The organism is Collinsella sp. AF37-9 (assembly GCF_003475115.1).
Taxonomy (GTDB): Bacteria; Actinomycetota; Coriobacteriia; order Coriobacteriales; family Coriobacteriaceae; genus Collinsella.
Genome location: NZ_QROQ01000008.1, coordinates 1 through 57,671, shown reverse-complemented (window position 1 = coordinate 57,671; position 57,671 = coordinate 1). Strand labels below are relative to the sequence as shown.

The 57,671-nt window shown below is 58.1% G+C and carries 46 protein-coding genes and 7 tRNA genes (1 of these 53 running past the window's edge); 28 read left to right on the top strand and 25 right to left on the bottom strand.

What is annotated here, in order from left to right:
• The 5 genes from dnaB to rpsF form a co-directional block, all read right to left on the bottom strand.
• A protein-coding gene (dnaB, locus tag DW024_RS04135; RefSeq protein WP_006235827.1) for a replicative DNA helicase crosses the window boundary here: on the bottom strand, window positions 1–1,107 show its 5' portion. It extends 291 nt beyond the left edge of the window; the window shows 1,107 of its 1,398 coding nt (coding positions 1–1,107); the start codon lies at window positions 1,105–1,107; the stop codon falls past the left edge of the window.
• A 218-nt stretch (window positions 1,108–1,325) separates the two neighbouring features.
• Complete coding sequence (gene rplI / locus DW024_RS04130; RefSeq protein WP_022094073.1) at window positions 1,326–1,865, bottom strand: 50S ribosomal protein L9; 540 nt, start codon at window positions 1,863–1,865, stop codon at window positions 1,326–1,328.
• 15 nt (window positions 1,866–1,880) lie between these two features.
• Entirely contained in the window at window positions 1,881–2,147 is a 267-nt protein-coding gene (gene rpsR, locus DW024_RS04125) for a 30S ribosomal protein S18 (protein ID WP_006235829.1), read from the bottom strand.
• 72 nt (window positions 2,148–2,219) lie between these two features.
• Complete coding sequence (locus DW024_RS04120; RefSeq protein ID WP_006235830.1) at window positions 2,220–2,672, bottom strand: single-stranded DNA-binding protein; 453 nt, start codon at window positions 2,670–2,672, stop codon at window positions 2,220–2,222.
• A 48-nt stretch (window positions 2,673–2,720) separates the two neighbouring features.
• Window positions 2,721–3,014, bottom strand: coding sequence for a 30S ribosomal protein S6 (gene rpsF / locus DW024_RS04115; protein ID WP_006235831.1), 294 nt, complete (start codon window positions 3,012–3,014; stop codon window positions 2,721–2,723).
• A gap of 505 nt (window positions 3,015–3,519) precedes the next feature.
• On the opposite strand from rpsF, the gene DW024_RS04110 reads away from it, so the two are divergent.
• The 4 genes from DW024_RS04110 to DW024_RS04095 all read left to right on the top strand — a co-directional run bounded on the left by DW024_RS04110 (window position 3,520) and on the right by DW024_RS04095 (window position 6,118).
• A tRNA-Ser gene (locus tag DW024_RS04110) sits at window positions 3,520–3,610 on the top strand.
• Between the two features lie 48 nt (window positions 3,611–3,658).
• Window positions 3,659–3,749 (top strand) — tRNA-Ser (locus tag DW024_RS04105).
• Between the two features lie 427 nt (window positions 3,750–4,176).
• Window positions 4,177–4,866, top strand: coding sequence for a trimeric intracellular cation channel family protein (locus DW024_RS04100; protein WP_233504599.1), 690 nt, complete (start codon window positions 4,177–4,179; stop codon window positions 4,864–4,866).
• Between the two features lie 106 nt (window positions 4,867–4,972).
• Entirely contained in the window at window positions 4,973–6,118 is a 1,146-nt protein-coding gene (locus DW024_RS04095; protein WP_118377040.1) for a polymer-forming cytoskeletal protein, read from the top strand.
• 221 nt (window positions 6,119–6,339) lie between these two features.
• Here DW024_RS04095 and DW024_RS04090 read toward each other — a convergent pair whose 3' ends face one another.
• The 16 genes from DW024_RS04090 to DW024_RS04015 form a co-directional block, all read right to left on the bottom strand.
• Complete coding sequence (locus tag DW024_RS04090) at window positions 6,340–7,983, bottom strand: SpaA isopeptide-forming pilin-related protein (protein WP_158572160.1); 1,644 nt, start codon at window positions 7,981–7,983, stop codon at window positions 6,340–6,342.
• A complete protein-coding gene (locus tag DW024_RS04085; RefSeq protein ID WP_118377038.1) occupies window positions 7,976–11,716 on the bottom strand; it encodes a Spy0128 family protein in 3,741 nt (1,246 codons plus the stop codon). Before DW024_RS04085 ends, DW024_RS04090 begins: the two co-directional genes overlap by 8 nt.
• A gap of 426 nt (window positions 11,717–12,142) precedes the next feature.
• Window positions 12,143–13,981, bottom strand: a complete 1,839-nt coding sequence (gene typA, locus DW024_RS04080) for a translational GTPase TypA (RefSeq protein ID WP_117584035.1) — start codon at window positions 13,979–13,981, stop codon at window positions 12,143–12,145.
• Between the two features lie 117 nt (window positions 13,982–14,098).
• The gene (locus DW024_RS04075; RefSeq protein WP_089572580.1) at window positions 14,099–14,548 is read right to left on the bottom strand and encodes a hypothetical protein; all 450 of its coding nucleotides are present in this window, start codon (window positions 14,546–14,548) and stop codon (window positions 14,099–14,101) included.
• Window positions 14,549–14,578: 30 nt separating this feature from the next.
• Window positions 14,579–14,935 (bottom strand): hypothetical protein, encoded by a 357-nt coding sequence (locus DW024_RS04070; protein WP_147327465.1) that lies wholly within the window; start codon window positions 14,933–14,935, stop codon window positions 14,579–14,581.
• Between the two features lie 33 nt (window positions 14,936–14,968).
• Entirely contained in the window at window positions 14,969–15,469 is a 501-nt protein-coding gene (locus DW024_RS04065; protein ID WP_117564020.1) for a bifunctional nuclease family protein, read from the bottom strand.
• A 185-nt stretch (window positions 15,470–15,654) separates the two neighbouring features.
• Window positions 15,655–15,731 (bottom strand) — tRNA-Ile (locus tag DW024_RS04060).
• Between the two features lie 4 nt (window positions 15,732–15,735).
• Window positions 15,736–15,811: transfer RNA gene (locus DW024_RS04055), tRNA-Ala, on the bottom strand.
• A gap of 67 nt (window positions 15,812–15,878) precedes the next feature.
• Window positions 15,879–15,955, bottom strand: a tRNA-Ile gene (locus tag DW024_RS04050).
• A 298-nt stretch (window positions 15,956–16,253) separates the two neighbouring features.
• Window positions 16,254–18,962: a DNA gyrase subunit A gene (gyrA, locus tag DW024_RS04045; RefSeq protein ID WP_199576925.1), complete on the bottom strand. Its 2,709-nt coding sequence runs from the start codon at window positions 18,960–18,962 to the stop codon at window positions 16,254–16,256.
• A 208-nt stretch (window positions 18,963–19,170) separates the two neighbouring features.
• Window positions 19,171–21,201, bottom strand: coding sequence for a DNA topoisomerase (ATP-hydrolyzing) subunit B (gyrB, locus tag DW024_RS04040; RefSeq protein WP_089572577.1), 2,031 nt, complete (start codon window positions 21,199–21,201; stop codon window positions 19,171–19,173).
• A gap of 105 nt (window positions 21,202–21,306) precedes the next feature.
• Entirely contained in the window at window positions 21,307–21,870 is a 564-nt protein-coding gene (locus tag DW024_RS04035) for a DciA family protein (protein ID WP_089572576.1), read from the bottom strand.
• Window positions 21,857–22,963, bottom strand: coding sequence for a DNA replication/repair protein RecF (locus DW024_RS04030; protein ID WP_118377036.1), 1,107 nt, complete (start codon window positions 22,961–22,963; stop codon window positions 21,857–21,859). The genes DW024_RS04035 and DW024_RS04030 overlap by 14 nt, the downstream gene beginning before the upstream one ends.
• A gap of 9 nt (window positions 22,964–22,972) precedes the next feature.
• Entirely contained in the window at window positions 22,973–24,076 is a 1,104-nt protein-coding gene (gene dnaN / locus DW024_RS04025) for a DNA polymerase III subunit beta (protein WP_099432409.1), read from the bottom strand.
• 238 nt (window positions 24,077–24,314) lie between these two features.
• Window positions 24,315–26,036: a DnaA ATPase domain-containing protein gene (locus tag DW024_RS04020; RefSeq protein ID WP_118377035.1), complete on the bottom strand. Its 1,722-nt coding sequence runs from the start codon at window positions 26,034–26,036 to the stop codon at window positions 24,315–24,317.
• Between the two features lie 15 nt (window positions 26,037–26,051).
• Complete coding sequence (locus DW024_RS04015) at window positions 26,052–27,404, bottom strand: ATP-binding protein (protein WP_118377034.1); 1,353 nt, start codon at window positions 27,402–27,404, stop codon at window positions 26,052–26,054.
• Window positions 27,405–27,749: 345 nt separating this feature from the next.
• On the opposite strand from DW024_RS04015, the gene rpmH reads away from it, so the two are divergent.
• The 9 genes from rpmH (at window position 27,750) to DW024_RS03970 (ending at window position 32,789) form a co-directional block, all read left to right on the top strand.
• Window positions 27,750–27,884 carry a 50S ribosomal protein L34 gene (gene rpmH, locus DW024_RS04010; RefSeq protein ID WP_019127408.1) on the top strand — a complete coding sequence of 45 codons (135 nt, stop codon included), beginning with the start codon at window positions 27,750–27,752 and terminating at the stop codon, window positions 27,882–27,884.
• A gap of 20 nt (window positions 27,885–27,904) precedes the next feature.
• Window positions 27,905–28,243: a ribonuclease P protein component gene (gene rnpA / locus DW024_RS04005; protein WP_118377033.1), complete on the top strand. Its 339-nt coding sequence runs from the start codon at window positions 27,905–27,907 to the stop codon at window positions 28,241–28,243.
• Window positions 28,240–28,464, top strand: coding sequence for a membrane protein insertion efficiency factor YidD (yidD, locus tag DW024_RS04000; protein ID WP_022093804.1), 225 nt, complete (start codon window positions 28,240–28,242; stop codon window positions 28,462–28,464). Before rnpA ends, yidD begins: the two co-directional genes overlap by 4 nt.
• Before the next feature lie 29 nt (window positions 28,465–28,493).
• Window positions 28,494–29,264: a YidC/Oxa1 family membrane protein insertase gene (locus tag DW024_RS03995; RefSeq protein WP_055251326.1), complete on the top strand. Its 771-nt coding sequence runs from the start codon at window positions 28,494–28,496 to the stop codon at window positions 29,262–29,264.
• A 44-nt stretch (window positions 29,265–29,308) separates the two neighbouring features.
• Window positions 29,309–29,878 carry a R3H domain-containing nucleic acid-binding protein gene (locus DW024_RS03990; protein WP_022093802.1) on the top strand — a complete coding sequence of 190 codons (570 nt, stop codon included), beginning with the start codon at window positions 29,309–29,311 and terminating at the stop codon, window positions 29,876–29,878.
• Window positions 29,879–29,974: 96 nt separating this feature from the next.
• On the top strand, window positions 29,975–30,742 hold the full coding sequence (gene rsmG, locus DW024_RS03985) for a 16S rRNA (guanine(527)-N(7))-methyltransferase RsmG (protein WP_233541329.1): 768 nt from the start codon (window positions 29,975–29,977) through the stop codon (window positions 30,740–30,742).
• A gap of 104 nt (window positions 30,743–30,846) precedes the next feature.
• A complete protein-coding gene (locus DW024_RS03980; protein ID WP_117584022.1) occupies window positions 30,847–31,647 on the top strand; it encodes a ParA family protein in 801 nt (266 codons plus the stop codon).
• Window positions 31,640–32,545, top strand: a complete 906-nt coding sequence (locus DW024_RS03975; protein ID WP_199408909.1) for a ParB/RepB/Spo0J family partition protein — start codon at window positions 31,640–31,642, stop codon at window positions 32,543–32,545. The genes DW024_RS03980 and DW024_RS03975 overlap by 8 nt, the downstream gene beginning before the upstream one ends.
• Complete coding sequence (locus DW024_RS03970) at window positions 32,535–32,789, top strand: hypothetical protein (protein ID WP_099432405.1); 255 nt, start codon at window positions 32,535–32,537, stop codon at window positions 32,787–32,789. Before DW024_RS03975 ends, DW024_RS03970 begins: the two co-directional genes overlap by 11 nt.
• 198 nt (window positions 32,790–32,987) lie before the next feature.
• Here DW024_RS03970 and rlmN read toward each other — a convergent pair whose 3' ends face one another.
• Window positions 32,988–34,040, bottom strand: a complete 1,053-nt coding sequence (rlmN, locus tag DW024_RS03965; RefSeq protein WP_117634727.1) for a 23S rRNA (adenine(2503)-C(2))-methyltransferase RlmN — start codon at window positions 34,038–34,040, stop codon at window positions 32,988–32,990.
• An 85-nt stretch (window positions 34,041–34,125) separates the two neighbouring features.
• Here rlmN and DW024_RS03960 point away from each other — a divergent pair, with 85 nt between their 5' ends.
• Both DW024_RS03960 and DW024_RS03955 read left to right on the top strand, forming a co-directional pair.
• A complete protein-coding gene (locus DW024_RS03960) occupies window positions 34,126–35,091 on the top strand; it encodes a D-alanine--D-alanine ligase (protein ID WP_117637917.1) in 966 nt (321 codons plus the stop codon).
• A complete protein-coding gene (locus DW024_RS03955; protein WP_118377031.1) occupies window positions 35,085–37,979 on the top strand; it encodes a helicase C-terminal domain-containing protein in 2,895 nt (964 codons plus the stop codon). The genes DW024_RS03960 and DW024_RS03955 overlap by 7 nt, the downstream gene beginning before the upstream one ends.
• On the opposite strand, the gene DW024_RS03950 is transcribed toward DW024_RS03955, so the two are convergent.
• Window positions 37,976–38,893 carry a YafY family protein gene (locus tag DW024_RS03950; protein WP_117716220.1) on the bottom strand — a complete coding sequence of 306 codons (918 nt, stop codon included), beginning with the start codon at window positions 38,891–38,893 and terminating at the stop codon, window positions 37,976–37,978. The genes DW024_RS03955 and DW024_RS03950 overlap by 4 nt on opposite strands.
• A complete protein-coding gene (locus DW024_RS03945; RefSeq protein WP_118377030.1) occupies window positions 38,880–39,902 on the bottom strand; it encodes a YafY family protein in 1,023 nt (340 codons plus the stop codon). The genes DW024_RS03950 and DW024_RS03945 overlap by 14 nt, the downstream gene beginning before the upstream one ends.
• 198 nt (window positions 39,903–40,100) lie before the next feature.
• Here DW024_RS03945 and DW024_RS03940 point away from each other — a divergent pair, with 198 nt between their 5' ends.
• Together DW024_RS03940 and DW024_RS03935 are read left to right on the top strand one after the other, a co-directional pair.
• Window positions 40,101–43,247 (top strand): hypothetical protein, encoded by a 3,147-nt coding sequence (locus tag DW024_RS03940; RefSeq protein WP_117862713.1) that lies wholly within the window; start codon window positions 40,101–40,103, stop codon window positions 43,245–43,247.
• Window positions 43,248–43,268: 21 nt separating this feature from the next.
• Entirely contained in the window at window positions 43,269–43,487 is a 219-nt protein-coding gene (locus DW024_RS03935; protein WP_022094153.1) for a hypothetical protein, read from the top strand.
• 66 nt (window positions 43,488–43,553) lie between these two features.
• Here the strand turns inward: DW024_RS03935 and DW024_RS03930 are convergent, their stop codons facing one another.
• Window positions 43,554–46,985 carry a SpaA isopeptide-forming pilin-related protein gene (locus DW024_RS03930; RefSeq protein ID WP_117655800.1) on the bottom strand — a complete coding sequence of 1,144 codons (3,432 nt, stop codon included), beginning with the start codon at window positions 46,983–46,985 and terminating at the stop codon, window positions 43,554–43,556.
• A 297-nt stretch (window positions 46,986–47,282) separates the two neighbouring features.
• On the opposite strand from DW024_RS03930, the gene DW024_RS03925 reads away from it, so the two are divergent.
• The 11 genes from DW024_RS03925 (at window position 47,283) to DW024_RS03875 (ending at window position 57,042) form a co-directional block, all read left to right on the top strand.
• Window positions 47,283–47,357, top strand: a tRNA-Gly gene (locus DW024_RS03925).
• A 293-nt stretch (window positions 47,358–47,650) separates the two neighbouring features.
• Window positions 47,651–48,997 carry an adenylosuccinate lyase gene (gene purB / locus DW024_RS03920; RefSeq protein WP_118377029.1) on the top strand — a complete coding sequence of 449 codons (1,347 nt, stop codon included), beginning with the start codon at window positions 47,651–47,653 and terminating at the stop codon, window positions 48,995–48,997.
• 128 nt (window positions 48,998–49,125) lie between these two features.
• Window positions 49,126–49,389: a TIGR03905 family TSCPD domain-containing protein gene (locus DW024_RS03915; protein WP_089572560.1), complete on the top strand. Its 264-nt coding sequence runs from the start codon at window positions 49,126–49,128 to the stop codon at window positions 49,387–49,389.
• On the top strand, window positions 49,389–50,600 hold the full coding sequence (locus tag DW024_RS03910) for a twin-arginine translocation signal domain-containing protein (RefSeq protein WP_118377028.1): 1,212 nt from the start codon (window positions 49,389–49,391) through the stop codon (window positions 50,598–50,600). Before DW024_RS03915 ends, DW024_RS03910 begins: the two co-directional genes overlap by 1 nt.
• A gap of 153 nt (window positions 50,601–50,753) precedes the next feature.
• Complete coding sequence (locus DW024_RS03905; protein ID WP_006236208.1) at window positions 50,754–51,476, top strand: response regulator transcription factor; 723 nt, start codon at window positions 50,754–50,756, stop codon at window positions 51,474–51,476.
• 11 nt (window positions 51,477–51,487) lie between these two features.
• Window positions 51,488–53,053, top strand: a complete 1,566-nt coding sequence (locus DW024_RS03900) for a cell wall metabolism sensor histidine kinase WalK (protein ID WP_118377027.1) — start codon at window positions 51,488–51,490, stop codon at window positions 53,051–53,053.
• Window positions 53,054–53,171: 118 nt separating this feature from the next.
• Entirely contained in the window at window positions 53,172–54,050 is an 879-nt protein-coding gene (locus DW024_RS03895) for a phosphoribosylaminoimidazolesuccinocarboxamide synthase (RefSeq protein WP_035136481.1), read from the top strand.
• A complete protein-coding gene (locus DW024_RS03890) occupies window positions 54,051–54,626 on the top strand; it encodes a hypothetical protein (RefSeq protein WP_118377026.1) in 576 nt (191 codons plus the stop codon). It begins immediately after the preceding gene.
• A gap of 88 nt (window positions 54,627–54,714) precedes the next feature.
• Complete coding sequence (locus DW024_RS03885) at window positions 54,715–55,995, top strand: aminopeptidase (protein WP_118377025.1); 1,281 nt, start codon at window positions 54,715–54,717, stop codon at window positions 55,993–55,995.
• Window positions 55,996–56,023: 28 nt separating this feature from the next.
• A tRNA-Lys gene (locus DW024_RS03880) sits at window positions 56,024–56,099 on the top strand.
• Window positions 56,100–56,244: 145 nt separating this feature from the next.
• Complete coding sequence (locus DW024_RS03875; RefSeq protein ID WP_118377024.1) at window positions 56,245–57,042, top strand: TraX family protein; 798 nt, start codon at window positions 56,245–56,247, stop codon at window positions 57,040–57,042.
• Window positions 57,043–57,671: the final 629 nt, after the last annotated feature.

Genomic DNA, 57,671 nt, shown 5'->3' with positions numbered 1-57,671 from the left:
CGGGATCTTGAGCTCCTTGGCCATGATCTTCAGACCACGCGACATCTCGGAGACCTCGACGGTACGGCTCTCGGAGCGGCGTCCCGGCGGAGGACTCACCAGCTGCAGGTAGTCCAGGATGATGATAGCTTTCTCCTTGTTGTGGAGCATGCGGCGGCTCTTGGCGCGAATCTCGGTCACTGTGGTGCCGGGCGTATCGTCAATCAGAATATCGAGCTTGGACAAGGTCTGCGTGGCCTCGTTGATATTTGCCCACTGCTCGGGGCTAATGCGGCCCATGCGGAAGTCACTGATCGAGATCATGGCGTAGGCGCAAATCAGACGCTGGGCAATTTCCTTGCCCGACATCTCCAGCGAGAAGAAGCCGACGGTATAACCGGCAGCGGCAGCGTTGAGCGCCAGATTCAGGGCGAACGACGTCTTACCCACAGCAGGGCGGGCGCCGATGATGATGAGCTGGCCCTCGCGAAAACCCATGAGCATGCGGTCGAGCGACGGGAAGCCCGTGGGCACGCCCGCAGCCTGGCCGCCTGCCTGGCACACTTCCTCGGCCTCGTTATAGGCCTCGACCATAAACTCGGTCAGCGTCTTGTAGCTCGACTTGACCTCGCGCGCCGTGACCTTGAGCAACTTGCTCTCGGCCAGCTCCACGACCTCTTTGGTATCGGTGGGAGCGTTATAGGCCAGCGCGTTGATCTCGTTGGTGGCGCCGATCAGCTCACGCAGCATCGAATCGCGGCGAACGATAGCGGCATGGTGCTGCCAGTTGACGAGCGACAGGGTCTGACCCATCAACTCCAAAATGTAGGCCTCGCCGCCCACGGCATCAAGCTTGTTGATGCTTCGCAGGTAATCGATCAGCGAGATGGAGTCGATGGGAATGCGGCTGTTGTACATATCGACCATCGCGGTATAGATGGTCTTATGAATGGGCCGGTAGAAGTCATCGGGCTGCAGCTCGACCTGGGCCTCTTCGACCACCTCGGGCGATAGCAGCATAGCGGCCAGTACATTGGCCTCTGCATCTTGGTTTTGGGGAAGACCCAACTTGGAGCCGCGGTCCTCAACCGTCAGCCCGGTCTCCCTATCGTCATATGCCATGAGCATCCTCATTCATATCGCTTGCGAGCATCCATAGTATCAGCCACGGTCCCAAAACGCGCCGCGCGCCGCCAATCATCACCGAACCAAACGGATGAACGGTCCTGTATATAGGACTTCGACGCAACGTTCACCATGAAACTCACTCAGCGCAAAAAACAAAAGGGCGCCCTGGTTTCCCAGAGCGCCCTTCTTAGAACAAGATTGTTGCGTTGCAGCAAATGCTACTCGGCAGCAGCCTCAGTCTCGACCTCGGCGGTCTCGGCCTCGGCGACCTCAGCGGCCTCCTCGACCTCAGCCTCGGCAGCGAGCTCCTCGGCGGTAACGCCGACGAGAACGACAACCTCGGCCTTGATCTCGCGGTACAGCGAGATGGCAACGGTGTGGGCACCGGCAACCTTGATGGGCTTACCGAGCTCGACGCGCTTGCGGTCGATGTCCATACCGAGCTGAGCCTTGATGGCGTCAGCGATCATAGCGGCGGTAACGGAGCCAAAGAGGATGCCCTCGTCGCCGACCTTGACGTCAACGGTGACCGTCTTGCCCTCGAAGGCAGCCTTGGTCTCGTTGGCGGTAGCCAGACGGACGGCCTCGCGCTTGGCGATGTTGTTGCGACGCTCGTCAAGCTGCTTGAGGTTGCCCTTGGTGGCGGCAACAGCGAGCTTCTTGGGGAACAGGAAGTTCTCAGCGTAACCCTGAGCGACCTCTACGACGTCACCCTCGCCGCCCTTGCCCTTGATCTCATCGAGAAGAATAACCTTCATGATGCGTCTCCCTTCTTAGCCGCGGTCGCGGTTGCCACGAGAGGAAACCACGGGGACGGTGTACGGCAGGAGAGCCATCTCGCGGGCGCGCTTGATGGCGTTGGCGATGTCATGCTGATGCTGCGTGCAAGCGCCAGTGACGCGACGGGGCTTGATCTTGCCACGATCGGTCATGTACTTACGGAGAAGCTGAGTGTCCTTATAGTCGATGAACTCAGTGTTCTCCTTGCAGAACTGGCAGTACTTACGACGCGGCTGACGTGCAGAAAAATCATTAGCCATGTCAAAATACCTTTCATTTGGCAACTTCGGCGAACCGAAGCAGCCTCTCACTCAAAAATAGGTGAACAACCCTTAGAACGGGATGTCCTCATCGTAGACGTCGACCGCGGGCGGCGTAGCCACCGGTGCGGCAGGACGTGCTGCGGGCGCGGGAGCTGCGGGGGCGTAACCACCCTGATCGTAGCCACCCTGGCCACCACGGGAGCTCATAAACTCGATCTCATCGACGATGACCTCAAGCTTGCTCCGGCGCTGGCCGTCGCGCTCCCAAGAGCTGTAGCGCAGCTTGCCCTCGATCGCGACCTTGTTTCCCTTTGCCAGGAAACGGCTCACGGCCTCGGCGCGGGTACCGAACATGGTGCAGTCGACAAAGTTGGGATAGTCCTCCCACTCGCCAGTCTGCGCGTTGCGGCGACGATCGTTCACGGCGACGCCAAAGGACAGAACCTGGGTTCCGCCGGCGGTGGCGCGCAGCTCGGGATCGCGGGTGAGGTTACCGGTGATGTTCACTCGATTGATGCTCATAACTCACTACTTCCTCTTGGGGCACAAGCCCAGTCCAAAACGACAGTCTTACTCCTGGTCGTCGCGACGGACGATCATGTGGCGGACCACAGCGTCGGTGATGCGCAGGACGCGATCAAGCTCGGCGATCTGGGTAGGATCTGCGTGGAAGTTGATGAGGGTGTAGTCACCATCGGTGAGGTCGTTGATCTCGTAGGCGAGCTTGCGCTTGCCCCACTCGTCAACGGAGTCGACCTTGCCAGCGCCCTCAGCGATCGTGGTATCGATACGCTTCATAACAGCGAGACGAGTCTCGGGGTCGAGCGACGGGTCAACAAAGAACAGCAGTTCATAAGCCTTCATATTGTCACCTCCTCTGGGCAAATGTGGCTTCAGGTCGTGAAGGTGCGCCTGAAGCAGGAAAAGACTTGGTAATAATATCTTTCAACCTCCTAGGCTGCAAGAATATGCAGCTACAACCTCATGACCTCCACATATGCCCATACTCACACGACGTTTCATGCGCATTCCAACCAAATGCTGACCAAAAGCTTGACGGATCTGTTGACAAGATACGGTGCCGTGGGGACAAGCAGAGCCAAGCCGCAGGTCAACGGGCACAAGGCTGTGGTCGCAAAATGCATACCAGTGGCCCACAGCACCACCCAAAGATTTTTAAATTCATTGCCGAGTCGCTTATGAATACCCTTTTTTGAACAATTGAGTTGATCAACCACGCTGGTCGGAAGCCGTTTTTTGGCACCTCAAGCCCCACCGCAGCGCCAAGCACGGCCAAGCGTTTTAAAAAATGCCAACTTTTCTGTTTGCACTTTGCGATTCCTCGTGTATACTGACTTTCGCATTTAACGGAGAGTTGTCCGAGTGGCCGAAGGAGCACGATTGGAAATCGTGTAGGCGTCAAAAGCGTCTCCAGGGTTCAAATCCCTGACTCTCCGCCAGTTAATTCCAAAGCAGGCCTTCGAGCCTGCTTTGTTTTTACCCCACGCGGAGGGGTGGCAGAGTGGTTGAATGCGGCGGTCTCGAAAACCGTTTGGCCTGTATAAGGTCACGAGGGTTCGAATCCCTCCTCCTCCGCCATTTTGGTTGAGAAAGCTCCCGAAAATGGGGGCTTTTTTGTTTAGAGTCCCTTACAAGCAAATACTGCGGAGGAGGAGGGATTCGAACCCGCCAGGGCGCGGAGCGTAAAGAAAACGCGCCACTGGCGCGTTTTTAGCGCAGTGCGGTCGGTGCAAGCCGACCGAATAAATTTTGAGCTCCGCTCAAAATTTGGACATCCCTCCTATTCAGCCACGCCCCCATTGCTTTCGATTTCACCTTGAATCTCAAACATGTACGTCACCCTCCAAAACCGACACTTTTCGACATCTTTGAAGGCTGATGTACATGTTTGGTGCCTACGCCCCCACCCAGTCCCGACCGTTTACCGAGCAATAGGGTCACCACGCCCGCCAACCATGTACTATGTACGGGCATTGTCTAAACCCGCAACCAAAAGGACCCCATCTTGCCCGTCGTCGCCGCTATGACCGTTACCTCACACGCCACGGATGCCATGGTCGCTATTCCGTTTTGGCTCGAGATGTTCGCTGTTGTCGCGGCATCGATCTCAGGCGTGCTGGTCGCGCGCGAGCACAAGCTCGACTTGGTGGGCGCGGTCGCGCTCGCCGTGGTCTGCGGTCTGGGCGGCGGTCTCTTGCGCGACATGACGCTGCAGGTGGGCAACGTCTACATCCTCAACCAGCCGATGGCGCTCCCGCTTTCCATTGCCACGGCAGCCATCATCTACATTTTCCCGGCAATCGTCGACAAGCCCGAAAAACTCATTCCCCTGCTCGACATCATCTCAGTCGGCATCTACGCCGCCACCGGAGCAGACAAGGCACTGGTCTACGGCTTTGCGCCGGCGGTGTGCATCATGATGGGCTTTTTCACCGCGGTGGGCGGCGGCATGCTGCGCGACAGTTTTATGGGCGTGGTACCGGGCATTTTCCAGCGCACCAACTTCTATGCCATCGCAGCCATCGCCGGCTCGGCGAGCTATGTATGCCTTGTCATGAGCGGCGTCGTCAGCAACATCACCGCGTTGATCGTATGCGTTGCGGTAACCATGGGGCTGCGCTGGCTGTCACTGCGTTTTGACATCAAAAGCCCCACCGAAGAGGACATCGCGCGCTTTTTGCACCACAAAAAGTAGATTGCGCGGGCTCATCCTTCGAAATGCAACCGAGAGGTTCTTTTAGAGCGCCCACGCGTTGGGTACCCTGTTAGGTGCATATCGAGCATCTGACGAAGGATTCACTATGCCCCACAATCAATTCCCGTCGACCCAACGCCGTAAAGCGTGGGGCCGCATCACCATCCTATTCGCGCTCATCGCTCTGGCGCTCACCGCACTTCCCGCTACGGCTCTTGCCGGCACGGACACCGCAGGCAACGTACTTGCGACCGACAATGACGTCACTCCGTCCGGCGTCGAAGGTGACCTGTACTGGGCAGGTCAGAGCCTCAACCTGGACGATACCTCCATCGACCGCGATATCATCGCTGCGGGCGATACCCTCTCGATCCGCGACTGCACGGTGGGCGGCGCCGTTCGTCTTGCGGCGCGCACCATCGACATTGCCAAGACTACGGTTGATGGCAGCGTCACGGTCGTCGGTCAGCATGTCGTGCTCAATTCCGACAGCACCGCCAACTGCTTCTATGCGATAGGCGAGACGGTTGCCCTGCGCGGCTCTACCAAGTCGGCAGCGCTCGCGGGCGATACGGTGACCATCGATGGCACCGTCGAGGGCGATGTCGAGGTCTGGGCCGACAAGCTCATCCTGGGCAAGAACGCCCACATCACCGGCACCGTGAACGCCCATGTTTCCGAGGACCCCGAGCGCGCCGCGGGAGCCGAGGTCGGCGCGCTCAAGATCGACCGCACCGAGAACGAGGATTCTTCCACCGTTAACGATGTCATCGGCGGCATCGTCGCCGTGGCGCTCTCGACCTGCTTCATCGCTCTGCTGCTCGAGCTCGTCTTTCCGCGCGCGACCGCCAGCGCCGCCGGAATGCTCCACCAGCGCCCCACGCCCCTGTGGGTGAGCGGTCTTCTGGGCACGGTCGCTATCGTCCCCGCCGTCCTGCTGCTGATTATCTCAATCGCTGGCCTGCCGCTTGCCGGAGCCCTCATGTGCGGTGTCATCGGCATCGCGCTGGTGTCGAGTGCCTTTGCAGGGTGCGCGATCGCGCGCATGGTCGGACACAGCCAGAACCGCTACGCCATGGCAGCCGTGGGTGGTGTAATCGCAGGCGCCCTCACGGGGCTTCCCCTCGTAGGCGGCTTCATCAGCGGCGTAGCCTTTGTCTTTATGCTCGGCTACATCATCCAGATCATCTGGCGCAACGCCCACCTCAAGCCGCAGCAGCCGGCTAACACGCCAGAACTCCCCACCGCCTAGCAGCCGATCACCACAAAGGGGCCAGGCACCTTTGTGGTGGTGCAAAGGGGTCAGGTTACTTTACACCAACAAACGAGGCGGGGCACTCGGTCACATTCGACCGGGTGCCCCGCTTTTCTTGGAGGGTTCTCTAGTAACTTTTTTAAAACCAATGATCATCAGGTCGGTAGGCCTGCGCGTCACTCGCTACGGAGGCAGTACGCCATTGAGCAAGGGGGCAATTATTTTTCACGGCGACCTCCTCCCCGCTTGATGACGAGCGCGACAACAATAGCCGCCACTCCGATGGCAGCCAAAGCCGCCACCAGCACCAACGCTCTATCTCCCGTCGAGGGCATAAAGCCTCGACTTGCTTCTTTGCTTGGGATGTTGAGCACCGACAGCTCAATCGAACCCGTCCCGGCATCGGCGGTATCAACCCGCAGAGGGCTTTCGGCCGACACGGTCACCTTGGGCTTCGCGGCCGTCACCTGTTTAACGTCCAGGCCCTCGGCCGTAACCGTCACCGTACGTTTGCCTTCAAAGGCGGCGTATCCCTTGGGAGCCGCGGCCTCTTCGACGGTGTAGACACCCGCGTCCACACCGGTCAATTCCACGTGGCCGTCCGCGCCCGTGGTGACGTGCGCGGTGGCATCCGTCGACCACGAGCCGTCAGTCGTTAGAATGCGCCCGCGGTCATCGATGATGCGCAGCTTGGCGCCCGCGAGCGGTTTATCGTCTGCGCTTGAGCGCTTGATCAGACTGAGTCCCCAGGTGTAGGCGCACGCGTCATCGCTCGGCGTGCGGGTGAAGCCGGCGTCGCCGGACTGGTCGGCAAGGGGAGAGCGCGGGTAGCGCAGGTAGACCTCGTTGGGGTTGCCCTTGGTGGCGCCCCGATTGCAGTTGGCCCCCAACGGCGCATTGTAAACAGCAACCACGCGGGCGCCCGCGGCGAAGGCGTCGGCCCCGCCAAGCGCGGCGACCAGGTCGCTGGTGCGCACGGTGAAGGCATTGCCCTCGACCGAGACCCTGCACTGTGAAGTAATGTCCGTCCACCCTTTAGCCGGCGTCGAGTTGGCGTTACCGCCCTCACATGTGACGGCGTCGAAGCCGCCGTACGCGCCCGCCGCCACGTACACGCGCACGCTCGCGGCCACCTTGGAGGGGTCGAGTCCCGCGCTCACGGTGTCGACGAACTGCACCGCGTAGGTGTCGTAGGCAGCGAGCCCCGCCGGGACCGTGGCCGAGAGGCGCCAGTACAGGTCGTCGCCGACCGTGGCGTCGGCGGCCTTCTGCCATGCGGCGGCGCTGTCCTCCAGCACATGCTTGGCGACCTTGGGGGTCACCGCCTTTGGCTTGACGGTGACGGCGCTGCCGCCGACCAGGGCCATGATCGGCGCGGTGCCGGCCTCGTTTTGGGAGATGGCGTCGTCGTCGGCGACGATGAGCCAGTAGCCGCAGGGCAGCTCGGCCGTCGTGCCCGCGTTAAGGGCCACGGAGGCGGCGCCTGCTTCGACAATTGCGCGGGCAAGTTTTGCCGTCAGCGCGGTCGTCATATGCCCGTCAGCATTCATCCATTCGGCAGCCGCTTGCGCCGTCGATGCCGAGCTATCAAGCCCCGCATCATGAAGCACCGGAAGAACGGCCTGGCGAACGGCATCATTCGCCCACGTTACGTCAGTTGCAATTTTTTGGTCAGTATCGGCGTCGTCGACAACGGTCGCCGAAAAGAGCTGGTACGCGTCATACCGCGTCGCAACCGTACCGTCCACCGTAATGGCACCGGTATCGGCAGCATGAGCCGTCCCAGGGGCAATCGCGAAAGACAGAATAGCGGCCATGATTATCGTCGCGGCAGCCACCAAGCGGCGCCAAAGCCTACTCACGGCTACCACCTCGACCTTGATCGCGATGGCGACGAGCATGCATCCATGTCGCAGCAAAACACAGCATCGAAGCGCCGGCCAGATACGTCATAGTCAAGCCAGCACCGCCCGCCTCAGGAAGCGTGGTCGAGTACCTGTTGGTAAAAGTCGGCGGCTCCCGGGAGCCATTGTCATACGTGACGACGGTGTCGAGCTGCTCATGCTCATTGTCGATAGTCACGTTAACCGTAACATCGTGCCCGACTGTGTCGTAGGCGATGTGGTCCTTGACGTTGTTCTCGGCGCCCTCGGGGACGACCTCAGAGATGGCGTAAGTGTAGGTACCGGCCTTGTTGTAATCGACATTGAAGGAGACGTTGCCCTTGGCGTCATTGGTCACCGTCTGGAGCACCTTGCCATCGGCGTCCTTGAGCGCGAACGAGAACTGCCCCTTCTTGAATGTGCCCCCTTCAAGCACTTTCTTAGCCCGAATTGTTACAGTTCCCTTTAGACGATTGTCATAGACCCAAATCTCGTCCTTTTTGTCATCGCCTATGATCTCCGCACCGCCGGCGATGGTCTTTGCCTTAGCTAGCGCAGTTCGATAATCCTCGTCACTCGCGCTGCCCTTGAGCATGATCCACGTGGGATCGGCCTTGGCATAGCCAACAGGCGCCCTGGTCTCCACGAGCTGGTAGAGCACGCAGCTGTTCATCGCCTTGTCGCTCGTGCCGAACGATATCTTGCCGTTGGCATCGGTCTCAGCGGTGGCAAACAACGCTCTGGTGCTCTCCCCACCCATATCCACGCTGTAGAGCATGAACTCCGCCCCTTTGAGCGTAGCACCGACCTGCTGGGCGTCGTACTTGGTCATCGTGATGCCGTAACCATTGCCACCCGCACTAGCGGAAGCGTTCTGGATGGTCCATATTCGCTCGTCAATCGCTGTGCCTTCCGTCACACCCGTAAGCTTGGCGGTATTGGAAAGAGACACCTCTTCACCGGGGTTTCCGGTCGGGATAACCTCGTACTCGACCTTGAGGTATTTCTCGTCGGGCACCTCAAGAGTCAACTTCGTACGCGAGCCAGATTCATCATTGACTTGCTCCATCTTCGACGAATAGTCCTTATCAGTCAGCGGTGACCAGGCGCCATTCACCCGCTCATAGACCTTAAGCGTCGACGGCACCAGCGTGCACTTGGCATCCATGGTATCGACGAGCTCAAGGAAGTCAGTGCCACTCTTAAGGGCAACAGCAGATTCGTTAACAAGAATGGTGTACTTTATTCGATTGCTACTACTGACCTGCTCACCGGTCTTTTTGATGACGTTGTTCTTGATGGTGACGGCACCGCTACCGAAGTCGAACTCTTTATCTCCCGACTTAGCGCATGCGGAGTTGGTAAACATCACCTCATTCTTAGAAACATCGAGTTCGTCGCGCTTGACCGCCGTTTTGTATGTGAGTTTCGCGTAGCCGGCATAGCTTCCAAGCTTAGTCGTGGGGATGGAGAAAGTGACCGTGTTGCCCCTGCCGCTAACGTTGCCGGCGGCAAGCGTCTGACCCGTAACGACCTCCTTGGCCTCGCTTCCGCGATGAAGCCCCGTATGCTGATCGTAGGGGTTTTGCACGAGCGTGTACGTGGCGGAACCCGCAACATAGCTCATGCCGTCCGGAAGGCTGTCAACGATATTCAGCGATTTACCGTAGAGTTTTCCGGCTCCATAATATTCTCCGGCGTCGCTCTTGTTACGGTTCGCGTACACCGTCCACTCAACAATCCATGCGCCCTTCTCGTCCGAGCCGTCGACGGCGCTCCATTCGAAGCCCTCCTTCCAAGACACCTTCGCCTCAGCTTTCGGCTTCTCGACCGCGGGCGTCGTTTCCTTGTTGACAACATACATTGGACTATCGGTGTAGTACGGCCAACCACCGTTCTGCCCCGGCACCGTAACCGATGCGAAGTTCGAGTACCAGCCCGATAGTGCTTCGGACGTGGTGGTATAGGTGATGACGGCGTAGTCCTCGCTCTTGAGGGCGGCCTTCACCTTGTCGTTAACATAGATATCAAGGTCGAAGTTTCTTTTGTTACCATTCTCCGATACGACCTTATTAGCCTGAGTATCTACAAGTTCATTTTTAGTTAGCTTCCAATCGACATCTGGAGACAGATCGGTTTCACCGATCTTGATCTTTATTGACTTGACATCAACACCAAGTTCTTGCTTCCACGCCGACTGAAACGTATCCTTCACCGTCACCAAACCAGGATTGGCCGCATTGACAATAGCCTTAAGCGCGACACGCGTCTCCCACGTCGCTCTACCCGTCGTCGCGGCTTCATCGGAGCTCACGAGCCTCTTAGTGATCGGCGTACCGACCAGCTGCGGCGTGAACTGACCTTCGCTGGCGCCGGAAACGGAACCCTCGCGCTCGATGGTCGCGTTATTGCGCACGGTGTCGTACGAGCTCGTGTCGTTCATCTTGGTGTGATAGACGATACGATAGGTGGCGCGCTTGTCGGCAAGGTCGGTCGGGAACGTGTAAGAAAACGAGTTCTGCGACGGATCGAGCGCGCCGGTCGCAAGAACCTCCGACCCGGAGCTGCCCTTGTAAACCGTGTAGCCCCCTGTATACGTTTGCTTATCATCCAGACGGTCAGTGAACATATAGCCGCTCATATCAACTTTGAGTTCGCCTTGATTGAGTGCGACAGTCCACGAGATATCGGAGGGCGAGCCCGAACCGTCAGACTTCTTGATCATGTCATAGCGAAACTTGCTGGGAGCAACAGTCACAGAGCCGTTTTGGCGATCGCTCGAGCTGCCCCACTCCCACGTTGCCGTGTTCTTGGATGCGTCCTGCTCGTCGACAAACTCGCCGTTACCCGCGGAAACACCGCTCTTCAGCACCGTCTCATACGTAATCGTGTGCTTCCCCTGGGAAAGGTTGCCCAGATTGTCGATGGTCACAGTCTGACCGTCGACCGTCGGCTGCGGACCGAGCTTCTTGCCATCGAGCGTGAAGCTGCCGTCCACAAAGTCGAAGTTAGCGCCCAGCGTATCGGTCAACTTGACATTCGTTGCATACGATTCGACGGTAAGCTTGACGGTCCACGTAACTTTGGCCACGCCATCGGCGCCCTGGGAGAAGGCTCCTGATTTCTCCCCTTTGACGGCGCCATCCGTAGTTGGAATATTGATTGATCCCGCACCGGGGAACTTGATAGGTGTACTGCTGCCCGAGCCAGCGTTCTTATTTGCTAACTCAAATGAAAAATTGGCTCCGACAAAAATTTCCGCAGGGTTTTTGTCGAGCCAGCTCTTGTCAAACGTAAAAATGACCTTATTGTCCTTGATCTCCCACGTACCAGCCTTTTCGGCAGTAGCCTCCGGACCCTCCATGAGGTCGCCACCGGCGTTTTTGTCAACGACTATGGTATCGGGGAGCTCGTAGACAGCGATGTAGTTCCGAGGCGTAGGCGCCTTATCACTTATGAACCGTGCCGAGAAAGCTCCGTAGAGCTTCGAAGTAGACGTTACGGCAGTATCACCCAAAGGCTTATTATGGTTCTCATCGGTATACAGCTTGACCTCAACCGTTACCGTATCGCCGTTGATCACAATCGGCGTCGGCGTCGTCGCATCCTCGGCGCGCACGGGGGCTGCACCGTGAAAAACTGCGGCGGTGAGGCTAATCAAAATGAAGATCAGGGCCGCCATACCCAGCGACCGTGAGCGGTGTGCGTCCATAGTTGTCCCCTAATTCCTACAACACGTTGTGGAATACGGCGAATCGTCGGACCGAACACAAACCCCAACATCAACGAGAACCTACCTAGCGCATTGCAAGAACCCACTGGGGAGCAACTTCTAAGACGGTTCGTCTATGCCACAATGCATAACATACAATATAGATACCAGTCATGTAAACCGCAGGTAAAGAGGTCTTTTAATTTAATACCAGTTGATATTTACCTGTTAACAGTTTTGTATCATACCGGCTATATTCAGTGAAATTATGTATATATTTAAACAACTTACCTTTGACCAGAAAGCCGATCGGAGGGGATAGCCGCCCCCACCGTGGTGTAGGCGAACCTGTCCCCCTTGCACCAAAAAGGGCGCCGACCATTGCGGTCGACGCCCTTTCTTGTTAGACGCTATAAAGCCCAGCGCTTATTTGTTGACCTGACCGGCGCGGACAGCAGCCTTCTTGCGGTCGGTGGCGTTGAGCAGACGCTTGCGCAGGCGGATGTTCTTGGGAGTAATCTCCACCAGCTCGTCGTCGGCGATGTACTCCAGCGCCTCCTCCAGAGAGAAGGTGCGAGGCGGCACCAGCTGCACGGAGATGTCGGAGGTCGAGGAACGCTGGTTACCCAGGTTCTTGGTGCGGGCGATGTTGACGACCATGTCGCCGGCCTTGCTGCGCTCGCCCACGATCATGCCCTCGTAGCACTCGGTACCCGGCTCAACAAACAGCTGACCGCGCTCCTGCAGCGTACCCAGGGCGTAGGCAACGGCCTTCTCGGTGGTCATGGAGATCATGGCGCCGTTCTGGCGGTTGCCGATCTCGCCGGCGTAGGGGCCATACTCCAGGAAGGTGTGGTAGAACACGCCCTCGCCGTGGGTGACGTTCATGATGCGGTTCTTAAGGCCCATGATGCCACGCGTCGGGATCTTAAACTCAAGGTGCGTCACGATGCCCGAGGTATCCATGCTCGTCATGATGCCGCCGGAGGTACCGAAGACCTCAACGACCTTGCCCGAGTACTCGTCCGGGCACTCGACGACGGCCTGCTCGACGGGCTCCATCTTGTTGCCGTTCTCGTCCTTCTTAAACAGAACGCGGGGACGGCCAACCTGGAACTCAAAGCCCTCGCGACGCATGGACTCCATCAGAACGGACAGGTGCAGAATGCCGCGGCCCGAGACCTCGACGCCGCTCTTGTCCTCGAGCTCCTCGATCTTCATGGTCACGTTGTTCTCGGCCTCGTTGAACAGGCGCTCCTTGAGCTGACGGGCGCCAACGATATCGCCGTCGCGGCCGACGAGCGGGGAGGTCGAAGCCTCAAAGACGATGGACAGGGTCGGCGGGTCGATCTCGATGGGCTCGAGCTCGACGGGATTCTCGGGGTCGGTGTAGACATCGCCGATATCGGTGCGGTCGATGCCCACAACGGCGGCAATGTCGCCGGCGCCGACTTCCTGGCACTCGGTACGGCCCAGGTAGTCGAAGGTAAAGAGTTGCTTGACGGTAGCGGTGGCGCTGGAGCCGTCGTTCTTGACGACCAAGATCTGGTCGCCCTGGTGGATGGTGCCGGAGTACACGCGGCCGATGCCGATACGGCCGACGAAGTTGGAGTGATCGATGGTCACGCACTGCATGGCCAGCGGAGCGGTCTCGTCAACCTCGGGTGCGGGCATGTCGTCGATGATCATGTCGAGCAGCGGGTACATGTCCATGTTGCCGTCCTCGGGATCATGACGGGCAAAGCCGTTGACGCCGCTGGCGTAGATGACATGCTCCATGGCAAACTCAAGCTGGTCGTCGGTAGCGCCCAGGTCGGCCATAAGGTCCAGGCAGTCGTTGTAGGCCTTCTCGGGGTTGGCACCCGGACGGTCGATCTTGTTGATAACGATCATGATCTTAAGGCCGGTATCGATAGCGTGACGCAGCACGAAGCGGGTCTGGGGCATGGGACCCTCAAAAGCGTCGACCAGCAACAGGGCGCCGTCGGCCATACGCAGCACGCGCTCGACCTCGCCGCCGAAGTCGGCGTGGCCCGGGGTGTCGATGACGTTGATCTTAACGTCCTTGTACTCGATAGAGATGTTCTTGGCGAGAATCGTAATGCCGCGCTCGCGCTCCTGGTCGTTAGAGTCCAGGACGCGGTCCTCGACCTGCTGGTTGGCACGGAAGGCGTCCGTGGCACGCAGGAGCTTGTCGACCATCGTCGTCTTGCCGTGGTCGACGTGGGCGATGATGGCGATGTTCCTCAGATTGTCTACGCGCATGTAGTTCCCCTATCTTCTATCCATATACAAACGGCACGCGTATGCGGCCCGCCCAGCGATACAACGCTCAGCGGGAATATTGAGCCTTTTACCGAAAACTCGTTTATTTTAGCGATTTTAGATAAGAGGGGTTTCCTCACCTGCAGGTTCAGGGTCGCTCCACATAAAACCATCGCCGGCGCCCATGCCCTCATACAGCACGTATGCCGAAAAACCGCTCTCGAGCGTGGTTTCGAAGAAGCTCACGAGCAGAGCATCGTGATAGCCGCCGTCAATTTCGACGCAGCCGGTGTAGCCGATGGCATAACGGGCGATGCGGCCCAGGCCCTCGTCCTTAAGACCCATCTTGTGCTCGGAGATAAAGTTGGTGGCCGCCTCGAGGCACGCCTCTTCGCCGTCCTCGTCGAGCGCCGCCAGATATCGGTTGGAAGCAGCGTCCTCGATCGCCACAACTACGCCCGGATTCTCGCCGGCGGCAAGGTCGTCCAAGAACGCACCGATCAGGTCACACACCATGGCGTCGAGCTCGGCGGAGACGTTACCGGCGTCCTGCATATCCTGTGCCATCTTTAGACCTTCCCATCGAGTCTGGCGTCGTTACAGTTCTTGCGCCTCGGCGGCGATCTTGGCGGCAGCGTCGCGGGCGCGCATCATATCCATCGCGCGCTTGTCGAGCACCTTGATCTGACTGGTCAGCATTACCGCGTCGACCACGCCCCAGATCACGAGGCCCGTAGAGATCGAAAACCCAAGCGCACCCACTGTACCACGAAGGCGCGAGCAGATTGCCGCGACAAGGGCGGAGATGACAACCATCTTGATAAACGAGCCGCGGCGTTCGCGAAGCGTGCGGGCCTGCGTCACATAGGCAATGCGAGCCGCCTCAGAAGCCTCCGAGCGCATCTGGGCCTCGCGGGCGATCGCAGCCGCCTCGGCCGACATACCGCCGGCCATCAGCGAACGCTCCGCAGCCTGGCCGCCCCGCATTTAGAAGTCATCGGGGGAGAGCGTATGGACGAACTCGTCGAACTTCTCGAACTCCTGCTCGTCGTCGACATCCTCGGCGTGGGTGGAAACAGTGCCCAGGCGATTCATGATGTCGTCCTCCACAAACATGGGGGCATTGCTGCGCACGGCAAGGGCAATGGCGTCACTGGGGCGGGCGTCGATCTTGCGCTCCTCGCCATCGACCAGTACGACGATCGTCGCGTAGAACACCGGCGGCTCGGCGCGAACGATCTCGATGCGCTCGAGTTTGGCACCCAGGGCGTCAACGGTATCGAGCAGCAGGTCATGGGTAATCGGGCGCTCGGCGCGGCCGCTATCGATGCCGCGGCTGATGGCAGCAGCTTCAAACGAACCAGTCTGAATGGAAAGGGAACGCAGCGGCGCGGGCGAGTCCGATTTGCTGCTGCGCTCACGAAGCACGATAAGCGATGGCACGGGACCGGCGGCCATGACGATGGTCTCTATGTCGACACGAACCATGGAACACCTCCGGTACGTAGCGGTTAACACGCGGCAGCCCGCCGCATTGAATAGCTATACTACCCAAACTTTCGCACAGCACACAAAATCAAAGTAGTTAATTTGGGACGGGGCTTTTTTGTCTACCTTCAGTAGATAAGAAAAGAGCCCCGAGGCAATTGCCCCGAGGCTCTTCACAGTTTTGATGGTGGACCTGACAAGATTCGAACTTGTGACCTCCCGGTTATCAGCCGGACGCTCTAACCAACTGAGCTACAGGTCCATCATGGTGGAGGTTAGGGGGATCGAACCCCTGACCTCAGGCTTGCAAAGCCCGCGCTCTCCCAGCTGAGCTAAACCCCCACGGAGACAGTAATAAACACCCCAGCGGCGACTCGGCTCTCGCTGGGGTGTTTATTGCGAAAGAAAGTGGTGGACCTGACAAGATTCGAACTTGTGACCTCCCGGTTATCAGCCGGACGCTCTAACCAACTGAGCTACAGGTCCATCGCGCAAGGGATATATTAGACGAGTCGTTACGCGCACGTCAACAACTTTTTTGAAAATCTTTGGGAGGGGTGGTCGCCGGGCTGACGAGATGGTTTTGGTTTGCTGCTCGGACAGTCCTGCGCAAGACGAAGGCCACATTAAGTGGCCTTCTTTGCGTGCGGAACTCGCGACAAACCAAAACCATCTCGTCAGCCCGGCGACCATGGGGTCCCAAGGTTTTCAAAAAAGCGGTCGGCGCGCAGGTGCGCCGACCGCCGATATATGGGGTCTGATATTTTCTACCAGCTAGGGCCTCTTACTCGTCTAGGAGATCCTCTGGCATGTCGTTGCCGTCGCCTAGGTCGACTGGGGCCTCTTCGGCGTCGGTTGCGGCCTCGGCGCCTTCGCCTTCGGGCTTCTCCTTGGCGGCCGTCATGCGGGCTACGGCGCAGATGCGGTCGTTGTCGTCGACGGTCATCATCTTGACGCCCTGGGTGGCGCGGCCGGTCTGGCTGATCTCGTCGGTCTTGACGCGAATGACCGTCGCGCCCTCCGTCACGATGAACAACTCGTGCTGCGGGCCCACCGTCTTCATGGCCGCGAGGTTGCCCTTACGCTCGGTCATTTGGATGGTGTAGACGCCCTGGCCGCCGCGATTCTGCTCCGGGTAGTCCGCGACCGGCGTGCGCTTGCCGTAGCCGCGCTCGGTGATGACGAACAGATCGCCGTTGCCGTTAGTGACTTCCATGCCCAGAACGCTCACGCCGTCCTTCATACCGATACCGCGAACGCCGCTGGTATCGCGGCCGGTGGCGCGCACCTGCTCCTCGGAGAACATGATCGCCTTGCCCGCGGTGGTGGCCAGGATAATCTTGTCGCCCTCGCGCACGCGGCGCACGTTCAGCAGCGCGTCGTCGTCACGCAGGTTGATAGCGATCAGGCCGTCGCGACGGCTGCGGTCATATGCGCTCATCACGGTCTTCTTGACCATGCCGCTCTTGGTGGCAAACATCAGATACTCGTCGGCAGGGAACTCGCGGCAGCTGATGACGCTCGCGATCTTCTCGCCCTCCTCGAAGGGCAGAAGGTTGACGATCGCGGTACCGCGCGCCTGGCGCGTACCCACCGGCAGCTCGTGCACCTTCAGGCGATAGACCTTGCCCTTGCTCGAGAAGAACAGCACGTACTCGTGCGTGGACGCAATGAACATCTCGTCGATGACATCATCCTCTTTGAGGTTAACGCCCGACACACCCTTGCCGCCGCGCTTCTGGGCGCGATAGGCGGCCACCGGGATACGCTTAACGTAGCCGGTGTGGGTGATGGTCACGACCATGTCCTCGTCGGCGATGAGGTCCTCGACGTCCAGGTCCTTCTCAACCTGACTGATCTCGGTGCGGCGCTTGTCGCCGAACTTCTTCGAGATCTCGCGCATCTCCTCCTTGATGACGCCCAGAATCTTCTCCTCGTGCGCCAGCAGGTCCTCGTAGTAGGCGATGGCGCGGCGCAGGCCGTCCAGCTCTTCCTGAATCTTGTCGCGCTCCAGGCCGGTCAGGCGGCGCAGCTTCATCTCGAGGATGGCCGTGGTCTGCTCGGGCGTAAAGCCAAAGCGCTCGATCAGGCGGCTGCTGGCCTCGGAATCGGTCTGCGAGGAACGGATGATGCTGATGACCTCGTCGATATGGTCGAGAGCCATCAGGTAGCCCTCGAGGATATGCGCGCGGGCCTGGGCCTTCTTAAGGTCGAAGCGGGTGCGGCGGGTGACGACGTCGACCTGGTGATCGATGTAGTGCTGCAGCATCTCGCGCAAGCTCAGGCATTTGGGAACGCCGTTGACGAGGGCCAGGTTGTTGGCGCCGAAGGTCGTCTGCAGCGAGGTGTACTTGTACAGGTTGTTGAGCACGACCTGCGGAATGACGCCCTTCTTGAGCTCGATGACCAGGCGGATGCCCTTCTGGTTGGACTCATCGCGCATGTCCGAGATGCCCTCGATGCGCTTGTCGTTGACGAGCTGGGCGATCTTCTCCTGCAGGGTGCCCTTGTTGACCATGTAGGGGATCTCGGTAAAGACCAGGCGGCTGCGGCCGGTCTTGGTGGACTCCACGTGGGCCTTGGCGCGCACGGTAATGGAGCCGCGGCCGGTCTCGTAGCTCTGCTTAATGCCGGCGCTGCCCATGATGATGGCGCCGGTGGGGAAGTCCGGACCGGGCATGATCTGCATGAGCTCGTCGACGGTGGCGTCGGGGTTGTCGATCAGGTAGCAGGTGGCCTCGATCGCCTCGGTGAGGTTATGCGGGGCGATGTTGGTGGCCATGCCGACGGCGATGCCCTGGCTGCCGTTGACCAGCAGGTTGGGGAAGCGCGCAGGCAGCGCCTGGGGCTCGGCGAGCGATTCGTCGTAGTTGGGCTGCCAGTCGACGGTATCCTTCTGCAGGTCACGCAGCAGCTCCATGGCGGGCTTTGCCAGGCGGCTCTCGGTGTAACGCATGGCAGCGGCGCCGTCGCCGTCGATGTTGCCGAAGTTGCCGTGGCCGTCGATGAGCGGCGTGCGCATGGAGAACCACTGCGCCAGGCGAACCATTGCCTCGTAGACCGCGAAGTCACCGTGCGGATGGTACTTACCGATAACTTCGCCGACCGTCCAAGCGGACTTCTTGTGCGGACGGTTGGGGTAGATGCCGCTCTCGTTCATCGCGTACAGGATGCGGCGGTGCACCGGCTTTAGGCCGTCGCGCACGTCCGGCAGGGCGCGCGCCGTGATGACCGACATCGAATACTCGATAAACGACTGCTTCATCTCGCGACCGAACTCCGAAATCTGGAGCTGGCCGCCATTGATATCCTCGCCGGCCGAGGCGCCACGGTCGACTTCGCCAAAGCTCTCCTCGAGCTCACCGTCGTCCTCTTCCTCGTCATCATCGGCATCGGGGTTATAGGCGTCCGGATCGCCGTCCTCGCCCTGCTCAGCACGGGCAAGCAGGCGCCTCAGATCGTCGGGCATGCCGGCGTCGCCGGCCTCGCCCATGCCCTCGTTATTGTTGATATCGTCTGCCACGTTACCTCCTCATGGTTTGCGTGGTCCATTAGTTCCCTACCACGGAGACGGATTACCGGGAATGCCGGATAACCCTCCTAGGTTTTCCAGGTGCCCCAGGTTGCCCTGAAGGATGAGGGCGCACGCCTTGCGTGCGGCGCCCGAAATCCTGAAGGGCAAGATGGGGTGCCTGGGAAAGCTAGGCGTCTAGGAAGCGTGCGTCATGCGCGTGCTTCTCGATGTACTCGCGGCGATAGCCGACCTCGGAACCCATCAGCTCGCGCACGGCGCGGTCTGCCACCACGGCGTCCTCGATCGACACACGCTGCAGAATGCGGGTCTTGGGGTCCATCGTCGTCGAGGCAAGCTGCTTGGGGTCCATCTCGCCCAGGCCCTTGTAGCGCTGGACGGTATAGCCCTTGCGCTTTTTGGTGATCTTGCCGTCCTTGGCCTTGCCGTCCTCGTCGTTATCGTCGGGGTTCAGTCCCAGACCCTGGATGGTGTCGCGCAGGATCTCGTCTTCGGGCTGGCGGCCGTTGGGATACACGTAGTGGATCTTGTTGCGCACCTTGATGCCAAAGATGGGCGGACAGGCAACATAGACGTAGCCGGCATCGATCAGCGGACGCATGTACTTGTAGAAGAACGTCAGCAGCAGGATGCGGATATGCGCACCGTCGACGTCTGCATCGGTCATGATGATGATCTTGTGGTAGCGCGCCTTGGTGATATCGAAGTCGCCGCCGTCGCCGGCACTCGTCGTGACACCGCAGCCGATCGCGGTAATCAGCGACTGGATGGTGTCGCTCGAGAACGCGCGATGGTCACCAACGCGTTCGACGTTCAGAATCTTGCCGCGCAGGGGCAGAATCGCCTGGATGTCTCGGCGACGGCCATCCTTGGCCGAACCGCCTGCCGAGTCGCCCTCTACGATGAAGAGCTCGGTCAGCTCGGCATCGCGCACCGAGCAGTCAGCGAGCTTACCGGGCAGGGACGCCGTCTCGAGCAGGCTCTTGCGGCGGGTCGCCTCGCGCGCCTTGCGGGCGGCGTTGCGCGCCTTGCAGGCCTGTTGCGCCTTCTTGACGATCTCGCGGGCGGGCTTGGGATGCTCCTCCAAGTAATCGGCGAGGCCGTCGGTCACGATCTTGAGCGTGAGCGCGCGCATATAGGAGCTACCGAGCTTTGCCTTGGTCTGGCCCTCAAACTGCGGATCGGGCAGCTTGACCGAGATAACGGCCGAAAGGCCCTCGCGCACATCGTCGCCGGTCAGGTTGGCGTCTTTTTCCTTGAGCAGGTTCTGCTTGCGCGCGTAATCGTTGATTACGCGGGTGAGCGCGGTGCGGAAGCCCTCAAGGTGCATGCCGCCCTCGGGAGTGTAGATGTCGTTGGCGAACGACATGACGTTCTCGCCGTAGCCGCTATTCCACTGCAGGGAAACCTCGACCTCGCCCATCTTGGTCACAGGCGCGTCCGGATCCGATTTACCCTCGATGTAGATGGGCTCCTTAAAGGCCTCGGGGACGTCCTTGCCCTCGTTGAGGAACTTGACGAAGTCGATGATGCCGCCCTCGTAGCAAAACTCCTCCACGTGGGGAGTCGCCTCGCGCTCGTCGGTCAGCACAATCTTAAGGTTCTTATTGAGGAACGCCGTCTCCTGCAGACGGTTGTGCAGCGTATCGAAATCGTAGATGCAGGTCTCGAAGATCTCGTCGTCGGGCCAGAAGGTGACGGTGGTGCCCGTTGAATCCGAGGTGCCCACGACCTCCATCTTCTTGACGGTCTTGCCGCGCGAGAACTCCATCTCGTAGGTGTTGCCATCGCGGCGAACCTGAACGACCACGCGCTTGGACAGTGCGTTGACGACGGAGATGCCCACGCCGTGCAGGCCGCCCGAGACCTTATAGGCCGAGTTATCGAACTTACCGCCGGCGTGCAAGATCGTCATGACGACCTCGAGCGTCGGGATCTTTTTAACAGGGTGCTCGTCGACGGGGATGCCGCGCCCGTTGTCGACGACCGTGATGGAGTTGTCGGCGTGGACCGTCACCTGGATCTCGGTGCAGAAACCGGCCATGGCCTCGTCGACGGAGTTGTCAACGATCTCCCACACCAGGTGATGCAGACCGCTGGCGCTCGTCGAGCCGATATACATGCCCGGGCGCTTACGAACGGCCTCGAGACCTTCGAGAATCTTAATCTCGCCGCCATCGTAATCGTTTTCGTTTGCCACACGTCCTCCTTCAGTCAAGAAAATGTGTACAGCCTTACTAGTTTATCGTAAAAAAATACCCTCGGGAACGAGGGTATTTGGCTCTACAAGGCCACCAGATGCGATTTAAGGCTCTTTTTTGCTTTGCACGCCCTTGGCCCACTCGGCACTGGCTCTCATGGCATTCTCGAGGGCCTCGCGCAGTTTTTGGTCTTCGATGGGCGCCACTTGGCGCTCGATCTCGGTACGCTCGGCCTCACTTAGGTCGGCGTGCGGGGCCGGCGGTCGCTCGGTCGTCGCCTGGCGCAGGCGCTCCTTGGCGGCGGGCGGCGTGTGACCGGGCGCGGTGGTTTTGAACACCAGGCCGTCCACATGCGCACCGGCGCGCTCCATGCGCGCACGGATGATCTCGCGCAACAGCGTCATTTCCTGCGTCCACGAGGGCGAGTCGAGATACACCAGCAGCTCATTGGACTCGGGCAGGTAGCGCAGCCCCGTCACATGCCGTCCCTCGCGCGTGCCCGAGCACACCGCGTTCCATGCGCGATAGACCGCGCGCGACTCCTCGGCGGCCTCCATCTGCGCACGGCGCTTAGGCGTTGCAGCCGCCAGGATGCGCTGGCGCTCTGCGTTCAAAAATCCACTGAAGGCGACTGTCTCGCTCTCGCGCTCGTAATTAGCACGTCTCACCCATGCTCACCACCTTGGCTCGATCAAGCAGGTCATCGGTAAAGTACCCCAGGTTGGTCGTAGTTATGACCGTCTGGATATCATCGCCGATCAGCCGCAGGAAAGCGCCGCGACGCTCGCCGTCGAGCTCGCTCATCACGTCGTCCAAAAGCAGCAGCGGGGCGGTGCCCAGGACATCGCGAGCCACGGCCACCTCGGCCACCTTCCAGGACAGTACCAGCGTGCGCTGCTGTCCTTGGCTGGCAAATGAACGGGCGGAGCGACCAGCCACGGTGAACTCGATCTCGTCGCGATGCGGTCCCACCAACGTCACGCCGCGGCGAATTTCCTCGTCGGCATGCTCGTCAAGGGCAGCCAGCATGCGCTCGTACGCCCAACCCTTCAGCTCTTCGCGATCCTCGACCTGGGGCAAATCCCCCAGCGTGGACGCATAGGTCACGTTGGCAGCCTCGCCGGACGCCACTTGCCCGTAGGCAGTGTGCACATGGCCCGCCAGCCGGTCGAGTAGGGCCAACCGGTGCACGAGCAGGGCCGAGCCCGCGCGAGCAATCGAATCGTTCCACGCGCCGAGCACCTCGCGACAGCACCAGGTCTCCTTGAGCAGGGCGTTACGCTGGGTCACGCAGCGCCCATAGGTGCTCGCAAGATCGGCATAACGCGCGCTCAGCTGCATGCCAAAGTCATCGAGGGCGGCGCGGCGCACACTGGCGCCTCGCTTAACCATGTCCAGATGGTCGGGGCAAAACAGCACGCTCGGCAGAATCCCGCGCACACCGGCGGCAGAGCATCTCTTGCCGTTGCGACTAAACGAGCGCTTACCGTCCTCCGCGCTCAATCCCATATCAAGCACGCGGCCGTCGCCCTCGAGCCTCAGCTCGATCTTGCACGAGCCCACGCCGTCATGGACGAGCTCGGCTGCGGTCGGATGCCTAAACGAGGCGCCACTCGTCAGCAGCTGCAGCGCCTCTATGAGATTGGTCTTTCCCGCCGCGTTGGGTCCCGCAAGTATCGTCACGCCCTCGTCCAGGGCAAGGCGATAGCTATCGAAGCTGCGGTAGTGCGCGACGGAAAGATCGCGGGCGAACATGGTCATGGCGCAGCGCTAGATGCGGACCGGCATGACCAGGTACAGGTAGTTGATCTTGTCGTAGGACTTGAAGATGCCCGCCTGCGAGTAGCTCTTGAGCTCCAGCGTGATCTCCTTCTCCTTGGACAGGGCATTGAGGCAGCCGAAGATGTAGTGGTAGTTGAAGGCGATGGTACCCGACTCGCCCTCAGCCTCGACATCGATCGTCTCCTGCGCAAGGTCCTGGTCATTGGAAATGGAGGACAGGCCCATCTGCCCGTTCTCGACATCGATCTCGAACTTGACGGCGGGGTTGGCGCTCGCGATAACGGCCACGCGCTTGAGGGCGGCGTTAAAGGCGGCGACATCGATCTTGACGCTCGTCACGCACGAATCGGGGATGAGCTGCTTGTAGTTGGGGTACACGCCCTCGATGCGACGCGACACGTAGGTGGTGTTGCCGGCCTCGAAGACGACCTGGGTGTCGGTAGCCCCGATCATGATGGTCGCCTGGCTGGCCATGATGTTCAGCGCGTCGTTAAAGGCGTCAGCCGGAACGTTGAGCTCAAAGGAGCCCTCGAGGGTCGAGGTCTCGACCTGCGTATCGCACACGGCCAAGCGGAAGGAATCGGTCGCCACCAGGCGTACGGTGTTGTTCTCGACCTTCATGTGCACGCCGCCCAGGATGGGGCGAGCCTTGTCGGTCGAGGTGACGCGCCACACGCGGCCGACCATTTCGGACAAGACATCGGTCGGCAGCTCCACGGCACTCTCGATGGCATAGGCCGGAAACTCGGGGAAGTCATTGGCATCGAGCGTGTTCAGCCTAAAAGAGCTCTTCTCGCAACCAATCAGCACCTGGCGCTCGGACAGCTCAAAGGTGACCGGGGCATCGGGGAGGGTCTTGGTGATATTGGAGAGCATCTTACAGGGGATAACCATCTCGCCCTCTTCTTCGACATGCGCCGCGATGCGATGACGGATCGAGATGGTGTAGTTAGAGGTCTGGAATTCCAAGATGCCGTCTTGGGCCTTAACGAGCACGCCCGACAGGATGGGGAGGGTGGATGCCGAAGCGACACCCTTCATAACGACGCCGATGGCTTGTGTAAGCGAGCTCTGGCTGACGGTGAACTTCATCTTTTAATACCTTTCTATAGATATAAATATCTTAATAATAGTAATAGCACTGACGAAACTGTTGATTACTCCCAAAGACGCAGGTCAGACCCAGAAAGAGAATCGACAGCAACCTGTGTGCAACAGGGGTGGTTTTCCACGTTCAAAACCTGCGCAAAACTTTTCATCACCGCGGGTTGGGTTTTAGACACCTTATGCCCGTGGTTTCGACAAGTTTTCAACAGGTGTCTCTATTTCCCTACGAGCGCAGTGTAATTTTATCGCGCAGCGACTTGAGGTCTTCGGTGACGGTGCGGTCTTCCTGGATCATCTTCTGGACCTTTTTGTAGCTCGTACTGACGGTCGAGTGGTTGCGGTTGCCAAATTCGGCGCCCACCGCCGTGGTCGTCATCTCGCACATCTCGATGGCCAGATAGATGGCAATATGGCGTGCTTTGGCGATATTGGCGTTGCGACGCGGGCCGATGAGCTCCTCGTGCGTCACGCCGTACTGCTCTTCGATGACGGACTGAACCGTCTGGACGTTGATCTTTTTGGCCGATGTGTCGAAGTACTGGCTGGCGATGGCGTCGATATCGTCAAAGGTGAGCTCCCCGCCCTCGCGCTCGCGGTCGCCCGCCTCGCCGGCGCAGCGCTCGCAAAAGCTCTCGAGTTCGCGGATGTTGGTGCCCGAGACCTCGGCCATGTGTTTAAAGTGCTCGTCGGTCAGGTGCCCGCTGTCGCCCCCATAGGCCGCCAGCAGCGAGTCGTCGCCTGCCTCGGGAGCGGCGACGATGGTGTTCTCGTAATAGCGCTGCAAGATCTTATATTTCATCTCGTAGCTGGGCTCTGCGACCAGGCAGAGCATGCCGGCGTTGAAGCGGCTGGTCAGACGCTCGTCCATACTCAGGTCCTTGGGGGCGCGGTCTGCCGCGATGACGACCTTCTTGTTGTTGCGGATGAACTCGTCCATGAGCTGGAAAAAGTAGTCCACGCTCGCGCGCTTGCCGATGATGTTTTGGATGTCATCGATGATGAGCACGTCCACGCCGTGGTATGCCTGCATGATGGGGGCATTGCTCTTCTTTTGACGGTCGAACTCGGTCATCAGGTCGTCCAGATATGCCTGGGAGTTGGCATACTTGACCTTGATCTCGGGCGACTTCTCGGCGAGCTCGTTTTTGATGGCAAGCAGCAGGTGCGTCTTGCCCAGGCCCGATTTGCCGTAGATGAACAGTGATGTGCACGTGCCGCGCTCGTCTGCGAGGGCGGCAAACTTGAGTGCCGAGCGATAGGCATGGCTGTTCTCGGGGCCGTAGACAAAGTTCTCAAAGGTAAATTTTGAGTTCGCGGCGAGCGGGGCTCCATCCGTATTCTGCTCGGCCGGTGCGGTCGGTGCTGGCATGGGTGAAGCGGGGGTCGCAGCTTGCGTGGACTTAGTCGGCGCTCCGCCCTTCATCTGGTTCATCATGCGACGAAAGTCATCGGCCGAGAGCGTGTTCTTGATTGCAATGCCCGAATCCGCGCCCGCCGCTGCGTCGTGAGCGATAGGCATGTGCGTGACGGGTGCGTTCGTTGACGCCGCAGCGGTAGGCAACGGTGCCATGGTTTCACGGGAAACATCGCTGTGCTGGTGCTCGATTGTCGGCACGTCGCCTGCGGAGGCCGGCACCGCCGGGGAGGCAGCGGGAGCCGCGGCAGGCGCCGTCGCGGCAGCGGATTCCGCCACGGCTCCTTGCGGTGCCACGATGTCGAGCGCAATCGGTGCAAAGGCGATTTCTTCCAGATAGGCCTCAATAGTCGGCTGATGCTTTTTGAGCTGCGCGATGGCAAAGCGCGAGGGGGCCTCGATCGTGAGCGTATCTTCGGTCAGGCTTATGGCGCGCGATTGCCCCAGCATGTTGATGAGGCGTGCATCTTGGCCGTCGCGCTGGCAAAAGGCGATGGCATCCCCCAGGATGATGCTTGCTTCCTCGTCCACTGTCTCTCCCGTTCTTTAGCTCTGAGCTCGCACGCGAGCGGCGCCGAGTTCGGTCAGATGGTATTTCTGGCCATGCTTGATGACCAAGCCGGCCTGCGCCAAGTCATTGAGCGTGCGTGACCAAGTGGGGGCCGAGTTTCCAAACGCCCTCGCCAGATCGGTAGCACCGCACGCTTGATTTTGTGCCAGATAGCCCAGTGCGGCGTTGCCGCGATCGCTTACGAATACGTCCGGTTGTGGCTGCGCATACTGATTTGCTGCATTAGGATACATCATTTGAGCTGCTGGTTGTTGAGAACCCTGCATCGGCGGCATTTGCTGTTGAAAACTTTGAGGCCACTGTTGGTAAGGCTGCGGGGTCATCTGCTGGGCCCAGGGGTTGTACTGCTGCTGCGGCATCTGCTGGTACGGCTGCTGATATCCCTGCTGGTACTGCTGTGGGAACTGCTGGCCATACCCCAGTGGCGGCATCTGCTGATATGGATATCCCTGTTGGTACGGCTGATAGCCCATTTGCTGGCCGCCCGGTGCCCCCGTCGCCTGCTGCATTGCTGCTGCATCCTGATCCGCCAGCGGCATGGCCTCTGGCGCGTTTGACGGCATCGACATCGATGCCGCCTGGGACTGTTGTGTAGGAAGCATTCCGGGCTGCTGCATCTGTCCCACGGGGCGCTGCATCTGTTGCGTTGCCATGGGCTGCTGCGCAAAAGCTCCCGGCAGGGGATATGTGGGATGCTCCGTCTCGGGCCGCACGGCAGCGCCGCGTCCGCCGGCGCGTTCGATTTCCTGCACGCGTTTAGGGTTCAGGCTTACCGTAACCACGGTGCCGTTGCCCATATTGTCCTCGATGGATACGGCACCGCCGGCGTTTTCCAAATACTCCTGCACCATGGGAAACCCTGCTCCGGTTCCACGGATGTAGCGCTTCATCTTGCTGTTTGCGCTGGTAACGCCAAAGTCGAAAGCGCGCTCCTTGTCGTCGATGCCGGGCCCCTGATCGGCAAAGCGGATGGTGTCTCCGCCGTCCAGAATCGAGATGATGGGCTCGGCAAAGTGCGCGTGGATAAAGTTTTCGACAATCTCGCGGATGACCATGAGCGAGATATGGCCACCTTGTTCTTTCATGCACTGGTAGACGGTGTTGGTCGTCTCTTCCAAATACGTGCGGACATCTTGCGGATCAATGACGATCACACGCGGTGTCGACAGCATGTCGTCATAGACGGCGATGCGCGCGGCGTACATGGCTTTTGGCGCCTGCGTGGTCGTCTGCTCGCCTTCCTTACGCTCTTCGCGCACGCCGGTGATGTGCTCGTTGTCGGGTGCCGGGTCTCCGGAATCGACCATGGTGTAAAAGTCGTCAGACATGCCGCTCGCAATCTTTCAAAAGGTTTCGAACAAATAGTAGCTCACCGTGCAATGTTTCTCATCTTTCGACAACTTTTCAAAACCTGTTGAAAACTTTGGAAAACGGACGAAAAGTTCTCAACATTGCCAACATGACCTGTTGAAAACTCGATGAAATATCGTGAAAAGTTGCCATGCACCGCTAAATCGAGCTCGGCTTATGGGGGAACCGTGTGAACTGCGCAACCTTTTACCTTTGATTTCTTGACATTTGAACATCGATTTCCCTACAATCTTCAAGCTCACGTGTCTATATCTGCGTCCGCGCCCCCGCGGACACTCGAAATGCAGCAGGAGGAACTTAAGATGAAGCGTACGTATCAGCCTAATAAGCGTAAGCGTGCCAAGACCCATGGCTTCCGTGCCCGTATGGCCACTAAGGGTGGTCGTGCCGTGCTCGCCCGTCGTCGTGCCAAGGGCCGCAAGCGTCTCACTGTCTAGCAGCGATACACACATCTCGCATGAAGACTATTAAGTCTCGGCAAGATTTCGAGCATGTGTTCAGTCAGGGGCGTCGTTTTAATCACCCTCTGATTCGAATGACCATATGTGAATCGGTTGGCGAAGGCGACTCCGGAAGGGTCGCCTTCGTTGGTGCTAAACGGATCGGTTGTGCTGTCGTGCGCAACCGTTCTAAGCGTGTGATGCGCGAGGCCGCCCGCAGCTGTGGATTTCCCGTTGCGGGTTATGACATCATCTTGTTCGCAACTCCCAAGACGAGGGTTTCCTCGCCGCAGGAGATGGACAATGCATTGCGTTCGCTTATGAAACGCGCCGGCGTTGCCGGGGAGGAGCGATGAGCAATCACGTTTTGCGACGTGTTGCCATCGCTCCTATTCGCATATATCAACAGGTTATTTCGCCCTTATTGCCTGACGCCTGCATTTATTACCCAACGTGCTCGCAATACGCCGTCCAGGCGATTGAGAAGTACGGTGTTTTGAGAGGCTGCTGGCTTGCCGTGAGGCGCATCGCTCGCTGCAATCCCCTGCACGTCGGCGGTTATGACCCTGTGCCCTAGCGGGCACTCGCTATCGGAGGAAAACTTACATGTGGGATTGGATCGTTAACATCCTTTTCGAGCTGCTCAAGCTCATCCAGACCTTTGCGGTCGACTGGGGCCTGTCCATCATCATCCTGGTGGTCATCATCCGTCTGCTGCTGACGCCGCTTATGCTCAAGTCGACTAAGTCGACGGCACGCATGCAGGTGCTGCAGCCCAAGATGCTCGAGATCCAGGAGCGCTATGCCGACGATCCCCAGCGTCAGGCCGAGGAGATGCAGAAGTTCTACAGCGAGAACAAGTTCAACCCGATGGCTGGTTGTCTGCCGCTGTTGATTCAGATGCCTGTCCTGTTCGCCCTATTTACGCTGCTGCGTAACCTGCCGGACTACTTTAACGATGGCACGTTCTCGTTCTTTAATATTCTGCCCGACCTGACCACCACGCCGAGTGCCTCCTTTGCCGATGGCTTTATGGTCGCGCTGCCTGCGCTGGTCTGCCTGATCCTGTTCGCTGTCCTGACCCTGATTCCGCAGCTCTATATGTCGCGCAACCAGACCGGCCAGCAGGCTCAGAGCATGCGTATGATGGCCGTTGTCATGACGGTCATGATGCTTTGGATGGGCTGGAGCCTTCCCGTTGGTGTTCTGCTGTACTACGACGTCTCGTCTGCTTGGCAGGTTATCCAGCAGATTTTTGTGACGCAGAAGGTCATCGACAAGGCGAAGGCCGATGAGGAGGAGCGTCTTAAGAACGCGCCGCTGCAGGTTGAGGTCACTCGTCGCGAGAAGAAGCCGCGCCCGCACAAGAAGAAGTAGTGGGATATCAATCTTATTTAGGTACCTAACTTTTGGAGTACGTTATGTCTGAAGAGATCATCGAGGATATGCTTGAGGAGGTTGCCCCGCAGGTCGCGGGCGATTATCCCGAGATTGCACAGCGCTACAAGGCCGGTGAAGAGCTGACCGATGAGGAGCTTGACACCATTGCCGATGTTGCGATTTCCATCCTGCGTTCCATCCTTTCGCACTTCGATGCCGCCAACTCTCCTATCGATGAGTATGAGGGCGACGAGGGCGAGCTGATTTTGGATGTAACGGCTCCCGACCTTGCTGTTCTCATTGGCCGTCATGGTCGCACTCTTGATGCCCTTCAGGTTATGTTCTCTTTGCTGGTGAGCCGCAAGCTCGGCTTTAGGTATCCGGTTGTAGTGGACGTTGAGGGATACAAGAGCCGCCGTCAGGACAAGGTTGCCTCCATGGCTCAGTCTGCTGCCGAGCGTGCCATCCGCACTCATAAGAGTGTTTCGCTTCCGCCCATGAATGCCTACGAGCGCCGACTGGTTCACATTGCACTTCGTGGCAATGATGCCGTCGATACTCATTCTGAGGGTTCTGACCCTGATCGCCATGTGGTGATTGTTGCTCGATAATCTACTCGAGCTTATGCTAAGGGGACGTGGTTTCCACGTCCCCTTTTTTTGTCAAAAGTTCTCGATACACTGATTTTTGTCAGAAAGGAGCTTTCGTTGTTAGTACTTACTGATCAGCAAGCTGACGAGATGTTGACTCGTCTAACTTCCTATTGCAAAGAGTATTCCTTAAGCGTATCTGATGTTGAGCTGAGGAAATGTATTCAGCATTTGGATTTGGTTCTGGAAACAAATAAGACAACCAATCTTACCCGTATTCTTAACGTAGAAGATGCTGCAGTACTTCATATCCTCGACTCACTTGTTTTGCTCCCCTATATCAATAAGGCTCCTGAGGGAGCTTTGCTTGATATGGGAACAGGTGCGGGCTTCCCTGGTATTCCATTAACCATAACCACACATCGTAAAGCTACTTATATTGACTCTGTTGGTAAGAAGGTTGATGCTGTCAATTCGTTTGTTCATGCTCTTGGATTGAAACATGCTCATGCGGTTCATGATCGCCTTGAAGAATATGCTCGAAGCCATAAGAAGCAGTTCTCTGTTGTAACTGCCCGTGCACTGGCTCCTCTACCGATTCTTGTTGAGTATGCGGCTCCGTTCCTCAAAGATGGAGGGCTATTTGTTATCACCAAGGGTAATCCTTCGGATGAAGAGCTTGCTTCCGGCATGTCAGCAGCTAAGATTTGCGGCTTCACTTTGCTTCTGAATGACGCAATCGATTTGCCTGAGGGCTTGGGCCACAGGGAGTTCATTGTTCTTAAGAAGAGTCATCCAGCATCCGTTTCATTGCCTCGTGCAAATGGCATGGCAAAGAAGAATCCGCTTGCCTATATGTTTCACGTGAAACATAATGGATACTAACAACATGCAGTGTTTCACGTGAAACATGGCGGTTGATATCGAATCGGAATGTTTCACGTGAAACATCCTCCGTTTGACAGCTTTAATACACACCAGGAGGGACCGTGGGATTTCGCGACGTTAAGCGTTCTAAGAGCGCAAAAGACACGCGTATCATTGCAATCATCAATCAAAAAGGCGGCGTCGGTAAGTCAACGACGGCTGTGAACCTTGCAGCAGCACTGGGTGAGCAGGGTCGTAAGACACTGATTGTCGATTTTGATCCGCAGGGAAACAGCACCAGTGGATTTGGAATTGAAAAAGAAGACCTTGATCGCTGCATCTATGATGCATTGTTGAATGATGTGCCGGCAGAATCGCTTGTTCTTGATACAAATTGCAAAAAGGTATTCGTAATTCCAGCTACGATTCAGCTTGCAGGTGCCGAAATTGAGCTCGTAAGCGCAATTGCTCGTGAAACCCGCCTCAAAGATTTGCTTGAGCCGATTCAGGACGAGTTCGATTTTATTTTCATTGACTGTCCTCCTTCACTCGGCCTGCTTACTATCAATGCCTTGACCGCAGCAGACAGCGTTTTGATTCCGATCCAGTGCGAGTACTACGCACTCGAGGGCGTTACGAAGCTGCTAGAGTCAATGAAGATGGTCAAATCACGTCTGAACAAGGGCTTAGACACCTATGGTGTGCTTATGACCATGTATGACTCGCGTACTTCTCTATCGAATCAGGTTGTTGAGGAGGTTCAATCGTACTTTGGTGATAAGGCATTTAAGACGCTAATCCCCCGTACGGTTAAAATCTCCGAAGCTCCGTCTTTTGGAGAACCGGTAATTACCTATGCACCTCAAAATAAGGGTGCAAAAGCGTATATGAACCTTGCAAAAGAGGTGATCAAGCGTGCCTAGTGTAAAGAAACGTGGCGGATTGGGACGTGGACTCAATGCTTTGGTCTCAGAGGCCGAGTATGAGACCGGTGGTTCTGCTGTATCTGCTTCAAATGCCGCATCTGTAACAAAACTACCTATTGAGGATATCGTTCCCAACCCTAATCAACCGCGAATTCATTTTAATGAAACTGAACTTCGCGAGTTGAGCGAGTCAATCCAAGAGCATGGCGTTTTGCAGCCGCTCTTGGTTCGCAAGCATGGAAACGGCTATGAGATCATCGCTGGTGAGCGTCGGTATCAGGCATCAAAGCTTGCTGGTCTTGAGGAACTGCCTGTCATCATTAAAGATGTTAATGATGAAGAGATGCTGGCTCTTGCTCTTATCGAAAACCTTCAGCGTTCTGATCTGAATCCCGTCGAAGAGGCTAAGGGCTATCGCCAGCTTATCGATGCCAGCGGTATGACCCAGGAGGCATTGTCGAAAGCAGTAAGCAAGTCACGCTCTGCAATTACAAACTCGCTGCGCCTTCTCGATCTCCCCGAAGTAGTTCAGCAGATGATTTTTGAGGGTAAACTTACTGCTGGACATGCACGTGCGATTCTTGCAGTTCCCTATGAGGACGCGCGAATTCGACTTGCAGAGAAGGTTGTTGCGGAGGGCCTTTCCGTAAGAGCGACAGAAAATCTTGCTCCATTGTTTTCTGCCGGAGAGACAACTAAGACGCCACGGCCTGCAACGCCTCAGTCTTTTAAAAAGGCTGCGCGTGTACTTCGTCAGGTATTTAATACCAACGTTCGTGTGAAGAGCTCGCGTGGAAAGAATAAGATTGAGATTGAGTTTAAAGACGAGGAAGAGCTCTCTCGTATTCTTGGTGAAATGATTCAGTTTGATCAAGGAGGCCAAGATGAGGAATAAGATTTTTACTGCGATTGCATTGGCGACGACTGTCGCGGCTGGTGCCTTTGCTGGCTATAAGATCGCGACAGACGATGAACTTCGAGGTCGTTTGCTTCGTGGCGCGCAAGATATCGTTGATACGTCAAAGAAGAAAATGGATGTTATGACAGAAGATGTTGCCATGCGCACTGCTCAGGTAACGAAAAATCCTAAGATTAATCAAGGTTGGGTTAGCAACCAATGGGAAAATGTAGGCTATTAGGTACCTAACAATTACCCTGCATATTTTAAGGGGCCCTTGTCTGATTCATGAGACAAGGGCCCCTTATTTTGTCCGTAAATAATGGGAAAGGTAGCAGCTGGTCCAAAATTGATGTCAATAATGAAACGGCCCCGGTTGCATATCCTGCAACCGGGGCCGTTCGATGTTTCACATGAAACGTTTTGGAGTAAGACTCCCCTATGCGTTCTTCTGAACTTTGAAGCGCTGTTTCAGCTGTCCGCAAGCGGCGTCAATATCGTTACCACGGGAGTTACGAATCGTGGTCTCGATGCCACGGGACTCAAGACGACGCTGAAGATCCTCAACCTTATGAATCGGCGACGGCTTGAGCGGGCTGCCCTCGATGTCGTTTAGTTGAATCAGGTTAACGTGGCACAGCGTTCCCTCGCAGAAGTCGCAGAGTGCCTGCATCTCGGGATTCGTATCGTTGACGCCTTCGATCATGGCATACTCATAGGTCGGGCGGCGGCCAGTCTTCTCGGTGTAGAGCTGAAGCGCTTCGTGAAGGCGAAGCAGCGTGTACTTCTTAACACCGGGCATGAGCTTATTGCGCGTCGACTGGATGGCGGAATGCAGGGAAACGGCAAGCGTGAACTGCTCGGGGATGTCGGCAAATTTGCGAATACCGGGAATAACGCCGCTGGTAGAGACGGTGAGGTGACGAGCGCCGATACCGATACCATCGGGGTCGTTGAGGATACGCAATGCCTTGAGAACCTCGTCGTAGTTGGCAAACGGCTCGCCCTGGCCCATGAAGACAACGCTTGTGGCACGCTCGCCAAAGTCGTTGGATACATGAAGCACCTGGTCGACGATCTCTTGAGCGGTCAGAGAGCGCTTGAGGCCGTTGAGACCGGTAGCGCAAAAGGCGCAGCCCATGCCGCAGCCTGCCTGGGTGGAAACGCAGACGGAAAGTTTGTTACGACGGGGCATGCCGACAGTCTCGACGGAAATGCCATCGTGGTACTCGAGCAGATACTTGCGCGAGCCATCTTTGGAAACCTGCTTGGTGAGTTCAGTCGGCGTATCAAAGGCAAAAGCCTCTTTAAGCTGCTCACGGAAAGCCTTGGGAAGGTTGGTCATATCGTCAAACGAACAAACGTTCTTCTCAAAGACCCATTCGATGAGCTGCTTCGCGCGGAAGGCGGGCTGGCCAAGTTCGGCCACGAGCTCGCGAATATCGTTTTGGCTCAAGTCGCGAATGTCCTGAGATTTAGTCTTGGGATTCATGGAAGCCTTTCGATTTTGGGGAAACGTAGAGGGTATCGCTACAATATGGTATCAGCTGCAGAAATTATAGAGGAGGAGTCTGCCCATGCCGGGTAAAAGCCTAGAGAACATGCACGTAGCGGTCTTGGCGGGCGGTCATTCCGCCGAGCGCGAGATCTCGCTCGATTCGGGAAAGAACGTTGTGGTGGCACTGAAGGAAGCCGGCTACACCTCGGTGGAGCTGCTTGACACGGCCGCTGATGACTTTATGGTAACCATGGCGACCGGCGGATTCGATGTGGCATTTATCGCCATGCACGGCGCCGGCGGTGAGGATGGCGCCATGCAGGGTGCCATGGAGACCCTGGGTATCCCCTACACGGCCTCGGGCGTACTTGCCAGCGCCTGCGGTGCCGACAAGGAGGTCTCTAAGCTCCTATACGCCAAGGCGGGCATTCCCATTGCCCCCGGCCTTGCGCTCGAGGTGGGCGATGAAGTCGATATCGATCATATCGTCGAGGTTTGTGGCGAGCGCTGCTTTGTGAAGCCGGCCGTCAACGGTTCCAGCTATGGCATTTCCCTGGTCCATGAGCCCTCCGAGCTGCCCGCGGCAATCGCCAAGGCGTTTGAGTACGGCGACAAAGTGCTGGTCGAGAAGTGCATCGAGGGTACCGAGATCACCGTCGGCGTATACGGCGAAGATGACGTACGCGCCCTGCCGATTGTCGAGATTCGTAAGCCCGAGGACTGCGAGTTCTACGATCTGGACGTGAAGTATGTCGACCCTACGGATATCCATCGCATTCCGGCGCAGATTTCACCCGAGAATTACGCTCGCGCTCAGGAACTTGCCTGTGCCGCTCACAAGGCCCTCGGTTGCCTGGGTATCTCGCGCAGCGACTTTATTGTGAGCGAGGACGGCCCCGTTATCCTCGAGACCAATACCATTCCCGGCATGACCGATACGTCGCTGTATCCAGATGAGATCCGCCACACCGACGACATGACGTTCCCGCAGGTCTGTGACAGCCTGATCCGTATGGGCCTTCGTCGAGCGGGCATTGCATGCTAATCGAGGACGCGGTTTCGTCAGGAACGCCGCAGTTTGTCATCGACTCCTATGCCACGCTTGCCGACCGCGCCAAAACGCAGTCCTTCGGTCTTATCGAGGAAGATGTGATTGTCCTCGATACCGAGACCACGGGTCTTTCGGTGCAGGACAATGAGCTGATCGAGATCTCGGCGGCCCGTCTTTCGGGCCGCGAGATCGTCGACCGCTTCGATACCTTCGTGCATCCCAAGCAGCTGATTCCCGCCGAGATTACCGAGCTCACGAGCATTACAAATGCCGATGTGGCAGATGCCCCGTCGGCCGTTGAGGCCGTCGCCGCTCTCGCCGATTTTGTCGGTGGTTGCCCGGTGATCGCACATAACGCCACGTTCGACCGCTCGTTTATCGAGTCTGTCAAAGGCGGCGTCAATGTGAGCGATATTTGGATCGATTCGTTGGCGCTGTCGCGCATCGCGCTTCCGCGCCTGGCCTCGCACAAGCTGTCTTTTATGGCCGATCTGTTTGGCTGCGACTCGGTATCACACCGTGCCAATGCCGACGTCGACGCCCTGTGTGGCGTATGGCGCGTGTTGCTCGTGGCGCTCACCGACTTGCCCCAGGGCCTCATGGCGCGCCTAGCCGACATGCATCCGGACGTGCCTTGGTCCTATCGTCCTATCTTCTCATTCTTGGCAGGGCAGAACCCTGGTTCTATCTTCTCTCTCAGCGCCGCTCGTGCTGACGTTCTCAAGGCCGATCGCGCCGACGATCGGGTGGACGCCGATGAACTGCCGGTTCTCAAGATGCCGAGTCGTGAGGAGATTGAGGCAGACTATGCGCCAGGTGGCCTAGTCAATCGCATGTATCCCACCTACGAGTCGCGTGATGAGCAGATCGCGATGGCGCTCGAGGTCCGCGATGCGCTGGTCACGGGCACTCATCGAGTAATTGAGGCAGGCACAGGCGTCGGCAAATCGATGGCCTATCTGGTGCCTTTTGCCGAGGCAGCGCGCCGTAACAACATCACGGTTGGTATTGCGACCAAATCGAACAATCTTGCCGACCAGCTCATGTACCATGAGCTGCCAAAACTTGCCGAGCAACTGGACGGTGGTCTGTCATTTTGCGCGCTCAAGGGGTATGACCACTATCCGTGCCTGCGCAAGCTTGAGCGCATGAGCCGCGGCCAGGTCGAGATTACCACCAAGCGCGATCCGGCGGACACGCTCACGGCGGTCGCGGTCATTATGGCGTACGTCTGCCAATCAGCCGATGGCGACCTCGACTCGCTCGGCATTCGGTGGCGCAGCGTCAACCGTCCCGACTTTACGACGGCCTCGCGCGAGTGTGCTCGTCGCCTCTGCCCGTTTTTCCCTGATAAATGTTTGGTCCACGGCGCTCGCCGTCGTGCGGCGCATGCCGATGTGGTGGTCACCAACCATTCCCTGCTGTTCCGCAACGTCGCGGCCGAGGGCAGGATTTTGCCGCCGATTCGTCATTGGGTAATCGACGAGGCCCATTCCATCGAGTGCGAGGCGCGCCGTCAGTGGGCGCGTGTGGTGTCGGCGGACGAATCACGCGTTCTGTTTGAGCGTCTGGGTGGCTCGAGCACCGGCGCGCTAAGCCAGGTTTCCCGTGATTTGGCAACCTCCGAGGGCTCTACGCTCTATCTGGGCCTTACCGCCAAGGCGACGTCGACGGTTGCGCGCGCGAGCATGGCGATCGCCGGCGTGTTCGATGGCGTTCGCGAGCTCGGTCGCCGTGCCCGTGGGGGCTATGACAATGCCAATCTATGGATTGGCCCCGAGCTGCGCGAATCTGACGACTGGCATGATTTCTTACAGTCGGCCTACACTGGCATCGACGCATTGGAACAAGCTGACAAGAGCGTCGACGCGCTGGTGCAAGCCGTCGCCGCCGACAAGCCAGAGGTTGTTGTCGACCTGGGTGATATCTCGCGCCGCCTGCACGAGCTGGCCGAGAACCTAAAACTCATCATTGATGGTACCGATGAACACTACGTGTATTCGCTGCAGGTCAATCGCAGGCTGCGTGCCGGCGGAGAGTCAATGACCGCAGAGCGCATCGACATTGGCGAGGCCTTGGCAACCGAGTGGCTGCCCGAGGTTCACACGGCTATCTTTGCCTCGGCGACCATGACGGTGTCCAAAAGCTTTGAGCACTTTAACCATGCGGTCGGCCTTGATCGCATCGGTGCTTCAACGTCGTCATCGCTGCACTTGGATTCGAGCTACGACTTCGATTCGAACATGGCTGTAGTCGTTGCGGGCGATATCCCCGATCCGCGCGATCGTGAGAGCTATCTTACGGCGCTCGAGCGCGTACTGGTCGACGCCCATCTTGCCATGGGCGGATCGGTGCTCACGTTGTTCACCAATCGGCGCGACATGGAGGACCTATACGCCCGCGTTGAGCCCAAGATGGCCCGTGCGGGTCTGGAGCTCAACTGCCAGCAGCGCAACTCATCTCCTCGTCGCCTGCGCGACCGGTTTATCAACGAACCGACCTCGTCGCTTTTTGCGCTCAAGGCCTTCTGGGAGGGGTTTGATGCCAGCGGCGAGACGCTGCGCTGCGTCATCATTCCCAAGTTGCCGTTCTCGAGCCCCACGGACCCGCTCTCGTGCGAGCGCAACCTGCGCGAAGACCGCGCATGGGCGCGCTATTCGCTGCCCGAGGCGGTGCTCGAGGTTAAGCAGGCCGCGGGGCGTTTGATTCGCTCGTCGACCGATAGCGGTGTGCTGATCTTGGCGGATCCTCGCCTGGTGACGAAGGGCTATGGCAAGAAGTTCTTAACGTCGCTGCCCACGAGCTCCTACCAGCGCATCGAATCGGCGCAGATCGGGCACTATCTACAGCTGTGGCGTGCACGCCACGAGCGGCGGCGCTAAAGCGGACAGACGAGGGTTTTTGCCATATCGCACAGACGCTTTGACAGGGCGGGGTCATCCAAGATGCGGATGGCTCCGCCCGCTGCGATTATCTGGCTCAGCAGCCAACGCTCGGAGCCGTAATGTACGGTTACCGTTGCCATGTCTGTCCCGCTGCGTTCGATAAGGGTGATGCCGGCCCAGTCCAGATGCTCCGCCATATCGAATGGCATCAAGAGCTTTGCGCTACGCTGCGTCCGGGCAAGGGAATCGTGGAGGGATGCAACGTCCGGTGCGTGAGGCACGACGGAGTCTTCCGTCAAGGCGAGTCCCTCGATTTTATCCATGCGATAGGTGCGCTGCTCATCGACCGCGATGTCCCAGGCAATCAGATATGTTTGGTCGCCGTTTGCTGTAATGCGCAAGGGGTCGACCAGACGCTCGCGTGGCCGCGCATCGTCCATCGAGCGATACGAGATACGACAGCGAACGCCGTCCTGAATGGCGCAGCTCAGCTGCTGCCAGTGCGACCCGTGGTTGACGGTGTCAAAGACGTGCTGGTTATAGCCGAGCTCTTCGGGTAGAAGAGCATGTCGAATTCGAGCCGCCGCCTGGGGCTCGATCCCCAACGATTCAAGTTCGTGGTTGAGCACAGCGCCCTCGGCGGCACTCAGGCGCAGCGGTAGTACACGCCCGGCGTCACCGGTGAGGACCACGCGCTCGCCGTGGCATTCGCAGATGATACGCGCACCCGATTCTCGGTCCGCGAGCGTCGAGACGATCTCGAGAATCTCGTCGAGCGACGCCCCCGTGATGTCAAAGCGACTGCAAATCTCGGTTCGTGTCATGCCGCTCTCGCCGGCGGCGTAGAGGGCCTCCATGATGTCGATGGCGCGCGAGAGCCTCTGCTCGCTGGTGAGTTTACGCACGGGCATGCTCGTGCACCGTCCTTTCAATGAGGTGGTTCCACGCCTGCTTGAGCGATTTGGGGGCCATGGGCCTCATGCCGTCCATGGCGTGGGCCATGCAAAATGAGGCGGCGGCTTCAAGATCGCGCACGTCAACGGTCCAAGTCCATCCCGAATCGGTGTGTGCGAGCTCACCTCGCCCGCGCGTGAGGCCGTTGATCATATCGATCTGCGTCTGCGGGGCGAACGAGAACGTAGCCGCAACGGGCGGGCGGTCGGCAAAATCGAATTCAAAGAACAGGTAGTCGTTGAGATTGAAGTCTGCAGGGATGGCGTAGGCCTTCGAAGGACGCCAAGCGCGAACGATACGGTCGCAGCGGAATGTCCTGATGTCGTCGGTGGCATTGTCGAGGCCGCAGAAGTACGCAACGCCCTCGCGCTCGAACATGCCGTAGACGCAGACGGTACGCTCTTTCTGCTCACCGCGTCCGTTCTGATATAAAAATCGCAGCGCGCATCGCTCGGCAAAGGCGCTCCATACCGCATCGACGGTGGGAGAGCGGCGGATCGGTGCTTCGTCCGCCGTCGTCCTGCCGGTGAGGTAGGCAATCTTGGAACGAATATCGGCAAGCGGCGCGGCAAAAGTGGATGAGCCGGCCGCTATTGTCTGGTCGATAGCGTTGAGCAGGATATCGGCGTCGTCTGCGGTGATGAGGCCGCCTGCCGCAAACGTGTGCTCGCGGTCGATTGTCCATGAGCTTTCCTCGGTCTCCTGCGCGCCGGCGGGGCGAACCTCCTTGATTAAGATGCCGCGTTCGAGCAGTTTGTCACGATCGCGCCGAAACTTGCGCTTATCCGAGTCGATATTGCCCGAGCCATATCCCAGGTCAGAATCCAAGACGATCTGCTCGGTCGTCAGCGGTTCGGGGGAGCTGTTGAGCACAAAGAAAAGATTGAGGATGCGCTGAGTCGTTTTATCGAAACTGGGCTCCGAATTCCCCTTTTTAATTGTCGCGGTCGCGTCGCTTGCCGTCATAGAGTCCTCGCATGAGAAGGTGGTTTGCTGCCATGATTTTAGTCCGATATGGAGATTAGGCTATATCCTTGTCCGCTCGGGGCGTTAAGATGGCCCGAATTCGGTCGTTTGCGCTCGCTCGGGGTATACTTTCGACTATATACGGTTCTAATGTGCATGCATTGGGCCTATTTGTCGGATTATGGATGTGGAGCGCACATGGCGAACACCCAGAACTATATTAACCACCTGCTGCAGAACACCGGCATCACGCCGGCATGCAGCGAAGAAGAGCGCTTGGCTGCCGAGGATATCGCTCAGATCTTCCGCAACCACGGCTTTGATCCCGAGGTTCAGGAGTTCAATGCCCCGGCGCCCAGCAGGTTGGCATTTGCCGTTACCGGTATTCTTGCGTTTGCTGGCGCCCTGCTGATGGGCATCGGTGGCGGCATCGGCTTGGTCGGCACCTTGCTGGCCATTGTCGGCGCCGTTCTTTACGTGCTCGAGCGCACGGGCCACCCCGTGGTTTCGCGCCTGGGCAAGACGGGCGTGAGCCAAAATGTCATCGCCTACCACAAGGCCTCGGGCCCGCTCGCGTCTCCGCGCAACCGCCCGGTGGTCGTTGTCGCACACTACGACTCTCCCCGTGCTGAGCTGCTCGCCCGCGAGCCCTATGCTTCGTATCGTGCGCTCATCGCCAAGCTGTTGCCCGTTGCCACGGTTGCCCCTGCTGCCGTTGCCATCTTGCGTATCCTGCCGCTCCCCGGCGCGCTCAAGGTTCTGCTGTGGATTGTCGCGATCCTCGCTTCCCTCGTTGCGCTCGCCAACGCGGCAAACATCATTTCTAACCGTTTTGTGCTTCCCTATACGTCCGGCGCAGTGTGCAACAAGTCTTCTGTCGCCGCTATGCTCGGCGTTATGGACAACGTTGCTCCCTTCCAGGGCGAAAACGAGTTTCCCGACGATGTTCCGTTCGATACCTATTTTGGGGAGCAGAAGCGTCGTGCCGAGGAGATGGCGCGCGCAGCAGCGGAGTATGCCGCGGCCCAACAGCAAAACGACTACGGCAACACCATCGAGTATGAAGAGCCTACCTACGCCGAGGACGAGTTCGGTCAGCCGATTGCTCCCGACGCTCAGACCGAGCCCGAACAGGGCGAGGCTTTCGACGAGCAGATCGAGGGCTTTGAGGGTGCGTCTGCCGACGAGACGCTGATTGGCGCCATCGTGCCCGAGGATCAGAATCAGGCTGTCCAGGCCGAAGAGTTCAATGACGAGGTTCCCACTGCCGAGCCGGCGGAGGAGCCTGTCGCGGCCGAGCCCGAGCCCAGGCTCTATCGCAATGCCGCCGGCAACATCCGCTTTGGTTCGGATGCCATCCGTGCACTCGGAATGCTTCCCGAGTCCTGCACGCTCGATTACGAGGAAGGCGAGGAGCCGACGTTTGAGCCCGAGCCTGCCCCCGTCGTGACTGCATCTGCGCCCGTTGTCGCCGTGGATGATGAGTCTGCCGCGGTTGCCGCTGCCGTTGCCGAGCCCGAGGCGGTGTCCGCGATCGATCCCGCGGCAGGACTGGACATTTTGGCTCCCGCCGCGCCGGCGCAAGACGTTAGGGACGAGCCTGACGACGATTACGCTGAACAGCCGAGGCGCGTGTCTTACGAGAGCGATACTGATTTCTCGGCCGAGATTCCCGCGGCAACGCCCCATGCCGATATTGCATCCGCGTTCTCTTCGATTGGCGCCAGCGCTTCCAACTTCTTTAAGGGTGCGCTTGCAAAGGGCAGGAAATTTGTCGACGATTTCGAGGGGAAGCGCGTTGCCGCACGCGAGGCTGCCGAGCAGGAGGCTATCGCTCAGCAGCAGGCAGCCGAGGCGGCACGTGAGCGCGCGGCGCAAGAGTTCGAGCAGAACGAGGCTATGCAGTCCGTGCCTGTCGACGCCGCCGAAGCTACAACGTCCTTTGAGGCTCAGCAGCACGTCGATAGCACCATGTCGTTTGATGCCGCGCAGTTCGATTCCACGATAACGTTTGAAAAGCAAGGCACCGCGATTGCCGAGCCCCTTCCTGTTTCCGATGAGCAGGGCGACGCGGCAGACGATGACGAGCCTATTGATGCTGCCGAAATCCAAGATGCCGCCGGGCACGAGCCCGTCGAGGTCAACTGTGACGAAGAGCAATACGCGGCAGCCGATCAAGGTGATTCGACCGAGGTCGAGCAGGAGGAAGTGCCTGCGGTTTCCGAGGCTCCCGAGACAGATGAGTCGAGGCCTTACTCCACGCAGATTTTCACCATGCCGACCCCGAGTGGTTCCGGTGCCACGGTTGCCGATGTTGCTCCCACCCAGGACGAAACGGTCGATTCCCTTATGGCCCAGATTTCCTCCCAGGCATCACCGCGTCCGCAGGTGAATGTTCCCGATCCGGCGTCGGCTCCGTCGCCTGCACCTTCCTCGTCTCCGCTGGCTTCGGTCCCCGATCCGTCGCTGCCGTCGATGAAGCAGGCAAACGTTGCGTCTCGCACGTCGCTGTTCGACCTTCCCGACCCCTCCGCACAGGTCAACGACCCCTTTGCTACCGCTCAGGGTCCCGAACCAACATCGGCACCCGTTGCGCCTCCTAGGCCCGTTGCGTCGGGCGCTCAGCCGATCGAGACCATTTCGGCTCCCGCCCCGGCGACGCCCAAGTCTCGCAAGCGCGGCCTGGGCGGCCTGTTCGGTCGTAAAAAGAAAAACGAACAGGACAGCATGAGTGATTGGCTGGGCGTCGAAGACGATTACGATGCCAAGAAGTCCGGTCGCGGCATCGGTTCGTGGGATAATTTCGAGGACGATAACGATGGCTGGAAGGGCGGCGCTACGTCTTCCGACGGCGCTTCTTCCGAAGATATGCTCTCGGCTGTCGCCTCTATGGGCGACGATGAGCTGCTCGGTCACGATATCTGGTTTGTGGCAACGGGCGCCTCGGATTGTGATGGCGCCGGTATGAAGGCCTTCTTGGCTTCGCATCGCGATAAGCTCCGCGGCGTCTTCTTCATCAATCTTGAATCCGTCGGCGCCGGTAGGCTTTCGGTGGTGACGGTTGAGGGCGAACAGCAGCTGCTCAAGGGCGATCGCCGCATCATGAACCTGGTCAGCAAGGTGTGCAAGTCGTTCCATGTCGATTGTGGCGCGCTCGAGATGCCCTATGCCAAGACCGATGCCTACGCCGCCCTCGAGGCGAGCCGCCGAGCCCTCACCATCGCCGGCGTGGACGGCACGCGTCTGGCTTGCGCTCGTACCGAGGACGACCTGCCCCACAATGTCAACCCGACGAACATTGCCACGGTATCCGAGGTCGTGACCGAGGTTATCCGCCGTTCGTAGACGGAGCTCTAAGGAGTCAACGTGTTTTCGTATATTAAGCGCCATTGGCCTGTCTACGTGATTTTGACCTTGATTGCCATTGCGTTAGGGTTTGGAGCTGCCTACATCGTGGGCGCGAAGGGCTCGACCCCCGCCTCCGCAATCAGCGAAGAGGTGGAGCAAGAACAGAGCACGGGTGCCGATGGGATTCCTGAGTCCGAGCAAGCAATCGTTGATGGTGGATCTTCGTCTGCAGAGTAGATGCGGCGATTTAAATGATTGAAAGCGGGCGAGCCGGGGGACTGGCTCGCCCGCTTTTTCATCGCTCTAGCGCTTCTTTGGGATTGACCTAAGGCGAGCGAACCATAGGGCTGCGGCACCCGAGGTCAGGAGCGCGGTGATGCAAGCGGCGATGGGAGCTGATCCTGTTGCCGGTAGGTCCTGCGGTAGGGTACAGCGTTGAATGACACTGTCCTCGTCATGTGACTCAAGTTTATCGCCGCCGCCGTTGCGGCAAAGATCGACGCGTGCGCTGTTGGTGAGTGCAGTTTGGGGTGTGTAAGCCGACGTTGCCTGCATGTGCACGACTGCGCCCCGAGCATCTGTGCCAAGGATTGCTTTGGCATCGTCAAGGTCGTCGTGCTCATCTTTGAGATCATCACGGGTCCAAGAATCCGTATCGCTTCGAGTCGTAAAGTCGGCGGCTACCGCACCGTATTCAATGCGAATGCCCGTCACGACGGTATTGGATGCAAGGTCGAGTTCTTTCGCCTCGAGTGTGGCGGATTCCGTGGTCGAGACATCCGCCTTCCAGAGGTGCCAGCCGTCGTAATCGACGAGGCGGCAATCTTCACCCAGACTCTCTTTTACTTCGTCGGACTCAAGCCAAGGATTTTCGTGCCCATCGCCAAGAGTCGCGTTTGCCGGCTCATCGACGTCTGTCGAGTCCAACGGCGTCGTGCGATACCACACGTTGCACAGACCGTTGAGGTCGCCGATGGCGACGGGGGTTTCGATTGAGACGAATCTCGCCGTGCCGTCTTTGGCGCACTCAAGATCATCGGTAATCGTAAACTCATCAACCCAAGTAGCGGAATCGTTTCGAGCATCGATGGTATAGGAGAAAAGCCCATCCGTATTGGTTTGCATCGCGGCGCGGTTTTTTCCATCGCCGTTAGCCAACAGACCCTTCCCGATAGGTTGGACAAGTTCCTGACGCTTGTCGACCTGTCCTTTGATCTCGATGGGCGCATCCTTCATCGCGACGGATTGGACTTCTCCCGTATCCTTTATTTCAAACGTTATCTCCTCGGCAAGGTCATGGGTCCGCGGAGACATCGTTTCGCGCAACGAGTAGGTGCCGGGTGCAAGATGTTCGATGCGGTGCGGCTTGTCGGATGAGGTCCAGGAGTCTATTTCGGTTTTATCGGGACCATATAAGGTGAGCTGTGCGCCTTTCACTTCCTGCTCTCCGCTTGCATCGACCTTGGAGATATCAACCTTGGTGTAATCGTCGGATACGTTAAGCCGTGCTTCCACAACGGGTGTTTTCTGGTCGGCATAGGTAAGGTCGACGATATGATGCGTCCGGTCGAGCAAGAAGCCGGTCGGCGCTTGAGTCTCGACAACCTCGTAGCGTGCGGTGCCAGATCCCAGCGGGAGGTCGTCCGCGCGTGCTTCTCCAGTTTCATCCGTCGTGACGGTAGCGACAGCCTCGCCGTCGAGCGCGGCAATGCTACCGTCGGGGCACACGATATCACCTGAGGCACGGATCTCAAAGATGGCGCCCGCGAGGCTGCTGCCGTCTACGGCATCGGTTTTAACGATCCTGATGTTTCCGGTCGCGGCGTGGTCATAATACGAGACGATTGCAACGGGCGTTAGGTTTATATCGGCGGGTATGTTTACCTCGATCTCTCCGCCGACAAGATAGGGCTCTTTGGCCGAGGTTTCGCGTACATAATAGGTGCCCGGCACGAGCGATTCGGGCAGTGTGACGGTGCCGGTCGCGTCAGTCGTAAAGGTGTCCATTACGTTATGTGCTGGATACCAGCATGTTTGTGAGACAGGTTTGTGATTGCTGTCGAGGAGTTGGAAGGTGAATCCGGCTAGTGGAACAGAAGCGCCTGTTTGGGCATCGCGTTTTACAATTTGGAGATGCGTCGACAGAGCGTGGTTGTCCACGATATATTGAAGCTCGGCGCCGTCGGAAATCTGATTGGCCTCGACGGTCCATTCCCCCGCACGTTTAAAACCCTCGGGGACGGTTTCCGGAACCTCACGAACCGTGTAGCCGGCGCGGTCGTATGGGACGGCTCCGTGGACACCGGCTGGTCGCTTGCCTGTGCCGAACCATGCTTCGGGCTGGTCTTTGGTGGAGGCAAAGCCATAGATGTTTGTAGTCAGTGTGCCAACAACCTGCTGAGAGCTGTTACTGACAACCTCAAAGACAACATCTCCTGCCGGCTGCTCCAGGCCGGATTGATCGCTATTGCCGTAGTCCTTGAATTTGGAAATCTCAAGGTCAAACGCAATGGGGATATTGGAAACGCGAGATTCGATCTCGACCACGCCTGAATCGCCGAGTTGGTCGGCTCCAACGGTGTAAGACCAACTGTCACCGGAGGGCAAATAGCCCTCGGGCGCCTTCGATTCATAGATGGTAAAGGTTCCCAGGGGGACATCGGTGAGGGTAGCTCGACCGCTTTCATCGGTCCTGAGAGTTTGTGTCCATCCAGGGGTTGATTGCGATACGCACACGAATTCTGCTCCTGCGAGCGAAGCTCCAACTTGGGGGCCTGCATTCGTTGCGGCGTCGAGCTTTACAATGCGCAAGGTAATGGTGCCGGGTTGTTCATCAATGGTGACGTATCCGCCGTTATTCGTCGTGGTAAAGGCAATGCGATCGTGCAGGGGGATATAACCAGCTGGCGCTGTTGTCTCAACTAGGTAGTATGCCGTGTTGGGTAGGAGTGTTGCCTGCGCTCGACCGTTGCTGTCCATCTGGACGGTGCCGACACGCGCGCCGCTGGCGCTCTCAAAAACATCGAATGTTGCCCCGTCAAACTGATAAGTATTGTTTCCGCTGGTAATGGCAGCGTTTGCAGACTGCTTTTGGAAGGAAACAGAGACTGCCGGCAGTACATAGAGCATGTCTTGACGTTTGCTGCCGCCCGATACGGTTCCTATATAGCGCCGCGCGCGGTGCGGAGCGGCTTTGATGCTTCCTGATTTTGCGCTGTCGTGGAGCCACCGCGCAGCCGCCACGACTTCATTGTCGGCGGTAAAGTGCCCGCTCTTGGTTTTGCCCTGAGCGGTTGTGTAGGAGTAGGTGCCGTCGACATGGGTAGTGCCGTTGAGCATCCATACGGCAAGCTGGGTGGCGGCGCGGGCGCGATCGGGTGAAAGATGGTAACCGCCAAACGACGTGGCGGTAGGATATCCGTGACAAACGATTGCCGCGAACTCGTCGTCGAGCCACACCCAGCCTTGATCAAAGTTGAGCCATGGGCCGCCCGGCTTGGTGGGGCCGGGGCGCTCCTGGTTCATGCAGTAGGCAATCGAGGCGTCTTGAGCTTCATACTTGCCGATGAAGAAGGGCCCACAATCATCGCTAATAGTGCGGAAGCCGAGCTGGTCGTAGCCATCGACGGCAAATGCGGCTCCCGGTGCCAGACAGCCGAAAAGCAGGAAGAGGAGCAGGAGCAGCGGACCTGTTGCGATTGCGCTGTGGACAGAGTGCGTGGGTGCGTTGGACATGGCTGCTCCTTATCCCTCGTGCGCCGCATGGGGAGGTTGCGACGCGTAGGATGAGACTACCCCCGAGGTTCATGCGGGTAAGTACCGGAGCCTGACCAAAAGCTTGCCCAATTCCTGACAAATTGAGCTCAAATACAACAATCAGGCAAAAGCGCAGGTAGAAGATAAGGAGAACAGGAGGCCAAAGGTCCTCGTCTCCACAATTGATGCGATTTTCAAACGAATCTCCACAGCTAAAACAAGCATCGCCACCCTTGTATCGAACAAGACAACCGCGTTATACTAGCCAACACACAAGCGGGCATCGCCAAGTGGTAAGGCATCAGCTTCCCAAGCTGACACTCGCGGGTTCGAGTCCCGTTGCCCGCTCCAGAAAAAGTAAAAGCACGACACCGTTCCGGTGCCGTGCTTTTTTCAATAAAGCGCCGGGACTCGAACCCGCCAGGGTGCGAGCGTAAAACAAACGCGAAGCGTTTGTAGCGAGCAGGCGAAGGCGCCGGCAGGCGCCTGAAGCCGGTACGGATTTGCGAAGCAAATACGCGGACGTCCCGTTGCCCGCTCCAATTCCAAAATGTTAGGTTAATGCCTGCTGCCCATACTTGCACCTGCGCACGGTACAATGGTTGGGTTACGACCAACGTGCCAATAACCAAAAAGGAGCCGCTATGATCGATCGCTATACCCGCCCGGAGATGGGACACATCTTCTCCCTCGAGAACAAGTACGCCATTTGGCAGGAGATCGAGGTCCTGGCCTGTGAGGCCCAGGCGGAGCTCGGCAAGATCGGCATTTCTAAAGACGAAGCCCAGTGGATTCGCGACCATGCCAACTTTGAGAAGGCAAAGGTCGACGAGATCGAGGAGGTCACGCGCCACGACGTCATCGCCTTCCTGACCAACATGAAGGAGTACATCGACGCCGATGTTCCCGAGGGCGACCCCAAGCCCAGCCGCTGGGTTCACTATGGCATGACCAGCTCCGATCTGGGCGACACGGCTCTGTGCTACCAGCTCACCCAGGCCTGCGACCTGATCATCGAGGACGTCAAGAAGCTCGGCGAGATTTGCAAGCGTCGCGCCTTTGAGGAGCGCAACACGCTCTGTGCCGGCCGCACTCATGGCATCCACGCCGAGCCGATGACCTTCGGCATGAAGTTCGGCTCTTGGGCCTGGGAACTCAAGCGCGATCTGGATCGTCTTGAGGACGCCCGCAAGAATGTTGCCTTCGGTGCCATCTCGGGCGCTGTTGGCACGTACAGCTCCATCGAACCGTTTGTCGAGGAGTATGTCTGCGAGCACCTGGGTCTGGTTCACGACCCGCTGTCCACGCAGGTTATCAGCCGCGACCATCACGCCTATCTCGCCGGCGTTCTCGCCACCACCGCGGCCACCTGCGAGCGCATCGCTACCGAGGTTCGCAATCTGCAGAAGACCGATACGCTCGAGGCCGAGGAGCCGTTCCGCAAGGGTCAAAAGGGCAGCTCCGCCATGCCGCACAAGCGCAACCCGATCACCATGGAGAAGGTCTGCGGTCTGTCGCGCGTCGTGAAGTCCAACGCCCAGGTTGCCTTCGATAACGTCGCCCTGTGGCACGAGCGTGACATTTCGCACTCCTCTGCCGAGCGTGTCGCCCAGGCCGACAGCTTCATCGCCCTCGACCACATGTTCCAGTGCCTCATCCGCGTTATCGACGGCCTGCAGCTGTACCCTGCCCGCATGCTGGCCAACCTCAATAAGACCCGCGGCCTCATCTTCTCCTCCAAGGTGCTGCTGGCCCTCGTCGACACGGGCATCACCCGCGAGGACGCGTACGCCATTGTGCAGGAGAACGCCATGGCAACCTGGCACGAGGTGCAGGATTGTGTCTCCGGCCCCACCTTTAAGGAGCGTCTCGAGGCCGACCCGCGCTGCACCGTCAGCCAGGAGAAGCTCGACGAGATCTTTGATCCGTGGGACTTCCTCACCCGTATCGACACGGTCTTTGATCGTCTGGAGCAGCTGAGCTTCGAGTAGGTTCGGGCATAACGTTAGCTTTTTAGGGCGCTTTGCTGGTAATGTGTGTTGCCGGCAAAGCGCCTCGTTGCATTTAGGGAAAGACGGGGATAATAGTCGTCTCGAATAACATTCTGAGAGGGGATCGCATGATTTCGTTTGATTACAAGCCGCAGGGTGTATGCTCTCGCAATATTCACCTCAATCTCTCTGACGATGGCAGCAAGGTGCTGGGCGTTGAGTTTACCGGCGGCTGCGATGGCAACCTCAAGGCCATCTCCAAACTGGTCGAGGGCGCTCCTGCTGACCGTGTGATCGAGGTTCTTGCCGGCAATACCTGCGGCATGAAGAAGACCTCTTGCGCCGATCAGCTTACGCGCGCTATCGAGGCCGCTCGCGCCGAGATCGCCTAATGGGTATCGCCGACCACATCAAGAACGGAATATCGCGTCGCGGCTTTGTGCTCGGTGGAGCTGCCGCGGGCGCTGCCACGGTGCTTGCCGGATGTTCGAAAAAAACAGGCACCAGTGATGATGCCGCCGGCGAGCCGCAGGTTATCAAGGACGATTCGAAGATTGTCTCGATCACTGATGAGTACGAGGCAGTTGACATCGATCTTGAGCCGGCGGCATCGTGGACGCTGCCGCTGGGCACGTTGCTGTACTACTGCGATGGTGACTATGCTGCGGCAATGATGGCGCCCGCATCGGCACTGCACGCCAACACACTCGGTGTGCTCAACCTGGGCGATGGCTCGCTTACCACATTAATTGAGAATCCTATCGAGGGCACGGGATATGCTTTTTACGATGTCCGTGCCGGCGACGGCGTGTTTGCGTGGGTTGAGATGAACTTTGCCAGTTCATCGTGGAAGCTCTACGCTCAAAATCTGTCGGGCGCTTCGCTCTCTGGCGACGTGGTTGAGCTCGATCGAGGTGGCAAGGACTACGATCCGCCGCTGTTTACGGCGTTCGGGTCATCAGCCATCTGGTATAAAATGCCTTCGGCAGGCGGCAATAAAACGAGTAGTGATTCGTTTTGCTATCGTCGCTCGCTTGATGAATCCAAGGCCGAGACAATTTGGAAATCGACGGGCCGCTTTGCGTCGGCCCCGCGCGTGAGCGACGGCATTTTGACCATCTCGCCGCGTGTCCGCAACGACGAGGGCGTCTACTACGGCATAACGGCAATCGATCTGACCGATGGCAACAACACCAAACGTGCCCAGCTAGTCCTTCCCTCGTCAGTCTCGCCTTTCGAGGCCGTATATATGGGCGATACCTTCGTGTTTTCTATCGAGGCGACCTATAGTGGCGTGGGCAGCCTGGGCAACATGGGCACGTATATCGGTAATGAGGGAGGGCCGTACCTCTTCCTGTCCCGCGAGCCGCTCGCATGTGCTGCCGGCAAGAAGAATAAATATCTCGTTAAGGTACAGTCATCGCATTTTCTCATCGACACTTCTGCCAAGACCTATGGCTCGCTACTGTCGCCCGACCGCGCTTTGGAATATGGCGATTATCCAGCTACGGCGGGAAAATCGGACTCATTCCTTACGTACGCCACGGTGCGCAACAGCCAGGGTATACCCGAGACGGTCACCGCACGCCTATTCTCTCTTTAAGCTTAGAGGGGTTAAAAAGGCGCCAACAGGGGAATAAACGCGTTGTAATTGTGAGTACCGCCCGCCGAGCTGCCGCGTCATAGTGGCATCCGGCGGGCTCAGGTGCGTTAAAATGGGCTTGTTCTTAGCTGATTGAGACAGGGGGGCCGTGTTATGGCTTCAGATGCAAAAAAGATTCTGCTGGTCGAGGATGAGAAGGCAATCCGTGACGCCGTCGCTGCCTATCTCGAGCGCGAAGGCTACTGGGTTGTGGGTGTCGGCGACGGCCAGTCCGCGATCGAGGAGTTCGAGAAGCATCAGTTTGACCTGGTCGTGCTCGACCTTATGCTCCCCAAGATCCCCGGCGAGCGCGTTTGCCGCACCATTCGCGATACCTCGGATGTCCCCATCATCATGCTGACTGCCAAGGGCGAGATCGAGGACCGTATTATCGGTCTTGAGCTCGGCGCCGACGACTATCTGATTAAGCCGTTCTCGCCGCGCGAGCTTGTCGCGCGCGTTCGCGCTCTGTTCCGCCGTGCCCATCAGGCCGACGAGCCAGCCGTCGAGGTACTCGACTTCGGCGATCTGGTCATCGATATCTCGGGCCACAAGATTTTGGTCGAGGGCAAGGAAGTCGACCTGACGGCTTCCGAGTTTAAGCTGCTCACCACGCTTGCCCGTCACCCCGGTCGCGTCTACAACCGCATGGAGCTGGTCGAGAAGGTGCTCGGCTACGACTTTGAGGGCTATGAGCGCACCATCGATAGCCACGTGAAGAACCTTCGCGCCAAGCTGGGCGATGATCCCAAGAAGCCCAAGTGGCTCTACACCGTCCACGGTGTCGGCTATCGCTTCGAGGCTCCGGCCAAGACCGATAAGTCGGACGAGAAATAGGGAAATCACATATGACACCTGCGCGCTTTGAAATCGGACAAAAGCACAAGCAGGAGAGCGAGGCGGGTTCCAAGGCTAGTTGGAACACGCCTCGCTCCGATTCACGGCCAACGATGAGCTACCCCTCGCGCATGGCACTTGCTTTTGCTCTGACATCGCTCATGACGGTATTGGTGCTGGTGGGCGTGGTCTCTGTTGTGTGGGGCACGGTCTTTTCGGATTACACGCGCTCCAATATCGTCGAGATCGCCAATTCCGCTGCCGAAAAGCTTGCGACGTCGTATGAGGAAAACGGCAACTGGACTGCGGGCGAGCTGCGCACGGTCGCGACATCGAGTTTGGTATCCGACGACCTGAGTATGCAGGTCGTCAACAAGAAAGGCGTTGTCGTCTATGACGACTCATGGCCTTCGGCAAGCGCGACCGCCGATGTGCGCGAGAGCGAATCGGCGTCGAGCAGCTCGAGCGGTAAAAAAGCATCGCATAGCCCGGTCTCGTCTGCTCCAACCGACTCCGATAGCGTTGCCAACGTCGAAATCATAACGTCTTCGGGCGAGCATGTCGGACAGGTAAAGCTATGGGCCATCGGCTCCGATGCCTTGCTCACCAAGGCGGATTCTGCATTTAGGGAGAAGACCTTTAACGCCATGGCCCTCGCCGCGGTTGTTGCAATCTGCATTTCGGTCGTTATCGGATCGCTCGTGTCGCGCATGCTCACCAAGCCGATTCATCGTATTACGAGCACGGCCAAGCAAATTCGCGATGGCGATCTGTCCGCTCGTACTGGTTTGCGCGGCGATGACGAGATTGATCAGCTGGGTGAGACCTTCGATGAGATGGCCACTTCGCTCGAGAAGGATATGAAACACGAGAAGCGCCTGACCTCAGACGTGGCTCACGAACTTCGTACTCCGCTTATGGCCATGCTCGCGACAGTCGAAGCCATGCAGGATGGGGTGTATCCCACCGACGACGAGCATCTGGAAACCGTTGCATCCGAGACACGTCGCCTGGCCCGTCTGGTGCAGCAGATGCTCGATCTATCGCGCATGGAAAACAGCACAGCGCCGCTCAACCTTGAGCCGGTGGACATGGTTCCCTTCGTGCGTTCCATCGTCAACGCTCAGGAGCGCCTGTTTGTTGACCGCGATCTGCGCTTGCGCTTTGCAGATGAAACCCAGGGTCACGACGATGCCGTCGAGGCCGATCCCGACATGATCACGCAGTGCGTCATCAATCTCATGAGCAACGCCATGCGCTACACCCCCGAGGGCGGTTGGGTCGTGGTGTCGGTGCTCAGTGACCGCAAGCATGTCAGTATTGCCGTTTCGGATACCGGCATCGGTATTGCCAAGGACGATCTGTCGCGCATCTTTGGTCGTTTTTGGCGTGCCGACGCCAGTCGCGCCCGCGAGGCGGGTGGCCTGGGCGTGGGCCTCGCCGTGACTAAACAGATCGTCGAGCGACATCATGGCTACATTTCCGTGGAGTCGGAGCTTGGAAAGGGTACGACTTTTACGATTCATCTGCCTCGCGAGCACACGGCGGACGCGGCATCTACTACAATGGAGCACTAGCTTTTCGCTATTCGGTGAAGGAGGGGTTTCGTCCCTGCCGCTCCGAGTTTGCGAAAACGTGCGGGAAAGAACCCGCATTACTGTCGTATTTTGGTAAGGAGTGACTCACGTGACAACGATGGAGCGTCGTCCGGATTCCCGTGGCAAGGTTCGTGATATCTACGATGCCGGTGAAAACCTGCTGATGGTCGCCACCGACCGCATTTCTGCGTTCGACTTCATTCTTCCCGACGAGATTCCGTTTAAGGGAGAGGTGCTCAACCGCATCTCGGCATTCTGGTTTGATAAGTTTGCCGACATCGTCCCCAACCATCTCGTTTCCATCGACCCGGCGGATTTCCCCGAGGAGTTTGCCGAGTATCGTGACTACCTCGCTGGCCGCGCCATGCTGGTTAAAAAGGCCCAGACGATTCCTATCGAGTGCATCGTCCGCGGCTATCTGACCGGTTCGGGCAAGAAGACCTACGACGAGAACGGCACCGTCTGCGGCATCCAGCTGCCTGAGGGCCTGACCGAGGCTTCCAAGCTTCCCGAGCCGCTGTTCACGCCGTCCACGAAGGCCGAGATCGGTGACCACGACGAGAACATCTCGTTCGAGCGTTGCTGCGAGATCGTGGGCGAGGACATCGCCACGCAGATTCGCGACCTTTCCCTCAAGATCTACAAGGCTGCCGCCGAGTATGCAGCGACCCGTGGCATCATCATTGCCGACACCAAGTTCGAGTTTGGTGTCATCGATGGCAAGGTCACGCTGATCGACGAGTGCCTCACGCCTGACTCCAGCCGTTTCTGGCCTGCCGCCAGCTACGAGGAGGGCAAGATTCAGCCCAGCTACGACAAGCAATTCGTCCGCAATTGGCTCAAAGCCAACTGGGATATGACGGGGGAGACCCCGCACCTGCCCGCCGAGGTCATCGATGGCACGTCCGAGCGCTATCGCGAGGCCTTCCAGATCATCACGGGCTCCCAGTTCACAAGCATGAAGGAGAACGCATAAGTGAGTACCCGTAGCGCCACGAACAAGCGCACGCAATCCCACGAGGTTACCGGGGTTGCGCGCAAGTCCGCCGCATCCGCCAAGCCCGCCCGTCAGGCAGCGAGCTCTGTCCGCGTCGTGCCGGCTTCGTCTAAGGCACGCCGCAAAGAGCTCGAGAAGGGCGAGAACCTCGAGGGCCTCTCTAAAGAGGAGAAGCGCGCCCGCAAGGCTAAGCAGCGCGCCAAGGAGGATCGCATCTACACGGTGTCGAATATCCTTCTCAAGCAGGATGAGGACTACACCAAGCGCCGCCGCATCTGGTGGGCCGTGCTCGCTATCGGCATGGTGCTCGTCGTGGCCATTTGGGCTTCGCTGTACTTCGCTCCCGCTGGCATGGTGTCCAGCCCTGTCCAGATGGTCGGCATCGTTTTGTCCTACGTCGTCATTTTGGGTGACTTTATTTACGACTTCGTTCGTATTCGTCCCCTGCGCAACATGTACCGCACGCAGGCCGAGGGCATGTCCGAGAACAAGCTCAACGCTCTTATTGAGCGCGCGGCTGCCGAGGAGGACAAAAAGGACTCCAAGAAGAAATAGCGTTTGCATGCATATTTATCGCTAAGATATAAGGCGCGTCGTTTTTGCGGCGCGCTTTTTACTGTTCTATAGATAGATGGAGTGGCACATGATTCGAGCTGCCCTGACGGTCGAAGAGGCTCTGGAGGGCATGAAGGCCCTGGAGCCCAAGATTAAAAACTATGCGCGCCTGGTTGTCCGCAAGGGCGTAAACGTCAAGCCCGGCCAGGAGGTTGTCGTTCAGTCTCCGGTCGAGTGCGCGCCGTTTGCGCGCGTGGTGGTCGCGGAGGCCTATGCCTCCGGTGCCGGTCACGTGACGGTTATTTGGGCCGATGACGCCGTGACGAGGCTCACGTACGAGCATGTCGAGAAAAGCTATTTTGAGCAGACGCCCGAGTGGAAGCGCCTGCAGCTTGATTCCCTGGCCCAGGATGGTGCCTGCTTTATCTTTATCGATGGTGCGGACCCTGCCGCCCTTAAGGGCATCGATCCCGCTAAGCCTGCTGCAGCTTCTAAGGCAAGGAACACGCAGTGCAAGGTCTTCCGCCGCGGACTGGACTACAACATCAACCCGTGGTGCATCGCCGGCGCGCCGGTCGTTGCCTGGGCGCGCGAGGTGTTCCCGGGAGACGCCGATGAGGTTGCAATCTATAAGCTGTGGAATGCGATTCTGCACACCGCTCGCGCCGATGGCCAGGACCCGGAGAGCGACTGGGAACTCCATGACGCCGCATTCGAAAAGAACCTGCGTTTCCTGAACGACAATCGTTTCGACTACCTGCATTACACCTCGGCAAATGGAACCGATCTGACGATTGGCATGACGAAAGGTCACGAGTGGGCCGGCGGCAAGGGCAAGACGCCCGATGGGCACCCCTTCTTCCCCAACATTCCCACTGAGGAAGTCTTCACCTCGCCTGATCGTATGCGTGCCGACGGTATCGTGTATTCGGCTATGCCGCTCATTCACCACGGTAACAAGGTTGACGATTTTTGGATTAAGTTCGAGGCGGGCCGCGTAGTGGACTACGATGCCCGCGTGGGTAAGGCGACGCTTGCGAGCATTATTGACACCGATGAAGGTGCCGCTCATCTGGGTGAGGTCGCGCTTATCTCCAAGAATACGCCGATCCGTGAAAGTGGCGTTCTATTCTATGACACGCTCTATGATGAGAACGCTAGCTGCCATCTCGCGCTGGGTGTCGGTTTCCCCGAATGCATCGAGGGTGGGTATGACATGTCCAAGGAGGAGCTCCTGGAGCATGGCGTTAACGTCTCGAGCACGCACGTCGATTTTATGATCGGCACGGACGATATCGATATTACGGGCATTACGCCTGATGGACGTGAAGTTGTGATTTTCCAGAACGGCCAATGGAGTTGGGAATAGTCCCAGACCGTGGTACAATGCCACCCGCGGGCCGTTAGCTCAGCTGGCAGAGCAGGGGACTTTTAATCCCAAGGTCCAGGGTTCGAACCCCTGACGGCCCACCATAGAATAGAAAAGCGACTGGCGGATGCCGGCCGCTTTTTTGTTGCCGCGACATGGGTTCGAACCCGTCGGGGCGCGGAGCGCCGCAGCAGCCGCCTGCGGAGCAGGCTGAACCCCCGACGGCCTACCCAAAGAAAGGAAAACGAAATGAAAACAGAGAGATACGGAATTAGCGGCAGCACATTAAAGATAATAGCGGCCATCTCGATGGTTCTCGATCATGTAAGCAGGATCGTCCTGACCAATGGAATCATGACTCACGCATCGTACAATCAGATATCAGACGAACAGTGGGCGATTCTAAGCGAGGCTTCGGATGTGCTTCATGTTCTTGGCAGAATTGCATTTCCCTTATTTTGCTTTTTGATAGTTGAGGGATTTTTGCATACTCATGACATAAAGAGGTACCTGCGAAATATGCTTGTCTTCGCAATCATTGCGGAGCCCATATACGATTTCGTTCAAACCGGGCAACTATTTGACCTTCGGCAACAAAATGTTATGTGTGAGCTCCTGCTTTGCTTGGTATTTTTGATAATTCTGGAAAAGATACAAAGCCTTTCAAAATGGAAGAGGTACATCGCAGAAACTGCTCTGATTGTTTTGACAGCACTGGCAGCTGAGTACACTAAACTGGATGGCGGTGTGTATGGCATTCTGCTTGTGGCTGCATTCTATTTATTCCACGACAGCAAGGCCAAGATGTTCTTTGCTGCAGTATGCGCAGTGCTCCTTTCGTCATGCCATATAGTTGGCGGCGGATTTGAGTTTGCTACAGCTAATATGTTTAATCCTGATGTTGCTGCCGCGGTCGTTTCGTTGCTGCTTATCAATCTTTATAATGGCAAGCGAGGGCTGAAGCTCAAATATTTCTTCTACATTTTCTATCCGGCTCATCTTGCTCTGCTTTATGGTGTCTCACTTACTGTTTTGAACTGTCTTTAAAAACTCTCAAACAAGTCTCTGAAAGCAGAAACAAATTGACCCTAAGACTGCTTGTGAATTTCCGGAAGACCTGTGAGATACGAGGATAGACAACGAGGGCTGCAGAAAGATGCTTCTCAGTTCTCTGGCGGATCGCACGTATCTGTATGAGGATCACTTCCACACACTCATTAATAACAGTGATAAACACGGCAGATCCTCAAAACATGAGGCTGCGGAGGTCGAACGATGCTTCGAAAGCATGAATGGCAGCGAGAAAATGAGTTCGGAAGCACCCTCTGGATGCTCCAGCAAAGAACAGAAGGCGATCGGCTCCGGCTGGTCGCATTTTTGTTGCCGGTGCACGGGCTCGAACCAGAACTTCTCTATATATAAGAACGCTTGGCGAACAAAACCTGCCTTTTACCGACGGGAAACAAATCGCTGATGCTTTTGGAGTAAAGTGGCGCTCCAGAGATGACCGATGCCTTAACACCTATAAACCAGCCGGTTATCGCCAATATCAGAAGCTGCTGCTTCGAATACGGCCTCAGTGAAGCAACTGATGGTTCTATTCATTTGTGAATAAAATATGGAGTGCGCGATTCCCGCCCCCGGCGCCCCTCCGGTCTGGCAATATATCTCCTTGC

What these genes read in the sequence shown, in the direction of transcription:
- dnaN (WP_099432409.1), bottom strand. Translation starts at nt 24,076, where the DNA reads ATGAAGTTCACCGTCAGCCAGAGCTCGCTTACACAAGCCATCGGCGTC.
- rpmH (WP_019127408.1), top strand. Translation starts at nt 27,750, where the DNA reads ATGAAGCGTACGTATCAGCCTAATAAGCGTAAGCGTGCCAAGACCCAT.
- DW024_RS03960 (WP_117637917.1), top strand. Translation starts at nt 34,126, where the DNA reads ATGCCGGGTAAAAGCCTAGAGAACATGCACGTAGCGGTCTTGGCGGGC.
- yidD (WP_022093804.1), top strand. Translation starts at nt 28,240, where the DNA reads ATGAGCAATCACGTTTTGCGACGTGTTGCCATCGCTCCTATTCGCATA.
- DW024_RS04070 (WP_147327465.1), bottom strand. Translation starts at nt 14,935, where the DNA reads ATGGCCGGCGGTATGTCGGCCGAGGCGGCTGCGATCGCCCGCGAGGCC.
- DW024_RS04085 (WP_118377038.1), bottom strand. Translation starts at nt 11,716, where the DNA reads ATGGACGCACACCGCTCACGGTCGCTGGGTATGGCGGCCCTGATCTTC.
- DW024_RS03945 (WP_118377030.1), bottom strand. Translation starts at nt 39,902, where the DNA reads ATGACGGCAAGCGACGCGACCGCGACAATTAAAAAGGGGAATTCGGAG.
- DW024_RS03955 (WP_118377031.1), top strand. Translation starts at nt 35,085, where the DNA reads ATGCTAATCGAGGACGCGGTTTCGTCAGGAACGCCGCAGTTTGTCATC.
- DW024_RS03905 (WP_006236208.1), top strand. Translation starts at nt 50,754, where the DNA reads ATGGCTTCAGATGCAAAAAAGATTCTGCTGGTCGAGGATGAGAAGGCA.
- rpsR (WP_006235829.1), bottom strand. Translation starts at nt 2,147, where the DNA reads ATGGCTAATGATTTTTCTGCACGTCAGCCGCGTCGTAAGTACTGCCAG.
- DW024_RS03995 (WP_055251326.1), top strand. Translation starts at nt 28,494, where the DNA reads ATGTGGGATTGGATCGTTAACATCCTTTTCGAGCTGCTCAAGCTCATC.
- DW024_RS03930 (WP_117655800.1), bottom strand. Translation starts at nt 46,985, where the DNA reads ATGTCCAACGCACCCACGCACTCTGTCCACAGCGCAATCGCAACAGGT.
- DW024_RS03875 (WP_118377024.1), top strand. Translation starts at nt 56,245, where the DNA reads ATGAAAACAGAGAGATACGGAATTAGCGGCAGCACATTAAAGATAATA.
- DW024_RS03950 (WP_117716220.1), bottom strand. Translation starts at nt 38,893, where the DNA reads ATGCCCGTGCGTAAACTCACCAGCGAGCAGAGGCTCTCGCGCGCCATC.
- gyrA (WP_199576925.1), bottom strand. Translation starts at nt 18,962, where the DNA reads ATGGGCGAGGCCGGCGACGCCGGCATGCCCGACGATCTGAGGCGCCTG.
- DW024_RS04075 (WP_089572580.1), bottom strand. Translation starts at nt 14,548, where the DNA reads ATGGCACAGGATATGCAGGACGCCGGTAACGTCTCCGCCGAGCTCGAC.
- typA (WP_117584035.1), bottom strand. Translation starts at nt 13,981, where the DNA reads ATGCGCGTAGACAATCTGAGGAACATCGCCATCATCGCCCACGTCGAC.
- DW024_RS03970 (WP_099432405.1), top strand. Translation starts at nt 32,535, where the DNA reads ATGAGGAATAAGATTTTTACTGCGATTGCATTGGCGACGACTGTCGCG.
- rpsF (WP_006235831.1), bottom strand. Translation starts at nt 3,014, where the DNA reads ATGAAGGCTTATGAACTGCTGTTCTTTGTTGACCCGTCGCTCGACCCC.
- DW024_RS04030 (WP_118377036.1), bottom strand. Translation starts at nt 22,963, where the DNA reads ATGACCATGTTCGCCCGCGATCTTTCCGTCGCGCACTACCGCAGCTTC.
- DW024_RS04120 (WP_006235830.1), bottom strand. Translation starts at nt 2,672, where the DNA reads ATGAGCATCAATCGAGTGAACATCACCGGTAACCTCACCCGCGATCCC.
- DW024_RS04095 (WP_118377040.1), top strand. Translation starts at nt 4,973, where the DNA reads ATGCCCCACAATCAATTCCCGTCGACCCAACGCCGTAAAGCGTGGGGC.
- DW024_RS03885 (WP_118377025.1), top strand. Translation starts at nt 54,715, where the DNA reads ATGATTCGAGCTGCCCTGACGGTCGAAGAGGCTCTGGAGGGCATGAAG.
- rplI (WP_022094073.1), bottom strand. Translation starts at nt 1,865, where the DNA reads ATGAAGGTTATTCTTCTCGATGAGATCAAGGGCAAGGGCGGCGAGGGT.
- DW024_RS03990 (WP_022093802.1), top strand. Translation starts at nt 29,309, where the DNA reads ATGTCTGAAGAGATCATCGAGGATATGCTTGAGGAGGTTGCCCCGCAG.
- rlmN (WP_117634727.1), bottom strand. Translation starts at nt 34,040, where the DNA reads ATGAATCCCAAGACTAAATCTCAGGACATTCGCGACTTGAGCCAAAAC.
- DW024_RS03900 (WP_118377027.1), top strand. Translation starts at nt 51,488, where the DNA reads ATGACACCTGCGCGCTTTGAAATCGGACAAAAGCACAAGCAGGAGAGC.
- DW024_RS03915 (WP_089572560.1), top strand. Translation starts at nt 49,126, where the DNA reads ATGATTTCGTTTGATTACAAGCCGCAGGGTGTATGCTCTCGCAATATT.
- DW024_RS03910 (WP_118377028.1), top strand. Translation starts at nt 49,389, where the DNA reads ATGGGTATCGCCGACCACATCAAGAACGGAATATCGCGTCGCGGCTTT.
- rnpA (WP_118377033.1), top strand. Translation starts at nt 27,905, where the DNA reads ATGAAGACTATTAAGTCTCGGCAAGATTTCGAGCATGTGTTCAGTCAG.
- DW024_RS04065 (WP_117564020.1), bottom strand. Translation starts at nt 15,469, where the DNA reads ATGGTTCGTGTCGACATAGAGACCATCGTCATGGCCGCCGGTCCCGTG.
- DW024_RS03895 (WP_035136481.1), top strand. Translation starts at nt 53,172, where the DNA reads ATGGAGCGTCGTCCGGATTCCCGTGGCAAGGTTCGTGATATCTACGAT.
- DW024_RS03940 (WP_117862713.1), top strand. Translation starts at nt 40,101, where the DNA reads ATGGCGAACACCCAGAACTATATTAACCACCTGCTGCAGAACACCGGC.
- purB (WP_118377029.1), top strand. Translation starts at nt 47,651, where the DNA reads ATGATCGATCGCTATACCCGCCCGGAGATGGGACACATCTTCTCCCTC.
- DW024_RS04015 (WP_118377034.1), bottom strand. Translation starts at nt 27,404, where the DNA reads ATGTCTGACGACTTTTACACCATGGTCGATTCCGGAGACCCGGCACCC.